The following is a 45487-nucleotide window of genomic DNA, read 5'->3' as shown; positions in this document are numbered from 1 at the left end:
CTTATGTTCGCCATCTCCAACATAGAACCTCTCTGTGAGCCACTCTAACCGTGACTCAGCACCTATTCAACACGGCATTTAATTCATTGCTGTAAATTGAGTATCGATGTCAGACAAACCAACTGACAGCCGAGTTAACAGGCGTACCGTTTTGCAAGGAGTCGGTTCCGCAGTTGGAGCCACGTCCCTCTCGAACGTAGTCGGCGCAGCTGAACGAAAGCGCCGAATCGTAACGGGGCGCGGCGGACTAAAACAGGAGCCTGTCGAGAAAAAGAAAGTGCCTGTTCATTGGCACGAACACGAGAAGGCTCTACGTCAGGTCTACGATCAACTGTTCGGAGCTTTCCAGCACATTCGTAATACCAGTGAGTTCGGCGACCACCTCATCGCGATGTACCAAGGTGGGTCTTCCCGAAGCATCGGGGGATACACCGCAACTCAACCAGTGGTGGAAATTGCGAAAGAGGCTCCTTCTGGGTTGGAAGAACGACTTCCGAGTGTTCTCAAAGACGTTGGTGTTTCAACCTCGAATGACCTCCTGCTCGATGAGATTCGGTACGAACGAATCAACCAGAACCAAACTCTCCTGTGTGGCGGTGCAGAAACTACAATAGAACCATACCCCGGTGGGATCGTCATCTGGGAGAAGAACCAGTCCACCCATCAAGGGACGTCTGGATACCGGATGCACGACGGCAGTCAGGAGTACATGCTGACCGCGAACCACGTGTTCGTCGATAGCTGTACTACCAAAGCGACCGGAGAGGTCGCGGCTGCCGCGAACAATGCCACGATTGGAACCTTCGAAGACGCTCACGCTCTTCACGACTGGTGCTTGGTACCCGCTAATAGTCAGGGAGTCACTGACATTGCCAACGAAATCTACTGGGACGGATACAGCTACACGCTTACCGGGTACAAGACCCGTGATGGAATCGCTTCGATGGTGGGTAAAACCGGCGAAGCATACAAATCTGGAGACGGAACTGGGTACCGAACAGGGACGATTAGAGGATACAATGAGGGCGGATTCACCGGATGTCCCCGATTCGATACTGACGGCGTAAAAACCGAAGTGGACGTTGCACCGGGGGACTCAGGCGGTCCAATCTTCGACCTCACGGGATGTAGATACGGTAGCTGTGAAGCGTTGGCCATCAACAACATGAGCATCGCCAAAGGGAGTTACAACGGAACTGCCTGCGACGGTGACTCTACACAACCGAAGACTGTAGGCTGGCCCGCTTACAAAATCGTTAACAACAACTCCTACACGGTTGGGTAGTAATCTGGTCCTCGTTTTACCTTCGACCTTGGCGTAGTACAACCCTTCGCCGAAAATCAAGGAATCAGTTCCTCAAATTGCTCAGCAACAGCCCTCAACTCTTGCCTGCGTAAATCTGGATAATCCTACGCTGCCTAGATTGTCCTCCACGATCTCTGCCACGTTCAGGAAAAGAGGAACTTTCAGCGATAGTGGCATGAGCCGGAGATGCAAAATTTTGAAAACACCCTCATACCAGTACGCAAGCACATGAGATCATGGGCAGTTGAGAAAAGGACGCCACCGGACCTATGCAGCGCGAGTGCGTCTCATGTGCTGGCTGCAACGGGACGGGTCTCTCCTACGACCAAGATAGTAACGTGCTACACAAGATTGTACATGAGATCTACCTTCTTTGGTTCGCCCATATATAAACACTCCTCCTACAACTTAAGTATCGACGAGTAAGATATGGAAACAATGAGACGGTGCCATTCGCTCATTGCGACGCCGACAGCGGGCAGCCTGCCTTCGCAGAGCGGATGGTCCAGCAGGCCAGCGACCTCTGTGAACACGAAAACCACCTCACACGAGTCATCGCTGATCTCAATCTCCCGCTCACAGATATCGACGACCTGTACAAGCGGACGCCGAGTCACGGCTATGACCTCACGCCGATGCTGCGGCTGTTCCTTTACAAGTACGCGGGCGACTACAGCGATAGCGAACTCGCCGACCGCGTCGACTCGTGGCAGTATCTCCGAATCCGCTTCGACCTCAATGGCACGCCCACGCAACAAACCCTCTCGTATACGTGGCGCAACCGCTTCGATGCAGACCTCCGCAAGCTGATCGTCGCCGCTGGCAAGGCCATCCGACGGGAGGCCATCGAGCACGGCGTTATTCGCGACGACCATGCGGACGGCGAAGACGAGACTGACAGCGAGTTCGAGACGGACGAGGTCCCCGACGACCTTTCAGAAGCGAAAATTCGTGAGACGATGCGGGCAGCCCGCGAGCACATCTTCCCCGCGTTCGACACAGGGCGTGCTGCGAACGCCCGGTATAGCGACGAATGCATCCTCTCGATGCAGTCCTACCTTAGTCTGGCGAACTGTGGGACTGCACAGGGGACGAAGCGATTCGCGCGGATGAGCCGCCGCGAGCAAACCCCACACGGCGACACCCATCTACGGGCGATCAAGAAGCTCGGGAAGCCCACGGGCCGCCAGTCCACGCTCACCGAGTACCACGGAACAGGCCGGAAGCAGCGGACTGAGCCGTGGAAACGCGTCTGCGAGGAGCTACAGGGCGACTTCAGTACGGCAGTCGAGAACACGATTAAGGCGATTCGGGACACGAAGCCGTTCCGCGAGCCGGTTGTCGCGGCCATCGACATTACCGATACGATGTTTTACCCCTCACCGTGGGAAGACTACGAGGACGGGATAGCGAAGGACGATTTCCCCGCGCCCGTGAACGGTCTGAAGGAGAACGGTGAGCGCGGGTATCAGTTTGCGACACTCACCATCGTCGGCGAGAACGCCCCGCTCATCCTCGCCGTCGAACCGATTCGAGATGCATCCTACTGGGAGGACGACGATATCGAGACGCGAAGTCGCGCTGAAGTCGTCGACGCACTGCTGGAAGAAGCGAGCAAGCACGTCGATATGCACCTCGTGATGGCCGACCGCGAGTTCGACGGACATGACGTTCTCCACACGCTCGACAGCCACGACGTGACCTACCTCATTCCGAAGCGGGCGTACGAGGCGGACTTAGAGGGTATTGAGAAAGTCGAAGACCACCCGGTCGCGGACGTGGGTGTGGAACCCGACGTAGAGTTGGGGGCCAACGGCGAAGTGAGCCACGAGGTGAACTTCATGTACGTTCCGTCGACCGAGGAAGACGGCGACTACGCGGTATTTCTGACGAACCGCGACGACGTGGCTCCCGAGGACGTACGAGGACTCTGTAACCGCTACAGTCGGCGATGGGAGATCGAGAACGAGTACAAGCAGATCAAGAAGTTCCTCCCGACGATGGCTTCTACAGATTACCGTGTACGCTGTTTCAACTTCATGTTCGCGTGCCTGCTGTACAACGTGTGGCGGCTCGCGGACTACTTGTTGAAGTTGGAAGTAGGGAAGCCTATTCGTGACGAACCCGTGCTGACGGCGGGTGAGGCCATCGAGTTGCTCGCTTGCTTCCTCGTCCCATACGGATAGTCACGGTCTGATTCTCCCTATGTGTTCGCTCGTTGCGTAGCCATAGCTCTCTCGGCTGCCCTCCATTTTCGCGTCTTCGTGTCCGTTTCTGAATGAGTAGCGGGTCGGATTCGCCATTACCACAATTCGTCGCTACTGAATCACCCGAGAAATCGTTCGGTTTCGTTTGTAGATTCGCTATCCTCCGAAGTTGTGTGTCGTCATCCACGGGGTCATCTTTTCGACGGGAGCCACCGCCGAACAGGAGTCAGAGAACAGTCGAAACGGACGGGAGAACAGTTGAAGGGCCTGGCTCGCCCCGAGTCCGGGCCGGTTAGTCGTCCGCGACAGCGGGCGAAGCCGGTTCTTCCCCGGGGATTTCGGGCCGATCGGACCGCGGCGCCCACTCCAGTTCCTCCTCGTAGTGGAACGCGCGGTGGTCCTGCGTCGGGTCGACGACCGTCAGCGAGAGCCAGCCGTTGTCCAGCAGTTCGGTCAAGTCCCCGTTGTCGGCCAGGACGTCGGTGACGCGGTCGACTGGCGCGTGGACGACCGTCGAGAGGCGGAGCGGCTGGTGGTGCGGTTCGTCGTCGGCAGCCATCAGCGACTGCAGCGGGAGGCCGGTCATCAGGTCGCCGCCGTTGCCCTGGTAGACGCCGACGTTCCCGACGGGGTTCTGGGTTATCTTCGACCCGCTCCCGTAGACGGCGTTGTCGACCGTCGAGAAGTAGTACTGGGCGTTGATCCACTGGGTGACGACCATCGGGCCGGTGAAAATCGCTTCGAGCGCGTCGCCGTCGGGGTCCGTCGACCAGTCGTACGAGTGGAGGAACGCGCGACCGTCGAGGTCGACGTCGCTCGTCAGTTCACGGGGGCCGACGACGAAGCCGGCGTTGCCCGCCAGCCCCCACTCCGGCCGGGTCTCCGCCCAGTCGGCGGCGCGGCGCTCGGTCTCGCTGACGGCGGCCGAGCCGTCGGCTCCCATCGTCTCGGCGCGCTCTGCGGCCGCGCCCTCGCGCGCCGCGGCGAGGTCCGCGCGCAACTGGTCGAGGTCGTCGGCGTGGCTCTCGGGGACGTCGCCGTCGAACAGTTCGATCTCGTCGGTCGTCGTGTTGTGCTGGGCGGCGAGGAAGACGGTGTCTTCCGGGACGTCGTGGCCGCGGTCGCGGAGTTGGGCTCTGACGTCGTCGTCGTTGCAGATTTTCGCGAGGACGCGGGCGTTCGGGCCGCCGGGGTTGCCGGCACAGGCGCCGCAGTCCAGGCTGGAGTCGTAGGGGTTGTTGGCGGTCTCGCTGGCGTGGCCCGCGAAGACGACGAGCCGACCGAACCGCTCCCACCCCATCAGGTCGAACGCGGTCGCGGCGTACTCGACTTTCTCCTCGGTGGTCAGCCCCACCGGGAGGTCGCCGGAGTACGTGTACTGGTGGTCGACCAGCGGCTCGCAGAACTCGTCTTCGTCGGGCACCGCCTCGTCGGCCGCGTCGAACAGGTCGCGGACGCGTCCGGGGACGAGCGTCCGGGCGGCGAGCGAGAGGCCGTAGCCGCTCCCGGCGGTCTCGACGTAGCCGTAGGCGGTCGCCGCGTTGGCCTCCAGTATCTCGACGACTTCGTCGGCGGCCGCGCGGACGCTCGACCAGCGGTCGTGCCGCGCCTGCGTCTCGTCGTCGACCGGGACGTCGGTGACGTGGTGCTGCGGGTCTTGAATCGGCGGGCAGGCGTCGACCGACACCTCGTCGTCGTATCCCTGGTACTCCATGGGGACGCCGAAGAAGCCGGCGTAGCCGTGAGTCTCGTAGTCCCCCGCCGCCTCGATGTGCCGACGAATGACTTCCGAGCGGGTGTCGATACAGAAGACCAGTTGGGCGTCCGGACGGTCCTGCGTGTCGCCGTCGGCCACCGACCGGCTCTCGGCGGCGACGGTCCCGACGAGGTCCTCGCGGTACGTCGACTCCCACGCGCGCAAGAACGGCAGAGCGGGGTTGTCGGCGGGGGCGTCGTCGTCGGCGTCGTTCGAGGGTTCGATGTCGGCTCCGACGGCGTCCAGCAGCGCCAGCCGCGCCGCGAGGTACCCGTCCAGCGAAATCGGGTACGTCGACTGCCACGCGCCACCGTCCTCGGCGCGCCGCTTGATGAACCCGGTCCAGCCAGGGAGCGCAGTCAGTTGCGCTTCGAGGATGCGGACCCACTGGCTCTCCGGGTACGACTGCAGCACCGCCTCGACGGCTTCGACGGGCGCTTCGGGCAGGTCAGCGACGACCCCCTCGTCGGGGACGTCGCGGTCGTACTCGGCCATTCCGCGGAAGGCAGCGTAGAACCCGGCTTCGCGGTTCGGCATCGACCAGTGGGCGCTCCCCTCTTCGAGGAAGGCCGACAGCCACTTCGTCAGCACCCGGTCGACGTGGTCGACCGCGGTGTCCGTCTCGCCGTCTCCGCCGTCCTTGTCGTCTCCCGCGTCCTCGGCGTCGGCCATGCGGTCGAGCAGCGTCTCGGGGTCGGCGTCGTAGCCAGCCTCGGCGAGTTCCGCTTCGAGTATCCCCGTGTCTATCTGTCCGCGTTCGAGCGCGGTTCTGAACGTCTCGGCGCTGGGGTAGCCGCGGCCGCCCAGCAGGTCGGCGGCCCGCTCGACCGCCTCGCCGAACGGCCGGTCTTCGAACCCGGAGAGCGGGTTGGCGGTCACGAACGAGTGGATGGGCCAGAGGGGGCCGACGGCCGTCGCCGCTTCGTCGATACTGTCGCGGATGGCTGTTTCAGTACTCATTGTACTCCTCCGTGGACGTCAAGAGGGTGTCGGACGCCGGCTCAGTCGCGTTCAGCAGCGCCACGTAGAGCCGCTGGCTGTGCTCGTGGACGCCGGTCTCGATGCCGACGTAGATGCCGACGAAACTGACGGCGATGAGGCCGTGGAGCAGAGTCAGTTCCGTCGTCGCCGTGCTGACCGTCAGCAGCCCCGCGACGCCCTCGTAGACCACGGCGTAGACGACGATGGCGGGGAGGAAGACCACCGGGACGGCCGCGTAGCGGGCCGTCGCCGGAAGCGACGTGTGCTGAATCGCGCTCCGGGAGGCGTGCAGCGTCGTGACGACGACGAAGAAGGTCAACAGGAGGCCGCTGTCGGCCTCCGTCCCTTTCCCCGTCAGCACCGCGAACGCGACGCCGCCGACGACTCCGGTCAGGAGCGCCACGACGACGCCAACGGCGCTGGTCACGCGCCCCACGGTGTGTTCGGTGGTTTCGCTCGGGCTGGTGTGTTCGACCTGCTCCCCCGAACTGAGGAACTGGTAGGCCTTGTAGAAGCCGTGCAGGATGAGGTGCGTAATCGCGGCCCCGAAAAAGCCGAGGCCGGCCTGCATGATCATGAACCCCATCTGACCGACGGTCGAACAGCCGAGTTTGCCCTTGATGCTCGTCTGGACCGACTTCAGGAGCTTCCCGCCGATGGCGCTGAGCCCGCCGACGGCGACCACCGCGAGCATGACTGCGGGCTCGACGGTGATGACCGGGGCGAAGCGGGTCAGGAGGACGCCGCCCGCGTTGACGAAGCCGGCGTGCATCAGCGCCGACGCCGGCGTCGGGGCGGTCATCGACGAGAGGAGCCAGCTCTGGAACGGAATCAGGGCGGACTGTATCATCGCCGCCAGGACGAGCGCGGCGGCGGCGACCAGCCACGTCGGGCCGCCGAGCGTGTCGGCCGCCGCGCCGATTCCGGAGACCGTCGTCGCGCCGGTCGCCAGCCACAGCGCCGTCAGCGCGACGCCGAGGAGCGCGCTGCTGGCGAGGAAGTACCTGCGGGCGAGCGCCGCGGCCGCCCGCGCGTGGTCCCAGCCGCTGACCGTCCCGATGAGTTCCGCCATCAGCAGCCCCATCGCCAGCCACAGGGCTCCGAACAGGGCGACGTGGTCGGCGGCGACCAGCCCCATCACGGCGACGGTGAAGCCGAACGTCGCCGCGAAGAACTTCGTCTCGTGGGCGCTTCCGGCGACGTAGCGACGCGAGTAGCTGTGGACGATGCCGCTGAAGAAGGTGACGACCACCCACATCAGCACGGTCAGTCCGTCGACGGCGACCACGCCCGGAATCCCCCACGCGCCACCGACTCGGAGTCGGGCGACGAGGGCGACGACGCTCGCGGCAAACAGCGACCACACGAGCCACGTCGATACAACGGGAACGGACGGCGATTCCGCCGTCGTGTCCGGGAGCGCTCCGACCGTCGGCTTCGAACTGTTTCCTGACATCGTTCAGCCCATCGCACGACCATTCCCGGCGTCCGCGCCGGGCTTCGAGTCCGCTTCTGGTCGTCTCTACCCGACACCAAGAACGAATCGTCTATTAACTCTGTCTATATTCACAATACGTTCGATATTCTGTTATCAAAGAACGTGATAGTTATGTCGGGGCCGGTGAGCGACGCGGGAGCGGCGCTCTCCGTCCGCTCTGGCGACTCGGACGGTCCAGTCTCTCCGGCCGAACTGGGACGTGGAATCGACGAGGGCGCGACTCGCCGGTATCGGGCCCGTCGCCGGTCAGGCGTCGTCCCCCGTCCGGCTCTCGGCGTCGAACTTCCCGAACGGCGTCGTCTCGTGGGTCCGCACGAGCACCTCGTCGGCGACGGTGAGCCCCATGTCCAGGAGTTCCTGTGCGACGGGCGTGATGTCGCTGTCCGACTCGCCGACGACGGTGACGAGGAGGTTCTGCTCACCGGTGACCAACTCCTGAACCGAGATGACGCCGTCTATCTCCAGGATGTCCGGGATGAGGTCGCCCCGTTCGGGAATCGAGGCGGTACAGTAGAGCAGCATTCGGAGCGGATACCCCGACCGCTGGTAGTCGACGCTGGCGCTGTACCCCTTGATTACGCCCTCGGACTCGAGTCGCTGGATGCGCTTGCGGACAGTGCTGTCCGAGGTGCCGGTCCGCTCTGCGATGTCGCCCGACGACGTGTTCCGGGCATCCTCCTGCAGTGCGTACAGGATCGCCCTGTCGACGCCGTCGATTTCCTCGTCGCCCATGTCGACGTCTCCGCGACAGAGCCACTTTACTTGTCCGTCGCGGCCGCAGTTACCAGCGCTGGTGGACGTGGCCTTCGACGTACTGCTCGTAGACGTCGCGGACGGCGCCGTGCAGTCGGTGCGGAAGCGGGTCGCGGTCGGCGGCGGCGACGTTCTGCCGGATGTGTTCCGGAGAGGTCGACCCCGGGATGACCGCGGAGACGGCGTCGAAGTCGAGAATCCAGCGGAGCGTGAACTGCGCGAGCGTCGCGTCGTCCGGGACGTGCGGCTCCAGCGCCTCGACGGCGTCGACGCCGGCGCCGAGCGGCACGCCGGCGAACGTCTCGCCGACGTCGAACGCGTCGCCCTCGCGGTTGAAGTTCCGGTGGTCGTTCTCCGGGAACTCGGTGTCGCGGTCGATGGCGCCCGTCAAAAGCCCCGACGCGAGCGGGACCCTGACGATGACGCCGACGTCGCGCCGCTTCGCCTCCTCGAAGAACAGGTCCGCGGGGCGCTGCCGGAACGGATTGAAGATAATCTGGACGGTTTCGACGCCCGGGTACTCGATGGCTTTCAGCGCCTCCTCGACGCGCTCGACGCTGACGCCGTACTGCGCGATTTTGCCGCGCCGCCGCAGGTCCGCGAGCGCGTCGAACACGTCGGGCTGGTAGTAGACGTCCGTCGGCGGGCAGTGCAACTGGAGCAGGTCCAGCGTGTCCTCCCCGAGGTTCTCCCTTGAGCGGTCGACGAACCGCTCGAGGTTCTCGGTGTCGTACCCGTCGGCGGTGTGCGGGTCGAGTCGTCGGCCTGCCTTCGTCGCGACCGTCACGTCGTCGTGGGCGTCGCGTTCGTCCAGCACCGACCGGATGTGCCGCTCGCTGCGGCCGTCGCCGTACACGTCCGCGGTGTCGAGGAAGTCGATGCCGGCGTCCAGCGCCGCGCGGACCGCGTCGCGGCCAGCCTCGTCGGGGACGTCGCCCCAGTCCCCGCCGATGTTCCACGTGCCGAGTCCGACTTCCGTGACTTCGCCGACTGCTCCGAGTGAGCGACGTTGCATACCCGGTGGTGGTGGCGCCGATGTAAGATGGCTGTGGTGCCGGCACGGCGACGCCCACGAACGCGACGACGGGGCGTGAGTGGAGGCGAGCAGGGTGCACTGCGGGTCGAAGTCTCGCGACGAGCTGACGGACTAGTGTTGTGACTCGTGCGAGCGGGCAGGCCCACGCGTGAGACTGAATCCGTATCGGACCGGCCTCGTCGCTCTGCGCCGTCCGCGTCGACGGCTGTGGCGTGTATTACGCGGCGGGCGGGAGGAGCGCCGGGGACAGTTTGATATGCCGGGTGCGTGTATACGCGGCTAATGAGCAAGATCACGTTCCGCGCCGACGACGAGCTCGTGGCGCGCCTCGACCGGTTCGAGGCGTCCAAGAGCCAGGTCATGCGGGAGGCGCTTCGCGCCTACCTCGACGGCGCGGAGTCGGCCCAGCCCGCCGACGGCGGGGGCGACGCCGACACTGCGGACGCAGACGGCGACGCCGAGGCCGACCAGGTCGACGACGCGCTCGCGGCGCGCGTCGACGAGGTCATCGAGGAGCGGCTCGGTGCGTTCCTCGACGGCCGCTCCGGCGGCGGTCACGCCCGCCCCGGCGAGCCGGCGGTATCGCTCACGGTGAACGTCGACGGCGCGGACGACCGCGCGGTTTCGGTGGAGGAAGGAGCGGCGACCCGGTCCGAGTCCTCGGTCGACGACTCCCGGTCAGCGGGCGGTGCTTCGCGGGACGCCGAGTCCGTCGGCGCCGTCGACGCCGATTCGGTCGGGGACGGGTCGGCGGCCGACTGCGTTCAGTGTGGCGAGTCGCTGGACGATTCACACGCGTTCTGCCCGAACTGCGGCGAGAAGACGCCGGAGCGGGCGGTGTGTGCGTGCGGCGACGAGGTCCGGTCGGACTGGGCGTTCTGCCCGAGCTGCGGCCGGCGGACCGCGGCGGCGGACGTCGTCGATCGTCGGTGACAGCGCGGCACGGCGGGCGTCGACGCGTGTAAGACGGGGGCGCGGACAGCGTCTTACACTGCCCGGTATCTTTATATGTGAAGGGTCTGTTGATACTGCTGCGTAAGACGGCTCGTCTTACGGGCTGCAGGGCGCGGGCGGGGAAGCCGCCCCGACGGTCCGTACCGCACGTACCGCGTGCTCGCCGTCTTACCGGGGGAATGCAAATGGAGCGTGTGACTCTACGAATCCCGAAACAGCAGATCGACGAAGTCGAACAGATGGTCGAGACCGGCGAGTTCCCGAATCGCAGCGAGGCGATTCGCTCCGCCGTGCGCGAAATGCTCAACGAGCAGGACGGCACCGGCGACCGGACCCGCAACGACCAGAGTAAACGCAGCTGGGCCAAGGTGTAATTAAATGCAAGATATCGTCCAGGACGCGCTTGAAAACGCGGAAGCAGAACAGCGCAGCATGGCGGAGATGGACGGAGACGACGACGAGTTCGGGGAGCCCCGAATCGTCATCGTCGGTGCCGGCGGTGCCGGCAACAACACCATCAACCGGCTGTACAACATCGGTGTCGACGGCGCGGAAACGGTCGCCATCAACACCGACAAGCAACACCTCAAGATGATCGAGGCCGACACGAAGATCCTCGTCGGCAAGTCCCTGACGCAGGGGCTCGGCGCCGGCGGCGACCCCTCGATGGGCGAACGCGCCACGGAGATGGCGCAGGGAACCATCAAGGAGGTCCTCGGCGACGCGGACCTCGTGTTCGTGACCGCCGGTATGGGCGGCGGCACCGGCACCGGTGCGGCGCCCGTCGTCTCGAAGATCGCGAAAGAGCAGGGCGCCATCGTCGTCGGCATGGTGTCGACGCCGTTCAACGTCGAACGCGCCCGCACCGTCAAGGCCGAAGAGGGCCTCGAGAACCTCCGGAACGAGGCCGACTCGATCATCGTCCTCGACAACAATCGGCTGCTGGACTACGTCCCCAATCTACCGATCGGGAAGGCGTTCTCGGTGATGGACCAGATCATCGCCGAAACCGTGAAGGGTATCTCCGAGACCATCACGCAGCCGTCGCTCATCAACCTGGACTACGCGGACATGTCCACGATCATGAATCAGGGCGGCGTCGCCGTGATGCTCGTCGGGGAGACCCAGGACAAGAACAAGACGCAGGAAGTCGTCAACGACGCGATGAACCACCCGCTTTTGGACGTCGACTACCGCGGCGCCTCCGGCGGACTGGTCCACATCACCGGCGGCCCCGACCTCACGCTGAAAGAGGCCGAGGGCATCGCCGACAACATCACCGAACGGCTGGAAGCGAGCGCCAACGTCATCTGGGGCGCCCGCATCCAGGAGGAGTACAAGGGGAAAGTGCGCGTCATGGCCATCATGACCGGTGTCCAGAGCGCACAGGTGCTCGGTCCGAGCACTCAAAAGCAGGCTGACAAGTCGCGCGCCAGCATCGAAGGCGACACGTCGGAGATCGACTTCGACGCGAAATCGAACGCCGAAGCCGCGACGAACGGCTCCGGCTCACAGGCCGCCTGGCAGTCCGACGGCGGCCGCGACGCCAGCGAGCAGAACAACGGGCTCGACGTCATCCGCTGAACCCTGATTCGGCGCGTCGACGTCGACGCCACGCACAGCCACCGACCGCGGACGACCGCGACCGTTGCCCGGTTCGGCCGTCCGTCGACGCCGCAGCCCGGTCACGCCGCCGACCCCTGAATCGGCGGTGACACGGGACGCACTTCTTCGGACGCCGACCGCTCAGCGACCGCTCGTCCGCTCCGCGAACCGCGTCCGTCAGACCGCCTCGACAGCCTCGACCAGTTTGCACTTCCGGCAGACGTCGCCGGTCGTCTTGGAGCCGCACCGCTCGCACTCGTCGAGTTCCTGCGCGTCGTCGCCGCGGTAGCGGTCCCCGGCGACGTCAGCGAGTTCCTCGTAGCCCGAAAGGATGGAGTGGCGGGTGCCGGGGTGGTTCTCCTCGAGTTTCAACAAGAGCTGCTGGATTTCGCCGCGGTACGCCTCCTCGGCGTGCGGGCACTCCGTGATGTGCGCCGGGAGGTCCTGCAGGTGACAGTAGAGCGCGACCTCCTTTTCGGGGATGTCGCGGAGCGGCTTGGCGCGCGGCACGAACTCGTCCGTGTCGCGCCGGTCGTCGAACGACCCGAGGCTGGCGTCGAAGTGCTTCGCCATCTGCGTGACGTCGCCTTCGAGGAAGTTCATGAGCGCCGTCTGCGCCTCGTCGTCGAGGTTGTGGCCGGTGAGGAGCTTGTCGGCGCCGAACTCGTCGGCGTAGCTCTCCAGCAGGTCGCGGCGGAACACGCCGCAGTAGGCGCACGCGGCCATGTTCTCGGGGTCCTTCTCGACGACGTCGTCCATCTGGACGCCGAGTTCGTCCTCGTACGTCACGGTTTCGTGCCGCACGTCGAGGTCGGCGGCGAGTTCCTCGCAGGCGTCGAGCGACTCGTCGCGGTACCCCTCGATGCCCTCGTGAATGGAGAGCGCCACCATCTCGACGCGCGGGTCGTCGCTGAAGGTGTCGTCGAGAATCTTCGTGAGGACGACGCTGTCCTTCCCGCCCGACAGGCCGATGACCCACCGTTCGGGGTCGTCCGGGGTCGCGTCCCGGCCGAGCAGGCTGTCCTCGCGGATGCGCCGCCGCACCCGCTTTTCGACCGACCGGCAGAAGTGGCTCTCGCACAGGTGCGCGCCGGAGTAGGCGGCGTGCATCACCGCGTCAGCGCCGCACTTGTCACAGTCCATTACCGGCGGCTTACGCGCCGGCCCGGATACCGGTTTCGTCCGGACGAGGTGCGGAACTGCGGCTCCGCGTCGACCCCGACCTCGCTCTCGGAGGCCGCACGAAGGTTCAAACCGGAGGAGGCGGCCAGGCCCCTCGATGCGGTAGCGACGACGGCGCCGTGGTTTGCGGTTGTGCGGCCGGACACGGCGCATCCTGCCTCGAGCACGGCCGCCTGTTCGCCACTCGTTCCGTAGCGACTGCGTCCCCGTGCCCCAGCGACTGCGCCGCTTCGCCGTCCGGCCGAGTCGACGCGTAAGAGGCTTCCCGACGCGCCGCCGAGCGGGAAGCATGGACCGCGAAGCCGCACTCGACCGCGTCGACCGCATCATCGACACGGTCGAGTCGGAGCCGATGCCGGTGCCGATTCGGGAGCTGTGGGTGTACGGCGACGTCGCGCTCGGCCTCGACCCGATCGACCGGCTCGACGTCTACGTCACGAAAGACCTGCACCTCCGCGGCGACGCGGACGCCGAAGCCGAGTTCGTCGACTCGCACGGCGTCAGGGGCGTCGGCAAGTCCGTCTCCGCGGAGTGGGCGCGCGAATTCCCGGGGCACCTTCGCGCGAACGACAACGGCCACGCCGCCCCGGAGCAGTGTCTCGCCGCGCACCTCCTGCCGGACGACGAGCCGGTGCACCTGGAGGTGTGCAACGCGCCGTTCGACAAGAACGTCCGGCAGCGGCTGAAGGGGGCGCTCGCCCGCGACGCCTACGAACAGATTCTCGACCCGCGCGGCGTCCAGTTGTGGGCGGACGGGCAGCGCGCCGACGAGACCATGGAGAAGCTCCGCGGCGGCGAACTCCCGTTCCCGACGCTCACCGGGGCGCTGGAGATGCTCGGCGTCGACGACGACCGCGCGGCGGAAGCGGCCGACGCCGTGGAGTCGTACCGGGAGGCTCAGCAGGGTGCCACGGTCCGCGGCGACGTCGTCTAATCGCGGCTTCGCCTCGGAACCGTTCGGTCTCAGACGCGCCCGACGGTGACGTCGAACGGGACGACCTCGACTCGTTCGTACTCGTCCGACTGCATCTGTTCGACCACGTTCCGGCCCATGCTGCGCCACTCCCGCCGCAGTTCGTCGTACGCGTCCGGCCCGAGCGCCTCCCGGAGCTCGGTTTCGTGGTCTGCGAGGCCGGCGCCGCTCGCCTTCCGCGCCGCCCCCTTCAGGTCGGACTCGCTGTACGGCGGTTCGACCCGTTTCTCGTGGACGTAGCGACGCGTCCGGAGGTCCGACAGCCCGGCGTCCGCGAAGAACTGCCTGACGCGGTCGCCGAGCGCGACGTTCGTCCCGACGCCGCCGATGTACGCCGACCGGACCCGCTGTTCGAGCGCCGACTCAGACGCCGCCGTCGAGGAGACCGCGACGTCCGCGTTGTTCGGCTCGACCGCCGCGACGAGGTCCGACGATACCCGCGCGAACTCCGCGACAGCGGCCGCCGGGTCGGGGAGGTTGATGAGCAGCGCCTGACAGACGACGAGGTCGAAGGCGTCGTCCGGAAACGGGAGCCGCATCGCGTCCGCGGCGCAGTACGACAGGTCCGTGCGGTCGCGCGCCACGGCGAGCAGGTCGGTGTCGGCGTCGACGCCGACGACGTCCGCGTCGGCGGCCTCGTCCGCGAGCACCTGCGTGAGTTCGCCGGTGCCACAGCCGACGTCGAGGACGCGGCTCCGCGACGGGAGGTCCAGCGGGTCAAGCGCGGCGCGGCTCTCCGTCCACATTCCGCGGCGGGTCCGGTCCAGGTACTCCGGCGAGAAACGACGCATTCGGTTGTGTCCGGATGCGGCGAGCGCAGTGAAAAACGCCGCGGGTCGAACCGCTCCGGGCCGAGTCGACGCGGGCCGCGGCGGGCCGGTGCAGACGCGACTGACTCGCCTCGGTGACGCCGAGTTTCCGGTTAGACCGACGATTCGAGGTCGTACAGGTCGCCGTACTTCTCGGCGACGTAGTCGACGAAGTAGTCGGCGGTGAAGTCCTCGCCGGTGGCCTGCCGGACGAGTTCGTTCGTCTCGTATCGGCTGCCGTGCCGGTGGACGTTCTCGCGCAGCCACGCGTGGAGGTCGTCGAACTCGCCGTCGCGAATCTTCCCGGTGAGGTCGTCGATGTCGTCGTCAGCTGCGTCGTACAGCTGCGCGGCCATCACGGAGCCGAGCGAGTACGTCGGGAAGTAGCCGAAGTTGCCGTGGCTCCAGTGGATGTCCTGCAGGCACCCCTCGGCGTCGGTGTCCGGCCGGATGCCGAGGTACTCCTCGTACTTGTCGTTCCACGTCTCCGGGACGTCTTCGACGTCGAGGTCGCCGGAGATGAGCTCCCGCTCGATTTCGAACCGGACGACGATGTGGAGGTGGTAGGTGAGTTCGTCCGCTTCGATGCGGATCGGGTTGTCCTCGTACACCTGGTTCGCGGACTCGTACGCCTCCTCGACGGTGGCGTCCGTCTCGGGGAAGTGCTCGAGGAAGGTCGGCATGATGAGATCCCAGAACGGCTTGGACCGGCCGACGTGGTTCTCCCAGAGCCGGCTCTGGCTCTCGTGGACGGAGAGGTCGCGGGACTCGCCGAGCGGCGTCCCGAACTCCTCTTTCGGCAGCCCGAGGCTGTAGAAGGCGTGGCCGAACTCGTGGACCGTCGCCATCAGCGCTCCGAGCGGGTCGGACTCGTCGAACCGCGTCGTGACGCGGCTGTCGAACTGGTTGCCGGAGGTGAACGGGTGGCTCGACGTGTCGAGCCGGCCGTGCTCCCAGTCGTAGCCGAGCGTCGACAGCACGTCGCGCGAGAGCGCCTCCTGCTCGTCGGCGTCGAAGTGCCCCTCGAAGGCGTCGGTGGTGACGTCCACGTCGCTCTCGCGGATTTCGTCTATCATCGGCACCAGCGTCTCCTTCAGCGTCTCCAGAATCTCCTCGGCCTGCGACAGCGGCAGGCACGGCTCGTAGTCGTCGAACAGCACCGCGTACGGGTCTCGGTCCGGGTCGATGTGTTCGGCGTACTCCCGCTTCAGTTCGACGAGCCGTTCGAGGTGCGGCGCGAACTGCTCGAAGTCGTCGTCGGCCTTCGCCTGCTCCCACGCGCCCAGCGCCTCCGTCGACGCCTCGGAAATCTGCTCGACGAGGTCGCGCGGGACGGCCGCGGCGCGCTCGTATTCGCGGCGCGCCTCGCGCAGCACGGCCTGCTGTTCGTCGTCCAGGTCGAGATCCTCGCAGGCGTCGAGCAGCTCCTCGGTGCGGTCGTCCGTGAGCATGTCGTGGCTCACCGACGACAGCACCGACAGCTGCTTCGAACGGGCGGGCGTCCCGCCCTCGGGCATCATCACCTGCTGGTCCCACCCGAGGACGCCGCCGGCGCTCTGCACGGCGTTGATTCGCTTCAGTCGCTCCGTGAGCTCCTCGTACGGGTCGGCCGTCTCGGCCGCCGCAGCGTCAGTAGCCATCAGCGTCGCTTAGGCGTCCCCGGCCTTCAAAGGCGCGTTCCCGGCGGTCCGCGGTGCGTACACAGCCGAGACTCGACGCGGTGACCCACCGGTCGCAGTCCGGTCAGGCGCCGGGTTCGTCGACGGCGCGGACGGATTCGAACTCGCCGTCGGCGACGGCCGCGGCGACGGCGTCGGTGTCGACGTCCGGGGTCTCCCGCGGGTACTTCCGGTGGAAGTAGCCGACGAGGTTCTCGACGTCGCGGGTCAGCAGTTCGTCGGCGTTCTCGTGGTCGGTTTCGACGGACTGCGGCCAGTCGAAGATGACGACGCCGTCGTCGCTGACGGCGACGTTGTACTCGGAGATGTCGGCGTGGACGTAGCCGGCGCGGTACGCCGCGTCGACCTCCCGCAACACCAGGTCGAGCACGCCGACCACCTGCTCGGACTGCAGTTTCGCGTCCGCCAGCTCCGGCCCCGGGAGCTTCTCCATGATGATGGCGTGGCGGTTGTGGTCGACCGGACGCGGCACCGACACCTGCGGATACAGGTCCTCGAGGGCGCCGTACTCGCGTTCGGCCGCCTTCCGCGCCGTGTACTGCCACGACACGTGGTGGTTGTCGGCGGTGTAGTCGCGGCCCTTCCGCACCTCCCGGAAGTTCGTGTACCCCTCCCGGTGGAACTTCAGCGCGAACGGCCGGAACGACTCCACCTCGTAGACGTCGCTCTCCTTCCCGACGCCGAGCGGCGCCCCCATCCCGGAGATGGTCTCCCGCTCCGCGAACGTCCGCAGCGCCAGCGCGTCGTACCCCTCGAAGGTGAGCTGGTACCCCTCGTACTGAATCGTCTTCCGCTGAATCAGTCCCCGGTCCGCACAGCGGTCGATGCGGTAGTCGACCTCCTCTTCGGTGAGGTCGGCGTACTCGGGGAGCTTCTCCCGGTTCACCCACTCGGAGAACCGCATCCCCTGCTCGACGCCGGAAAGCAGATAGAAGTCCGCCGGCTCGAGCTCCGCCATCACCTCCGCGACGTTTCCGACCATGTACGGTATCGTGGGCGGTGCGGCGGTAAAAGCAGTCGGTCAGCCGGCTCGACGCCGACCGGCGCGCCGAGTGTTGTCTGCGTCGACGCCGAACGTCGTTCGCGTCGTCCCTGAGCGGCGTCCACGTCGACGCCGAGTTTCGTGTCGTCCGCGTCGACGCTGCTCGGCGGCGGGGCCGCGAAACCGCGGGAGAGCGGGGTGCGGCCGCGACGGCTGCGGCGGTGAGCGCAACGGCTTTCCCCCCGCGCCGGCAGGGGCCGACATGGCTCTCGACGACCGCGAGTGGCGGCTCATCCGCGAGGAATCGCGGCCCGGCCCGGTCACGATGGCGCTCGACGAAGTCGCCGCCGAAACCGCCGCCGCCGGCGGCCCTCGAACCGTCCGCGTCTACCGGTGGGAGCCGTCGTGTCTGTCGCTCGGCTACCGACAGGACCCCGACTCGGTCGACTGGGCGCACTGCCGCGACGCCGGCGTCGACGTGACGCGCCGGCAGACCGGCGGCGGCGGCATCTACCACGACGACCGCGGCGACATCTCCTACTCCGTCGTCGCGCCCGCCGCCGAACTCCCCGGGAACCTCATGGACTGCTACCACCTGCTCTGTGAGCCGGTGCTCGACGCGTTCTCGCGGCTCGGCGTCGACGCGGACTACGCCGACGAGGAGCGGCCGGCGCTCCACCAGCCCGCGTGCTACCTCCGGGAGCTCCACCCGGCACACGACCTGCTGTCGGACGGCGGCGCCGGCCGGAAGCTCTCCGGGAACGCCCAGTACCGCCGCGACGACGCCGTCATCCAGCACGGCTCCGTCACCTACGAGTCGACGCCGGCGGCCCACCTCGACTGCTTCGCCGACCCCGGCGTCGACGAGGCGGCGTTCGCCGACCGCGTCGCCGGCATCGCGGACCTCGTGGACGCGTCGCGTTCGGACGCCGTCGCGGCGTTCGAGGCGGCGCTCGCGGCGTGGAGCGACGCCGACGAGGGGTCGTGGACGGACGACGAACTGGCGCGCGCCGAGCGGCTCGCCGACGAGAAGTACCGGAGCGACGACTGGGTGCGCCGGACGCCGGGCGGACGCTGAGGCGCCCGCGGTCAGTGGCCGTCGCCGGCGCGGTCAGAACTCGGGGGCGTCGTCGAGCCCGAGTTCGTCGACGATGGCGTCGTGGATGTCGCTGACCGGCGGCGTGTCACGGGTAGCGTCGAGCCAGTGGTCGGCGAGCCACCGGTACCGGATTTCGCGGTTCTCGTCGACGAGAAAACAGGAGCGGCGCGAGCGGGCGAACAGCCCGAACGCGCGGTAGCGAACGCCGAACGCCGCGGAGATGTCGAGGTTCGTATCGGAGTACAGCGGGAACCCGAGGTCGAGCCGCTTGATGAACTGGCGGTGCAGCCGCGGCCCTGACTTCGAGACGCCGACGACGCGGACGTCGTCGCCGGAGGCGAACCAGTCGAAGTCGCGGAACGAACACCACTCGTCGATGCAGTCCGGGCTGAAGTCCACGGTGTAAAAACACAGCAGCACCGGCTGCTCCAGCAGGTCGGAGAAGCGCGCCTCCCCGACGGAGCCGTTCGGCGTGACGAACGGCGCCGTGAAATCCGGCGCGGTGTCACCGACTGACAGCGGCTCGTCGACGTCGTGTTCGGCGCGCGAACCCATGTGGCGACGAAGAGGGGTTCGAGCGGCTTAGTCGATTCGGCAGCGGCGCCGTCGCGGCTCGCCGGACGACCGGTTCCGAAGCGGCTTTGCCGGCAGGCCACCGACTCCTCTGCATGAGTCAGCTCCGAATCGGCGCACACGAATCCATCGCGGGCGGCGTGTACAACGCCGTCGACGACCTCGTCGACGACGGCGGGAACTGCGGCCAGATATTCACGCACTCCCCGCAGGTGTGGCAGGACCCGAACATCGACGACGACGAGGCCGAGCGGTTCCGCGACGCCAGCGACGAACACGGCGTCGGCCCGTGGGTCATCCACTCGTCGTACCTCGTGAACCTCTGCACGCCGAAGGAGGACCTCCGCGAGAAGTCCATCGACTCGATGCAGAAAGAGGTGGACGCCGCCGCGAAACTCGACATCCCGTACGTGAACGTCCACCTCGGCGCGCACACCGGCGCCGGCGTCGACGGCGGCCTCGACAACGCAGCCTCGGCGCTCGACGAACTCGACGTCCCGGACGGCGTCACCGTGCTCGTCGAGTCGGACGCCGGCAGCGGCACCAAACTCGGCGGCGACTTCGAACACCTCGCCGAGGTCATCGACCGCACCGACCAGGACATCGACATCTGCCTCGACACGGCGCACGCGTTCGCCGCCGGCTACGACCTCTCCACGCCGGAGGCCGTCGACGACACCGTCGCCGAACTCGACGACGTCGTCGGGCTCGAACACCTCGAGTACATCCACCTGAACGACTCGAAACACGAGTGCGGCACCAACAAGGACGAACACGCCCACATCGGCGAGGGCCTCATCGGCGAGGACGGCATGCGCGCGTTCATCAACCACGACGACCTGCTCGACGTCCCGATGGCGCTCGAAACCCCGACGGAGGACGGCAAGTCGTTCGCGTGGAACATCCAGCGCGTCAAGGAACTCCGCGAAGCGTAACTCCGCGAGCCGCCGCAGCAGGCCGCGGTGCTCCGGTGCGGCGCGTCACCGCGACTTCGCCCCTTCGCCGGCTTTTCCTTTCGACCTTCGCCGCTGCTGTGCCTCGACGCAGCACTTCGGTTCTCGCGGTTTTCGAAGCGTGTCCCGCCGATTCTCGGGCCGAGAGACTCGCCAGAAGACCTATGTAGTGGTGTGCTATACCATGGCATGTATGGCGTCGGCACCGCACACCGACGACGAGCTGTTCGATGAGTTCCTGACCAGCCGCGGTCACGAGACGGAGGCTGCGGACTGGGAGGAGTCGTATAACAAGAAACAGTGTCCGGACTGCGGCGGGCTCCACGAGCCGGACGCCCACGAGTGTACGGTGTGCGGCTGGCGACCGACAGGGTCGTAGCCGACAGGTCGCCGCGGCGGCGACCCGCGAACTCGTTTTTCGGCTGCGCTGAGCCGTGAGCCGACTGGAAGCCGAAGCCACGGGGCTTATGAGCCGGGAGCGTGTGGAGAGGCACAATGAGCGACCCGACGGTCACCCGTCTGTTCGGCGGCCCCGGCAGCGGGAAGACGACCGCCCTCCTCGACCGCGTCGAAGCCATCCTGGACGAGGGGGCTGACGTCCGCGACGTCCTCGTCGTCTCGTACACCCGCGCCGCCGCCGCCGAGATCCGCGAGCGGCTCGCCGAACGCATCGACACGACGCCCCGGCACCTCCAGGGGAACGTCTGTACGATGCACGCGAAGGCGTACGAACTGCTGGACCTCTCCCGCGGCGACGTCGTCGGCGAGGACGAAAAGGAGGCGTTCTGCGAGGAGTACGGCGTCGAGTTCGAAGACGAGTACAGCGGCGGCGGCCGCCGCACCGCCCGGTCGACGACGCTCGGCAACAAGGTCATCGCGACCTCCCAGTGGCTCCAGCGCACCGACCGCGACGTCGCCGACTGGTACGACGTCCCGTTCCAGTGGGACGTCGAGGAGGTCCGGCTCCCGCCCGAAATCGACCCGAACGCCCAGGAGGGCAACAAGTACACGCCGACGTGGCCCTCCGACGACGACCGGCTCGACGTCCCGGAAGCCATCCGCGCGTGGCGCGCCTACAAGGGCGACAACGACCTCGTCGGCTTCGCCGACATGCTCGAACGCGTCAAGCAGCGGTCGCTGCTCCCGGACGTCGACTACCTGATCATCGACGAGTTCCAGGACATCACGACGCTGCAGTACGACGTCTACGAGGAGTGGCGGCCGCACGTGAAGCAGTGTCTCATCGCCGGCGACGACGACCAGGTCGTCTACGCGTGGCAGGGCGCCGACCCGGACCTGCTGCTCGACACCGAGGTGCACGAAGACGAGGTGCTGCCGAACTCCTACCGGCTCCCGTCGAACATCCTCCGCGTCGTCAACAAGGAGATCCGCCACATCGACAAGCGCCAGGAGAAGGACCTGAAGCCGCGGAAGGAGGGCGGCAGCGTCGAGGCCGTCGAGTCGCCGTCGATGCTCGACCTCGTCCGGAACGTCCGCGCGACCGTCAAGGAGACCGACGACGACACCGTGATGGTGCTGTTCCGGGCGCGCTACCAGATGTTCGACTTCATCGACGAGTTCATCTCGGAGGGCATCCCCTTCTCGTGTCTCACGGACCAGCGGATGTGGACCGACCGGCTCACAGACTACGTCCGCGCCGTCGAAGCCGTCGAGAACGACGAGGTGCTGACGGCGCTGCAGGGCCGCCGGCTCGCCGACATCCTGCAGGACTCCGCGTTCGGCTCGAACGACCGCGACGAGTTCTACGACTTCCTCGACGACGTCGAGGAGACCGCCGACGAGGACGACCTCGCAGAGATTCCGCTGTCGCCCGAGGACGTCGCGGACTTCGTCCCGTTCATGCCCGACGGGCCGGCGGCGGCCGACATGGCCCGGAAGATCACGAGCTTCCAGCGGAAGTCGATGAAGGCGTACTTCGCCGGGTCGTACACCGGGATGGACCCGAGCAGGGTCCGGCTCGGCACCATCCACTCGGCGAAGGGCCGCGAGGCCGACCACGTCTTCGTCAACACCGACCTCACCGAGAAGGTCGTCGAGCAGATGGCGGCGCAGGCCGCCCAGCAGGACCTCGACGTCCCCGGCATCCCGCCCGGCGAGGAGTTCACGAAGTCTACCGACCCGGTTCCGGTGCTCACCGACAACGAACGCCGCGTCTTCTACGTCGGCATGTCGCGGGCCCGCGAGCGCCTCGTCCTGATGGAGAACCTCGTCAACGGCGCGCCGACGCTCCCCATCTCGGTGGTGCTGTTCAACGAACTCCGCGAGGAGCCGCCGGCGGAGCTCGTCGACGAGGTCATCGACGAGCAGGAGGCGCCCGAACCGGAGCCCTGACCGTGCCGCCCGAGGACTCCGCGCCGGACGCCGGCAGCGACGCCGACGCGCTCGAGACGGACTACTCGTTCCTCGGCCGCGCGCTCCGCCGCCGCAACGCCGCCGCGTTCGTCCACGTCGGCGACCGCTTCGACGACGACATGCGCTATCTCACCCGGTTCGGCGGCCCGGACCGGCCGTACGCGTTCGTCTACTGCAACGGCACCGCGACGCTGTGCGCGCCGACGCTGTTCGACGACCAGGCGCGCCGCGAGTTCCCTGGCGACGACGTCCGCGTCGCGAACCAGGGCGACGCCGCGGGTCGGCGCGCCGCCGCCGTCCTCGACGACGCCGGGGCGTCCGGCACGGTTCTCGTGCCGCAGCACGTCCCGCACGACGCCGCCGTCTACCTGGAGAACGCCGGCTTCGAGGTGGCGTCGACCGCCGCCGTCGCCGACGCCCGCGCCGTCAAGACCGACGCGGAACTCAACCGGATTCGCCGGGTGCAGCGCGCCGCCGCCCGCGGCGTCGCCCGCGTCGAGGCGGTGCTGTACGACGCCGCCGTCGACGGCGACGAACTCGTCTGGCAGGGCGGGCCGCTGTCGACCGAGCGCATCCGCCGGCAGGTGAACGAAGTGCTCGCCGCCCACGGCGTCAGCGACGCCGGAAACACGGTCGTCGGCGCCGGCGCGTCCGCCGCCGACCTCCACTTCACCGGCGTCGACGCGGTCCGCCCCCGCGAAACCGTGCTGGTGGACGTCTCGCCGCGCGGCCCGGACGGCTACTACGGCGACATGACGCGGACGTTCGCCGTCGACCCGGACGGCGGCTGGGAGCGCCGCGCGTACGTCGCCGTCGAGGCCGCGCGGGAGGCGGCGCTCGCCGAACTGGAAGCCGGCGTCGCGGCGTCGACGGTCCACGAGGAGGCGTCCGCGGAACTGGCCGCGTACGGCTTCCGCGTCGACGACGACGCCGTCGGCTTCACTCACTCCACCGGCCACGGCGTCGGCGTCTCGCTGCACGAGGCGCCGGCGCTCTCCGGCGACGACGAACTGGAAGCCGGCACGGTCGTCACCGTCGAACCGGGCGTGTACGACCCCGACGAGGGCGGCGTCCGGCTCGAAGACCTCGTCGTCGTCACCGACGACGGCTACGAACTGCTCGGCGAGTACCCGTTCGGGCTGGTGCCGCGCAGCCGCGGCGACTGACCCGTCCCGGCGCTCCGGGACTCAGTTCGCGTCGTCGACGGCCGCTTCGTCGGTGGATTCGCCGTCCGGCTCCACCACCACGGAGTCGACCGCTTTCTCCGCGGCCTTCGCCGGCACGTCCGAGGGCGTCGTGAGCCGCTGGGGCAGCACCACCATCAGCACCGCGACGACGACGAACGCGCCCCCGACGACGGCGTCGCCGCCGATGGCGCGCTCGATTCCGTAGCCCGCGACCGGGAGCGCGAAGATCAGCGACCCCGCGAGCCCGAGCTGCTCCATGATGCCGAGAGACACGTCCGGCGGTAGGCGGTCCGCGGAGAAAAGCGCTGTCGATACCGGCGCCGCGGCCGCGGACGCCACTGCTACTCGGAGCCGGTGCGTGCGTGAGCGGCGTCGTCGTCGCCGGACGGCTGGTCGGGGAGCGCGGCGGCGGCGTCGTCGCCGGAGAGCCCGGTGGTGATGAGCAGGCGGAGGCCGCGCCGGACCGACACGTCGAGTTCGCGGACGTCGTCGTCCCGGACGAGCGCGAGCGCGCCGCCGGTCGGGTTCGGGCTGTTCGGGAAGAACACGCTGTACAGCTCCTCGTCGGTCGCGTCGCGGGCGTACCGCGGCGCGCGGCCCGTCACGAACCCGATTCGGTAGCGGCCCGGCTGGGGGTACTCGACGAGCGCGACGCGGTCGTAGCCCGCTTCCGGCGACGCGAGCGACTCGCTGACCTGCCGGACGCCGAAGTAGACGGCGCGGACGACCGGCAGCAGTTTGACGCCGCGCTCGACGCCGCCGAACAGCCGCCGGCCGGCCTCGTGGGAGGCGACGAAGCCGACGGCGGTGAGTCCGACCGCGAGCAGCGCGACGGCGAGCACCTGCGCCGCCGGCTCGCTGCCGACGAGTTCGGCGAGCCCGGAGCCGCGGACGACCGGCGCGAGCAGCGCCGTGAGCCTGTCGACCGTGAAATCCAGGATGAACAGCGTGACCGCGAGCGGTGCGACGAGCAGCAGCCCCGCGAGAAAACTCGACCGAATCCGTCCGATGACGTCCATGGCCCCGATGCGACCCCCGTGTGTAAAGGTGACACGGCGTCTCGTACCCGGAACGCTTTCCACTTCTGGGCCGGTACCGCCGGTATGTTCACGGGCATCGTCGAAGCCGCCGGCGAAGTCACCGCACGCGAAGCGACCGCGGACGGCCTCAGGCTCCGCGTCCGCGCCGACGGGCTCGACGACCTCCACGAAGGCCAGTCAATCTCGGTCAGCGGCGTCTGTCTGACCGTCGAGGAGTTCGGCCACGGCGACCCGGACATCGGCGCCGACGGCGACGACCGCGACTGGTTCGAAGTGTTCCTCGCCGCCGAGACGGTCGCGAAGACCTACCTCGACGACCTCCGCGCCGGCGACGCGGTCAACGTCGAGCGCGCGATGCCCGCCGACGGCCGCTTCGACGGCCACCTCGTTCAGGGCCACGTCGACACGACGACCGAACTCACGGCGGTCGAACAGGTCGGCGAGGACTGGCGGTACACCTTCGCCATCCCCGACGGATTCGAGCGGTACGTCGTCGACAAGGGGTCGGTGACGCTCGACGGCATCTCGCTGACGGTCGCCGAGACGCGCGGCGACGAGTTCGACGTCGCCATCATCCCGACGACCCGCGACCGCACGAACCTCTCCGAGAAGGCCGCCGGTGACCCGGTCCACCTCGAAGTCGACGTCGTCGCCAAGTACGTCGAACGCATGCTCGACGACGCCGACGCGACCCCCGAACCGCGCCGGGTCGACTCGGAGTAGCCCCGCCCGGGCACGGCTCCGCCCGTTCGCGAATCGGTCTGTCCGCGAATCGGTCTGTCCGCCGCTCGGCGAGGCGGCGACTCGAAACGAGGGACACGGCGCTCGGGAGAATCGAAGAGCGCCAGGACAGGGATTTGAACCCTGGATCCCGAAAGGGAACACGCTTTCCAGGCGTGCGCCTTACCACTCGGCCATCCTGGCTCGTATCCCGTGAATACCCCGTTGCGCTGTTTAAGTCCTTCCTTTCGTCGTGCGGTTTCGCGGACGGCCACAAGAACCACGGGCGCCGTGGCCGACGGTCCGACGATGTCGACGCTCACCGACGAGGACACCGGGAAGATTCTGGTGGACAGCGAAGGCGAGGAAATCGGCGTCGTCACCGACGTCGAGTCCGGCGCGGCGTACGTCGAACCGGAGCCGTCGATTCCGACGGCCGTCGAGGCGGCGTTCGGCTACTCCGAGCACGACGACGACGATTTGACCGTCCCGGGCGACGCCGTCGACACCGTCACGGACGAAGAGGTCAGGCTCGCCGGCGACGTCTGAGACGCGACGGGACGCTGCCGCCGGTCGAGCCGCGCCCGCGGCCGCGCTCGCGACTCGGCAGCGCGGGCGTCAGCGACGACGCTCGAAGCCGTAGCCGACCGCGGCGGTCACCGCGCCGACGCCGACCGCGACCGCGAGCGTTCCGGCGAATCCGACGGGGAGCGTGACGCCGAGCAGGACGGCGCCCTGCGCGAGCACGAGGAACGTGAGCGCACCGAGGACGCCCCACAGCGCCGCGAGCCGCGTCGCGCTGGGCGGCACCGCTACTCCAGCGCGACGACCGCCTCGATTTCGACGCCGACGCCCTTCGGCAGCGCGCCGGCCTGCACCGCCGACCGCGCCGGCGGCTCCTCGTCGAAGTAGTCGGCGTACGTCTCGTTCATCTCCTCGAAGTCGTCGATGTCCGCGAGGAACACCGTCGTCTTCAGGACGTCAGTGACGGACGCGCCCTCCTCGTTCAGGATCGCGACGACGTTATCGAGCGCCTGCGCGGTCTGGGTCGCGATGTCGGCGTCGTCGAGCAGTTCGCCGTCCGGCGTCAGCGGAATCTGGCCGGCCGTGAACATGACGTCGCCGTTCGTCGTCGCCTGACTGTACGCGCCGACCGCCGCCGGCGCCTCGTCGGTGGAAACCACGCGCTTCATGGCTGCTCCTCCGACCGCACACGCCTTAAATCGCCGGCACCTACGCCGACCCGTGTCACGACGTCGCCGCCGCCGTCGCCGCTGGATTCGTCGCCGCCGTCGGCTGCCCGGCGTCGCCGCCGCGGTCGTCGTCGCCGTCGCCGCCGGACTCGCCGCTGTCGTCGTCGGCTGGCTGCGCCGCGCCCGCCGCGCCGCCGCGGACGTCCCGCTGTCGCCGCTCACCGCCGCCGGCCGCGTCGGCCCGGACTGGCCCGAACGCACCGGCGTCGCCACGGAGACCGAGCCGCCCGGCGAGATGGACGACTTCTCGGCGTTCGCACGCCCCGGCTTCGACCCGGAGCGCGTCCCCGCCGAGGTCCGCGACTTCTACGAGCGGACCGCCGCCTACCGCATGACCTACCGGGTCCGCTGGCACGCGCCGTTCCGCCTCGGCGCCGCCGCCGTCGCGCCGCTCACCGGCGCGCTCGAACAGCTGAACCTCCCCGGCCGGTCGGGGCGCGGCGGCCGACTCCACAGCCGGTTCGTCGGCGTCAGCGACGACGCCGACCCGCGGGACGACGCCCGGGCGTGGGTCCGCACCGACGACGACGGCGACGCCGTGTTCGTCGCGGTGTACGCCAGCCACCGCCGCGACGACGAGCGCTTCGTCAACATCGCGGTGCCGCTCCCCGGCGGGAACCTCTCGACGGTGCTGCGGATGGAGCACCTCGACGGCGACGATTCCGGTGTCGAGTCCCGCGACGACCCCGGCGGCGAATCCGGCGGCGTGCTGCTGCACACCCGCGCCGCCGGCGACCCGGGGCTGTACCTCGTCACGCCGCTCGGGGCCGTCGCGCTGCCGATGAACCAGGAGTTCCGAGTTCGGCCTGACCGGAGCGGAGCCGAGTCGGGTATCGTCGCGACCCAGGAGATGTGGCTGTGCGGCAGGCAGTTCCTGACCGTCGAGTACCGCGCCGAGCGGACGGGGGAAGCGGCGCGGGGCTACGACAGCACGTCGACCTCGTAGCCGTACTCCTCGAGGGCGGCGACGATTTCGGCGGCGTGTTCGTCGTCGTGGGTTTCGAGGTCGATTTCGACCTCGGCGGCGTTGACCGCGATGTCGCGGCTGGTGCGGTCGTGCCGGATGGCGTAGATGTTCGCCTGCGACTCCGAGATGACCTCGACGAGCTGTTCGAGCGCCCCGGGCCGGTCTTTCAGTTCGGTCCGAATCTTCAGGTACCGCCCCATCTGGACGAGCCCCCGCATCACCACCGTCGTCAGCGTGTTCATGTCGACGTTCCCGCCGGACAGCACCGGGACGATGACCTCGCCGTCGTCGTAGTCGAACGCGCCGGTCAGCGTCGCCGCGAGCGGGACGGCGCCGGCGCCCTCCACCAGCGTCTTCGAGCGCTCCAGCAGCTTCGTGACCGCCACCGCGATTTCCTCGTCGGACACCGTGACGACTTCGTCGACGCGTTCGCGAATCACCTCGAACGGCGTCTCGCCGACGCCGCGGACCGCGATGCCGTCCGCGATGGTGTCGACGCTCTCCAGCTCCATCGGCGCGCCCTTCTCCAGCGACTCGGCGGCCGAGGAGGCGCCTTCGGACTGCACGCCGACGACGCGAACGTCGTCGCCGAGTTCGCCGGTGACCGCCGTGGCGACCCCGGAGATGAGGCCGCCGCCGCCGATGGGGACGACGACGATGTCGACGTCGGGGCACTGCTCGGCGATTTCGAGGCCGATGGTCCCCTGGCCGGCCATAACGGCTTCGTCGTCGAAGGCGTGGACGTACGTGCGGTCCTCGACCGTCTCGATTTCGTGGGCGCGGGCCTGCGCCTCGTCGTAGTCGACGCCGTGCAGGACGACCTCGGCGCCGTACCGGCGCGTCGCCGCGACCTTCGAGAACGGCGCGTACTTCGGCATCACGATCTTGGCGTCGGCGCCGACGCGGCTCGCGGCGAGCGCGACGCCCTGCGCGTGGTTCCCGGCGGAGGCGGTGACGACGCCGCGGTCGCGGTCGGCCTGCGACATCGTCGCGATGCGGTTGGTGGCGCCGCGGATCTTGAACGAGCCGGTGCGCTGGAAGTTCTCCTCTTTCAGGTGGACCTCGGCGCCGGTCATCGACGAGAACGAGTGCGAGTAGTCGAGCGGCGTGCGGCGAGCCACGTCGGCGACGCGGTCGCGGGCGGCGAGGACGTCCTCCAGCGAGAGCATACTGGAGGTACCGACGGCTCTCCGTTTAGTGGTTTGGAAGGGGAAAGAGGGGGAATGCACGCGTGTGACGTGCATCCGTATTCAGCATCTCCGGCTACATAAAGGTGTGTTACGCACGGTGAAAGTGAAATCGGGCGACTGCGCCGGGGTAAACCGCCCGTCAGACGCGTGTCGGCCGGCCGTCTCGCGCCCGTTCACTCCTCGTGAATCACCCTGACGTCAGCCCGGTCGACGTACCGCCGCACCCGCTGTTCGAACGGGCCGGCGCCGGGCCACGACGCGGCGGCGCCGAGGCGGTCCGGGTCGCCGACGTACACCGCCGCCTCACCGGCCTCGTCGCCGCCGTGGTTCCGGTCTCCGACCTCGTTGCTGTCGCCGACCGGCCGGCCGCCGCCTTCGTCGCCGTTCGGTCCGCGGTCACCGTCCACGACCGGGACGGAGACGCGGACGTACAGGCCGTCGTCGACGCGCTCGTACCGGTCGAGCGCGGCCACCTCGTCGGTTCTGAGGAGCCGCCCCGCGACCGCGTCGTCGACGCCGACCGAATCCGCCCGGGCGCCCTCCGCACCGCTCCGGCCTGCACCGCCGCCGGCGACGTCGGCTCGGTCGTCGTCCGCCGTCGCGCCGGTCGGCGGGGCGAGCGTCGGGTACTCGCCGTCGACGACGCGAAGCCCGCGCAGCGTCGCCGGCCCGACGAACACGAACGAGTCCAGCAGTTCGGCGACCCGGTCCGGCGCCGTCAGCGTCCCGTACACGAACACGTCCACGTGCGGAAGTCGCACGGGCGGTGCTTGGGGATTTCGGCGCCGACGGACCGTGTCAGCCGGCGGTCCGTCGTTGCCGCCGCGGTCACGTCGACGCGGCGCCCCGTCTCCGTCCCCGAGCGAGGCCGGCGAGGACGACCAGAAGCGGGCCGAACACGCCGAACAGAACGGCCGGGACCGCGACCGCCAACTGGAGCGCCGAGTGGTCCGCGACGACCGGAGCGAACGTCGAGGCGAAGGCGTCGGCCCCGTCTCCGAACACGACGTAGCCGGCGGCAATCGCCCCGTCGACGGCGTACGCCTCGACGACGACGGCCGGGAACGCGAGGCCGACCAGCCCGGCAGCCACCGCGACCGCGACGGGCGTCACGAGCGAGAGCGTCCAGTGGACGCCCCCGGCGAACTCCGTGACCGCTCCCAGCACGGAGAGGTACGCGAAGCTCACGACCACGGGCAGCGCGACGTGTCGCCCGAGCGCGGACGGCAGCGACCAGCGTCCGTCGCGCCGACTGAACAGTTCGCCGACCCACCAGAACGGGTCCCGAGGAACGTCTCGTGACATTCGTCGCGTCGGTCTGCCTCGTACTCGCGTATAAACATTGCTTCGGGAGCGCGGGTCACGGCGGCCCGCGGTCGACGCCGACGGACGTTCGGGGTGCGGCATCCGGTTTCGGCAGCGTCATTACGGAGACTGCGGCAACCGACGGCATGGACACGGACCGGTTGGTCGGCGTCTGGCGCCGCGTGCTGTCGCTCGCGTGGCCCGTGATGGCCGAGCAGACGTTCCGGACGGCGATGCGGACGACGGACGTCATCGTCACGGCGCAGTTCTCGCCGGCGGCCGTCGTCGCAATCGGCCTCGCGGACCTGTACGCCCGCTTCCCGCTCCGCATCGGCCTCGGTCTCGGCGGCGGCGCCATCGCGCTCTCCAGTCAGGACACCGGCGCCGGCGCGGACGCGAACCGCGACGAGGCCGTCACGCAGGCCGTCGTGATGGGCGCGCTCGCCGGCGTCCCGTTCGTGCTCGTCGGCCTGCTGTTCGGCGAGCAGGTCATCGCGCTGCTCGGCGCCGACCAGGCCACGGCGCGGCTCGGCGGCCGGTACCTCGCCGTCGTGTTCGCGACGGCGCCGGCGCGCCACGTCGCGCTCATCGCCGGACGCAGCCTCCAGGGCACCGGCGACACCCGGACGCCGATGTACGTCAACGTCGTCGCGAACGCGCTCAACATCACTGGCTCCGTCGCGCTCGGCCTCGGCGTCCCGCTGCTCGGCGTGCCGCGGCTCGGCGTCGTCGGCGTCGGCCTCGCCACCGCCGCCGCGAACGTCTTCACGGCGACGCTGCTGCTCGTCGCGATGGCGACGTCGTGGTCGCAGGCGTCGCTGGTGGCGCCGCGCGACGCCGTCATCGCCCGGCAGCTCGTCCGCGTGTCGACGCCGCGAGTGGTCGAAGGGTTCGGCGCCGCAATCGCGGAGTTCCCGTTCAACGCGCTGCTGCTCGCCGTCGGGACGCCCGTGAACGCCGGCTTCCAGATCGGCCGCCGCATGTACCAGCAGGTGACCGGGCCGCTCTCGCGCGGCTACCACGTCGCCGCGTCGGTCGTCGTCGGCCAGCGCCTCGGCGACGGCGACGCCGCCGGCGCCCGCTACGAGGGGGCCGCCGTGACGGCGCTCGGCGTCCTCACCGTCGGCGCAATCGGCGCGGGCCTCGTCGTCGCCGCGCCCGCGTTCGTCTCGGTGTTCACCGAGCAGTCCGCCGCGGTGCCGTACGCCGTCGGGTTCGCCCGGGTGTACGGCGCGACCGCCGTGTTCCTCGTCGGCTACTCGGTGCTGTCCGGAGCGCTCCAGGGCGCCAGCGAGACGCGAATCCCGCTGGTCGCGCGGCTCACCGGGACGTTCGGCTTCCTCGTCGGCTTCAGCTACCTCGCGGTCGAACTGCTCGGCTGGGGCGTCACCGGCGCGTACGCCGGCGTCGCCCTCCAGTACGTCTGGATGACGCTCCTCGTCGCCGCCGGCTTCCGCTACACCGACTGGGCGTCGCGCACCGCCGGCATGATGGCCGAACGCGGCAGTGGCGGCGCGGCGGAGTGAAAAAACCGAAACTCGAAAATCGAGGGGTCGTCGTCAGCGGCGGCGCAGCGCTTCGCGGGCGACGAGGCCGACGACGACGCCGGCGCCGAACGCGCGGACCGCGTCGCGGCGGCGGCGCGCGGCGTACTCCTCGGGGAAGTTCTCCGCGAGGAGGTCGAACAGCCGGTCGCCGACGTCGCTGCGGAGCGCGTCGCCGCGTTCGCCGGCTTCGGCGCGGGCGCGGAGGCCGCCGGAGCGGACTCGGTCGGCGTACGCGCGGCGCTGCTCGGGAGTGGTTGTCAGGTCCATACCGACGAGAGGCGCCGCGAGGAGATAACCGTTGCCGGCGCCGTGACAGCACTGGTGACGCCGCATCGAGGACGGAGTCGGTGCGTCGGCGCCGCGGTCGCTTCCCTTACCGGTCCTCGATGGGGACCCAGTCGGCGTCCTCGTCGCCGACGTAGCGGGCGCGCGGCCGGATGAGGCGGTTGTCGTCGTACTGCTCCAGGACGTGCGCGGTCCAGCCGCCGACCCGGCTGATGGCGAAGATGGGCGTGTAGATGTCGATGGGGATGCCCATCTGGTAGTACGTCGACGCGGAGTAGAAGTCGACGTTGGGTGCGAGGCCCTTCTCGGATTTCATGTACTCCTCGATTGCCGTGGACATCTCGTACCACTTGGTGTCGCCGGCGGCCTCGCCGAGCGCCTCCGAGCGCTCGCTCAGGATTTTCGCGCGCGGGTCCTTGACGTTGTAGACGCGGTGGCCGAAGCCGGCGACTCGGCGGCCGTCGTCGAGCGCCTGCTTCACCCACTCGACCGGTTCGCTGTCGGACTCGTCGATCTCCTGGAGCATCCGCATCACGTTCGCGTTCGCGCCGCCGTGCAGGCTCCCCGAGAGCGTGCCGACGGCGGACGTGACCGCCGAGTGCAGGTCGGCGAGCGTCGACGACGTCACCATCGCGGAGAACGTCGAGGCGTTCAGGCCGTGGTCGGCGTGCAGCACGAGCGCCTGGTCGAACACGTCGGCGAGCACGTCGTCGGGCTCCTCGCCGTTGAGCATGTAGAGGAAGTTCGCGGCGTGGCCGAGGTCGGTCCGCGGCTCGACCGGGTCGTCGCCGTCGCGGATGCGGCTGAACGCGGCGAGCGCCGTCGGCATCTTCGCGGTGACGCGGCGCGCCTTCCGGACGTTCGCCTCGCGGTCCGTCGGGTCGGCGTCGGCGTCCGGGTCGTTCGCCGACAGCGCGGACGTCGCGGTGCGCAGCGCCGCCATCGGCTCCTCGTCCGCCTCGGCGAGCCGGCGCACCGTGGCGAGCGTGTCGTCGGCGAGTTCGCGGTCCTCGGCCATCGCGGAGGCGAACTCGTCGAGTTCGGACTCCGTCGGCAGTTCGCCGTGCCACAGCAGATACAGCGTCTCCTCGTAGGAGGCGTGCTCGGCGAGGTCCTCGATGGAGTAGCCACGGTAGACGAGTTTCCCCTCGTCACCGTCGATGAAGCTCAGACCGGACTCCGCGACGAGGACGCCCTCCAGCCCTCGTTTGAGTTCGTCGGACATACTCCGACTGTTCGAGGGGTGGCCGAAAAGCGTTGTCGTTCGTGAGGGTCTCTGCCGGTCGAGCGCGCTGAGTACGGCGTCTGTCGGGGTGAGAATTCGTCAACCGTTGAACTCCGGGTCGAAACGAAGTGAACTCGCCGCGGCGGCCGTCACGGACTGTCGCGTCCGGCGCCGGCGGCGTCGCCGCGAACCGCACCGCAGGTGGGCTGTGTCACGTCGGACGTCGCGGCGCGTCGACGGGGTCCGTCCGACGGCAGAGCCGCTCACGGCTCGGCGGCTCACGGTTCACGGCCCGGCGGCTGCGCGGTTCGACGGTTCGACCGCGAGAGCCGCGGCTTCGCGTCTGTGGCGTTCCCGGCGTCGACGAGTCTCGGTAGTGTTCCCGGCGTCGACGAGCGTCGGCGCGTCACTCGGACGGAAAACGAGTCGTTAGGCGTCGGCGGCCGCGGAGCCGGCCGGCGACTGCGACTGCGTCCGTTCGGCGGCCTCGAGCAGCTCCTGGTAGCGGTTCCGGATGGTGACTTCGCTCATGTCGGTCACCTCGGAGACCTCGCCCTGCGTGAGCTTCTGGTTCGTCAGGATGCCGGCCGCGTAGATGGCGGCGGCCGCCAGGCCGACCGGCGACTTGCCCGAGTGGACGTTCGCCTCCTTCGCCGTCTCGAGCAGTTCGCGGGCGCGGCGCTCGGTCTCGTCGGAGACGTCCAGCTGGGAGGCGTACCGCGGGAGGTACTCCAGCGGGTCCGCCGGCTGGACTTCGAGGCTGAGCTCGCGGACGATGTAGCGGTACGCTCGCTTGAACGTCTCCTCGTCGACGCGGGAGACGCGCGCCATCTCGTCGATGCTGCGCGGAACGTTCGACATCCGCGCGGCCGCGTGGAGGCTCGCCGTCGCGACGCCCTCGATGCTGCGGCCCGGGAGCATGTCCTTGTTCAGCGCCTGCCGGTAGATGACGGAGGCGGTCTCGCGGACGTTCTCCGGGAGGCCGAGCGCCGACGACATCCGCTCGAGTTCGCCGAGCGCCTGCTTCAGGTTCCGGTCCTGGTGGTCGCGGGTCCGCATCCGCTCGTTCCAGGTGCGGAGCCGCTGCATCTTGCGGCGCTGGCTGCCCGACAGCTGGTTGCCGTAGGCGTCCTTGTTCTGCCAGCCGATGTTCGTCGACAGCCCCTTGTCGTGCATCATGTTCGTCGTCGGCGCGCCGACGCGGCTCTTGCTGTCCTTCTCGGAGGCGTCGAACGCCCGCCACTCGGGGCCGTGGTCGATGCCGTCGGAGTCGACGACGAGCCCGCAGTCCGCACAGACGGTTTCGGCGTGCTCGTCGTCGTTGACGAGCGCCCCGCCGCACTCGGGACACGTCTGCTGTTCGTCGGCCTGCTGTTCGTCGGTCCGCTCCGTTTCGTCGCTCTGTTTCCGCTCGGTTCGCCGCTCGTCCGTCTCGAAGTGTGTCGCGTGACTCATTGGAGGATATGGGTGCCGTCCGGGTCGGTGCCCACCACGCCCGGAACCGGCTTCACTCATAGTTAGGGCAGGTGATCATATAAATCTGTCGCTGTCTTTAAATACCTCGGCCGCACAGACCGGTAGATACTTATCCGAGAACGAGTGGGTCGTTCACACACCGCACTTCACCCCGCCGCTCGTACACTCCGGAGAATCGCCGCAGCCAGTTCAGTCGGCGGAAACCGTGCAGCCGCCGCTGTACTCGACGTCCCGAATCGAGTCGATGGGGTCGTCGCCGCACACCGGACAGTCCGCGTTCCGCCGGTACGGCACCGTCTCGAACGTCATGTCCATCGCGTCGTAAAAGAGCAGGCGGCCGTCGAGGACGTCGCCGGCGCCGAGCAGCAGTTTCACCGCCTCGGTCGCCTGGATGCAGCCGACGGTGCCGGGCAGCACGCCGAGCACACCCGTCGTCGCGCAGTCCGGGACCTCGCCCGGTTCGGGCGCCTCCGGGAACAGACAGCGGTAGCACGGCCCGCCCGGGACGAGCGTCGTCGCCTGCCCCTCGAACTTGTAGATGGCGCCGTGCGCCACCGGGACGCCGGCGAGCCGGGTGGCGTCGTTCAGCAGGTACCGCGTCCGGAAGTTGTCCGAGGCGTCGACGACGACGTCGTAGTCGGCGACCAGCGACTCGGCGTTCTCCGGGCCGACGCGCTCGTGAATCTCCGCGACGTCGACGTCCGGGTTCAGGTCGCGGACGTAGTTCGCGGCCGACGACGCCTTCGGCTCGCCGACGTCGCTGTCCGCGTGGACGACCTGCCGCTGGAGGTTCGACCGCTCGACCACGTCGTCGTCGGCGATGCCGAGTCTGCCGACGCCCGCCGCCGCGAGATACTGCACCGCCGGCGCGCCGAGGCCGCCGGCGCCGACCACAAGCACCGACCCGTCGAGCAGCGCCTGCTGGCCCGCCGGCCCCACCTCGTCGAGGATGATGTGCCGCGAGTAGCGGTCCAACTGGGTGGAGTCGAGCGCGAGTCCGCTCATACAGACCGATTCCGCGTGCGTGGGCATAAGCGCACGGACGGAGACCACCACCTACCGAGTTCCGTCCGGGAACGCCACCGTGGACGGTGTCGCCACCAGGACTAAGCCCCGCTGCGGAAACTCGGCTGTATGGACCTCCGCCGCAAACTGTCCCTGTCCGGGCTGGTCGCCGCGTCCGCGGCGTACGTCTTCACGGCTGTCGCGTTCACGGGCTCGTTACACTTCGGTCGGTTGGCTGCCTTCACCGCAGTGTTCCTCGTCGTCTTCCTCGGCTTCGAGCGGTTCGTCGGCTGGGCGGAGACGCTGGAGTAGCGATCCGCGGCGACGCCGGAATCGCGGAGCGGCGAAGCCGGCCGACTCCCAAGGTGCCTTGGGCGTTCAGGGCGTCCGTTCGAGCGTGCCGACGAACCGACGCTACCACCTCGCGAAGCGGCCGGACGGACTGCCCGACGACGACACCTTCGACCTCCGCGAAACCGAGGTCCCGGAGCCGGGGCCCGGCGAGGCGCTGGTGCGCCTGCTCTACCTCTCGGTCGACCCGTACATGCGCGACCGGATGCGCGCCGGCGAGTCGTACGCGGAGCCGTGGGACGTCGGCGGACCGCTGTACGGCGGCGCCGTCGGCGAAGTCGTCGATTCGAACGGCGCCGGCTTCGACGCCGGCGACACCGTCGTCGCGGAGTTCCCGTGGGCGGAGTACGCGACGAAGCGCGGCGCCGACCTGACGCCGGTCGACACCGGCGCGCTCCCCGTGTCGACGGCGCTCAGCGTGCTCGGGATGCCGGGCCGCACCGCCTACTTCGGCGTCCGCGACGTCATCGAGCCGAGCGGCGACGACACGATGGTCGTCTCCGGCGCGGCGGGCGCCGTCGGCTCCGTCGCCGGCCAGCTCGGCGAACTCCAGGGCGCGGACGTCATCGGCGTCGCCGGCAGCGACGAGAAGGTCGACTGGCTCACCGACGACCTCGGATTCACCGCCGGCATCAACTACCAGGAGGAGGACGTCGCCGACCGGCTCGCCGAACTCGCCGACGGCGTCGACGCCTACTACGACAACGTCGGCGGCCCCGTCACCGACGCCGTGTTCCCGCAGCTCAACGTCGACGCCAGCGTCGGCATCTGCGGCCAGATCGCGCTGTACAACGACGAGTCCGTGCCGACCGGGCCGCGCAAACTCCCCGGGCTGGTGCAGACCCGCGCCCGCGTCGAGGGCTTCCTCGTCGGCGACTTCGCCCCGCGGTTCGAGCAGGCCACCGCCCACCTCGGCGAACTCGTCGCCGGCGGCGACCTCCAGTACCGCGAAACCGTCACCGAGGGGCTGGAGAACGCCCCAGACGCCTTCCGCGGACTGTTCGCGGGCGAGAACGTCGGAAAACAGCTCGTCGAAATCGCGGCGCCCGCCGAGGAGTAACGCCGTCGACTCGGCGGGCCGCCGCCGACGCGCTGCCGGCGACGCGCTGCCGCCGACACGCCGCCGGCTGACGGAGCCGCGCGGTGGCTACGTGAACCGGACGCCGAGGTCGTCGAGGTCGTCGTTGTGCATCGCGACGGTGACGAGCAGCGGCGTCACGGATTCGACCTCGGCGGCGTTGTCGAGGCCGCCGGCGTCGAGCGCGCGCAGCCCCTCGATCTCTTCTGCGAGCCGGCGGACCGTGGCTTTCGCGTCCGCGTCGTCGGCGAGCAGCAGCGTGTCGACGCCGAGGTCCGCGTCGAGGTCGGCGAGCCGGCCCGCGGCGAGGTTGTGGAACGCGCCGACGACCGGGACGTCGGCCGGGACGGACTCGCGGACGAGCGCCGTGACGCTGCCGGCGCTCGGCGGGTGGTAGTGGAAGCCGTCGTCGCCGCGTTTCATGCCGGCCGCCGGCGTCACCACGACGTCGTCGTCCTCCAGCACGTCGGCGACGGCGTCGACCGTGTCCGCGACGTGGTACGGCGGGACGGCGAGCACGACGATTTCGGCGCGGTCCGCCGCCATCCTGTTCTCGAAGCCCTTGACGTCGGCGTCGCCGCCGCGGTCGGCGACCGTCTCCGCGTACGACTCCGCGGCGTCGCGCGCCTTCGCCGGGTCGCGCGACCCGACGAGCAGTTCGTGGTTCGTGTCTCGGCCCCACCGGAGCACCAGCCCCTCGCCGATGTCGCCCGTGCCGCCGAGCACTGCGATTCGCATGACTGTCTCTCCGGGTGAGCGCGGCGTAAGGCTTGCGTGACCGGCGGCGCCTGCCGGTCACGACCCCGGCTCGCGGGTACAGCGCGCGGTGACGCCGCCGTCGGCGGTGGCGTCGTCGCCGCCGGCCGCGGTGGCGGCGGTGGCGTCGCTGCGTCGTCGGCGTCAGCCGCGGCGGTAGACGAGCCAGTAGGCGAGAATCGGCGCGACCACCAGCATCGGGCCGACGGCGAGCAGCTGCGTCACGGCGTCCGGCGGCGCGAACCGGGCGCCGACGAGCAGCGCCAGCACGTCCAGCAGCGCGACGAACGTCACGAACCGCAGCAGGCGACCGTACCGCGACCGCGACTGCGACGCGCCGGGCGACGACTCGGAGGGTTCGGGCGCCTCGGGCGACCGCGACTCGTCCGTCACGGCCGCTCCAGCAGGTCGGGGAGGTCGTTCACGTCGTCGACGACGGCGCTCGCGCCGGCCGCGGCGTACTTGTCGCGGCCCTCGCGTCCGCGGAGGCCGCCGGTGAGGACGCCGACGCCGTAGTAGATGCGCTCGGGGTCGGCGGCGTCGGCGTTCACCGCGGTCCGGACGTCGTCGAGGGTGTCGCCGGCGAACGCGACCCGTTCGGCGCCGACGCGCTCGGCGAGCGTCGTCAGCGCCCGCGGGTGCGGCTTCCCCTCGTCCCAGTCGTCCATCGTGAACCGGCGGTCGTCGGGGACGTCGAGGCCGACGCGGTCGAGTGCGATGTCGGCCTCCGCGGCCGGTCGGCCGGTGAGCACGCACACCGGGAAGCGCTCCGTCAGGTCGTCGAGCGCCGCCGGGTCGGCAAGCACCGGTTCGTCGTTGATGAAGCCGGGCGCGTCGAACGGCGGGTCGCCGCCTTCGAGTTCGCGGTAGCGGTCGGTGCCGAGGTACAGCGCCTGAAACACGTCGCGGAGGCGGTCCGGCTGCCACGCCGATTCGACGTCGTCGGCCGCGTCGTCGCCGAGGGCGTCGCGGATGGCGGCGCGGGCGCCCGCCAGCCCGGTTCCGTTCGCGGCGACCGCGTCCGTGAACTCGTCGACGTCGGCGTCGAGGCCGCGGCGCCGGGCGAGCACGTACAGCGCGACGGCGTCGGTGAGCTCCCAGTCGTTGTTGAAGCCGCCGGCGTCCTTGAACGGCTGGAGCGCGTCCCGCGGCACCGTCTCCCCGTACACCCGGTCGACGGACTCGACGACGGCGCGACGATACGACTCCGCGACGTCGACGAGCACGCCGTCGACGTCCAGCACGACCGCGTCCACTCGCATACCGGGACAGGGGCGCCGCCGGGCTATGGGCGTTCCGACTCGTCAGCGCCCCCGGCGGCGCGGCCGTCCGGGTCGCGGGCGACGTAGACGGTGTCGCCGGGGACCGTCACGGGCGTCGCCGGCACCGCCGCCGGGTCGCCGCCGAGCGTCGTGAACAGGCAGGCGGCGTCGACCGCGCGGGCGACGGCGAGCAGCGGCCGGTGGAGCTCCGGCGGACAGTTCAGCGCGTAGACGGCGTCGACCCGGTAGACGTCGCCGGGGTCGTCCCGCGCCGCCGCGTCGACGACGTCGTCGACGACGAACCGGACCGAGTCGGGGACGTCCCGCGGCGCCACGTCGGTCGCGCGCGCGTCGACGCCGCGGTCCGCGAGCGCGGCCGCGACGCCCGGCCGGCGGCCGACGCCGACCTCACAGACCGACCGGTAGCGCGCCAGGAACTCCACGACGGCAGGGCGACTCGCGTCGGACACGGGCGGGAAACTTATTGCGGCCCCTCCCATAAGTCGTCTCATGCTCGTCGACATCGTGCCTGTCGGGGACGTCTCCGCCCGAGTGAAGCGGGAGGCGTCTGCGGCACTCCGCTCCGTGTACGACTGCGAGGTGACCGTACACGACGAGCAGAGCATCCCCGACGGCGCGTACGACCGGAGCCGAAACCAATACCGCGCCGAGCAGTTCATCGAACTGGTCTCGCGGGAGGGCACCGGCGAGAAGAACATCGGCATCACGCCGCAGGACCTCTACTACCGCCGCCGGAACTACGTGTTCGGCCTCGCGTACCTCAACGGCAACGGCTCCGTCATCTCCACGTACCGCCTGCAGACCTCCTCCGACGGCGGCGTCTCCACGAAGCCGTCCACCGAAGTGTTCTCCGACCGCGTCCGCAAGGAAATCGTCCACGAAATCGGCCACACCCTCGGACTCGAACACTGCGACAACAACAAGTGCGTCATGAGCTTCTCCCCGACGGTCCGCGAAGTCGACGTCAAAGAGGAGCACCTCTGTGGCACCTGCTCCCGCGAGTTCCGCTGACCCGCCGACAGCCCCGACGCTCCCCGCCGCAGTCCGCCTTTCCGGCTCCTCTCCCCGCTCGTTCCCCGGCACCGTCTGACGGTTCGTTTCTCCGGATTCACCGACCGCGGGAACCGGCGAGTACCTATTTATCGCGCGAGCCGAGACGTACTGTCGATGTCAAGCGACACGGTCATCGACCTACTGCGGACGGCGTACGCCGACGAGATGGAGACGGTGATGAACTACCAGACGAACGCCATCATCCTCGACGGCGTCCGCGCCGAGGAGATCAAAGAGAGCCTTCAGGCCGACATTCAAGAGGAGCTCGGGCACGCCGAGCAGCTCGGACAGCGGCTCAAACAGCTCGACGCGCGGCCGCCGAGCTCCGCGGAGTTCACCGCGACCCAGGACTCGCTTCAGCCGCCGGCCGACTCCACCGACGTCCTCTCGGTCATCGAAGGCGTCCTCGACGCCGAAGAGGACGCGATTTCGACGTACCGCGCCATCATCGACGCCGCCGAAGAAGCCGACGACCCCGTCACCGAAGACCTCGCCGTCACCATCCTCAGCGACGAAGAGGCCCACCGAACCGAGTTCAAGGGCTTCAAGAAGGAGTACCGGAGCGACTGACGCCGCCGCTCTGAGACTGCGGCCGACGGCGGCGTCGACGCCGCGGGACCGTTCTCGAAGAACTGCTCGCCGTCCGTCTCGGGATTCTCGGAGCGGTGGCGCCGGCAGCCCGACGGTACCGGGCGCGGTGAATCATGACGGGGCAGCGAGACGAGGCGAAGCAGGTCCGAGGAGTGAGACGCGGCGAGTCGGGCTACGCGGAGTAGTAGTACTCGCCTTCGCGTTTCTGCTGGCGGTCGAGCTGCGAGCCGGGCTTGTTGATGCGCGGCCGGCCGGTGCGCTCGTCGCGCCGGAACGTGATGTCGAGGTCCGCGAGGAACTCGTTCATGCCGTCACGCATCGGCTGGGGCGGCGACGCGTGCCCGTGGACTGCGGGCTCGCCGTCGAACACCATCAGCCGGTCGGCGAGCAGGTCGATCATGTAGATGTCGTGGTCGATGACCATGACGGTCGCGTCGTGGTTCTCGGCGTACCGCCGAATCGCGGTCGTCGCCTGGACGCGCTGTTCGACGTCCAGGTGCGCGGACGGCTCGTCGAGCAGGTACAGGTCGGCGTCCTTCGACAGGCACGCCGCGATGGCGACGCGCTGGCGTTCGCCGCCGGAGAGGTCGGTGAGGTTCTGCTCCATGATGGGGTTGAGCTGGAGCGGCCGCGCGACCTCGGTGTCCCAGTACGACGACCCGAACTCGTCGGTGATAGAGGAGAGGAACGCGTCGACCCGAATCGGCTGGTCGATCTCGATGTACTGCGGCTTGTACGCGATGTCGAGGTCGACGTCGATTTCGCCCTCGTCCGGTTCGAGCTGCCCGGCGAACAGCTTCGCCATCGTCGACTTCCCGATGCCGTTCGGGCCGACGATGCCGAGCACCTCCGACTCGTAGACGGTGCCGCCGTCGACGTCGAGGCTGAACTCGCCGTCGCCGTACGACTTGTGGATGTCCGGGTACTCGAACAGCGTCTGGCCTTTCACGGACTCCCGCGGCGCGTGCTCCTCGAACGTGATGGCGTTCGGCCGAATCCGCATGTTCTCGTTGTCGAGGTAGCCTTTCAGGTACTCGTTGATGCCGTTCCGGACCGACTTCGGGTCCGTGACGACGCCGTACGCGCCGGGTTCGCCGTACGTGACGTGGAGCGTGTCCGCGAGCAGGTCGAGGATGGCGAGGTCGTGTTCGACCACCATCATCGACCGGTCGCCGTCCTCCGCGAGTTCGCGGATGAGCCGCGCCGCGGTCATGCGCTGACCGATGTCGAGGTACGGCGTGATTTCGTCGAGGAAGTAGAAGTCGACGTCGCGGGCGAGCGTCGCGGCGAGCGCGACGCGCTGGAGTTCGCCGCCGGAGATGGAGTCGATGTCCTGGTCCATCACCGGACCGATGTTCAGCCGTTCGACGAGCGAGTCGAGCGCGCCGCGCTCGTCCGTCCGCTCCAGCAGGTCGCGGGTGTTGCCGTCGAACTGCTTCGGAATCTGGTCGACGTACTGCGGCTTCCGCGCGACCTCGACGTCGCCGTCGATGACGCGCTCGATGTAGTTCTGCAGTTCGGTGCCGCGGAACCGGTCGAGGACGGCGTCCCAGTCGGGCTCGTCGTCGTGCCGGCCGAGGTTCGGGGTCAGCTCCCCGGAGAGCATCTTGACGGCCGTGGACTTCCCGATGCCGTTCGGCCCGAGGATGCCGGTCACCTGCCCGGTCTCCGGCACCGGCAGCCCGTACAGCGCGAACGCGTTCTCGCCGTAGCGGTGGACCGGTTCGTCCTCCAGTTCGGACGGCAGATTGATGATCTCGATGGCGTCGAACGGACACTTCTCGACGCAGATGCCGCAGGACTCGCCGAGGCAGATGTCCTCGGAGATGCGGATCTGGTCGGGGGCGCCGTCGTACGGTTCGTCGTCGCCGTAGAAGTCGCCGCGTTCGACGATGCAGTCCTTCCCGGTGCGGTTCGGCGGGCAGAAGTTCGCACACTCGTAGTTACACCGGTCGGGCTGACACCTGTCGAGGTCGACGACCGCGATGCTGTCGTCCGCCATGGTTACGCGTTGAGCGAGGAGGACAGCAGCACTGCGTACGAGATGAACCAGAGCGCGAACGTCATGAAGGCGACGTAGAGGTTGTCCTTCATGCCGAACTCTTCGACGTCGACGCCGATGAGCTTCAGGACGGGGAGCTCGACGAGCAGCGCCCCGGCGAGCACCCCGAGGTTGAGCCGGTTCGCCGCGGCGTCCGCGCCGATGCCGAACACGGTCGCGGAGACGAGCGCCGCGGCGATCCCGGCGAGGCACGCGACGGTGGTCACCGTCACCCCGCGCGCGTGGTCCGAGAGCCCCGAAGCGGTTTCCGTAGCCATACGAACCGGTCCGAGAGCCGCGGACAAAAGGGGTTCGCTTGGGTGCTCCCCCGCTGCGTGCGTCCGGGGTGGGAAATCCGTCAAGCTTTAAGCCGTTCACCCTGTTTCGTTTCGTAACGATGGCCGAAACCGACGAGGAGAGCCTCGACGAGCTGCCCCCCAGCGCCAAACTCGTGTTCAAGGTGCTGGAGTACAACGGCCCGCTGACCCAGAAGGGCATCGTCGAGGAGTCGATGCTCTCCGCTCGGACAGTGCGGTACGCCCTCGAACGGCTGGAGAACATCGGAATCGTCGACGAAGACGTCTACTTCGCCGACGCCCGGCAGAACCTCTACCAGCTGAACGGTGCCCAACAGCAACAGCAGGCCGAGGCCGACGGCGGCAGCGGCTCCGCGCCGACCGGGAACTCGAAGAGTTCCGACGACGGCACCGGCGCCTGCTGCGCGGAGTAACGGCGCCTCACTTCACTTCTCTCGGCTCTCCTCACACCGAGCGGCGGCGCTCACCGGAGCGATTTCCGCGAGCGATTTCCGCTGGGGAACGGTACTGTCCGCCGCGGCCGTGGGCCGCGTGGTGGTCGGCTTACGCCGGGACGACGGTGATCGACTGCTTCCGGTCGATTGCGTCTTCGAGCTCCTCGGCGATGGCGGAGCCGCGGGACACCTGGATGTCGCCGCCGCGGCCGACCGTCGCCGTGAACAGGTACTCGCCGTCGGCGCGCACCTCGACGGTCTCGCCGACGTGTTCGTCCATCCGGATGACGACGTGCCGGTTCGTGATCTCGGGCTGCACCGTCGTGCCCTGCGGCTTCGGCGTCGCCGCCGGCTCGCTGCCGGCGGAGCCGCCCGCACCGCTCGCGCCGCCTCCGCCGCCTCCGCCGCCGTCGAAGCCTGACGGCTTCTCGGCGTGGGTGCGGACGTCGATGTCGATGCCGAGCCGGTTTTCGATGTCGGTGATGCGGCCGCCGCCCTTCCCGATGACGTAGCTGATGTCGTCCTCTTCGACGTAGACGACGGCGTCGTTCTGGCCCTGCAGTTCGACGTCGACGTGGCCGCGGGCGACCGACTGGATTTCGCGCTCGATCTCCTTTTTCGCGAGGCGGCCGACGCCCGACTCGGACGCCTCCGTCTCGTCGCCGAGCGGCACCGTGACGACCTGGTTGTTGAAGGTGTAGATTTCGAACTCCGGCGTCCCGGTCTCGAAGTCGACGACCTGGATGACGGGCCGGGAGAGGTCCTCCGCGGTCAGCCCCTCCGGCACCTTCACCTGCGTCGTCACGTCGTACACCGTGTCGACTTCGCCGGCCTCGATGAACACGACGGTGTCGACGACCTGCGGGATCATGCCGAGTTCGACGCGGCCGACGAGCCGCTGGAGCGCGTCGATGGCGCGGGTGGCGTGGGTGACGCCGACCATGCCGACGCCGGCGAGCCGCATGTCCGCGAACACCTCGAAGTCGTGGGTCTTCCGCACCTCGTCGTACACCGTGTAGTCGGGGCGGACGAGCAGCAGCGAGTCGGCGGTGTTCGCCATGTCGCCGCCGAGCGCCGTGTACTGCGTGATGTCGTCGGAGACCTGGAGGTCGCGCGGCTTCTCCATCGTCTTGACGGCGTAGTCGTTCTCGTTGAGGAACTCGGCGACGGCCTGCGCGAACGTCGACTTCCCGGCGCCGGGCGCCCCCGAGATGAGGACGCCGCGCTGGCGTTCGAGGAAGCGCTCGCGGAGCTCGTCGGCGAAGTCGTAGTCGTCGAGCGTCGTCTTGACGACCGGCCGGACCGCCGTGATTTCGATGGCGTCCGCGAACGGCGGCCGCGCCACGGCGATGCGGTAGTTCCGGTACTGGACGATGGTCATCCCGGGCTCGGACAGCTCGATGAACCCTTGCGAGGACGACCGCGCGGTCGCCTCGATGCCGTCGGCCCACTCCGCCATCTGCGCCTCGTCGGACGCCTCGTCGGCGATGGCTTCGTACCGCATCTCGCCGATGTCGCCGCGTTTCGCCTTCGGGCGCGTCCCGGTTTTCAGGTGGACGGACATCGTGTCCTCGGTGAAGAACTCCTCGATGGCGAGCCCTTCGTCGGTGTCGCCGCGGGCGACCGGTTCGACGTACTCGACGGCGAGCCCCTTCGCTTTCGAC

Annotated in this window: 47 protein-coding genes and 1 tRNA gene (1 of these 48 running past the window's edge); 20 read left to right on the top strand and 28 right to left on the bottom strand. The window is 68.8% G+C overall.

The window, feature by feature from the left end; translation table 11 throughout:
• Positions 1 to 106: 106 nt before the first annotated feature.
• Together ACQUS7_RS05115 and ACQUS7_RS05110 are read left to right on the top strand one after the other, a co-directional pair.
• A complete protein-coding gene (locus ACQUS7_RS05115) occupies positions 107 to 1285 on the top strand; it encodes a hypothetical protein (RefSeq protein WP_435145200.1) in 1179 nt (392 codons plus the stop codon).
• 521 nt (positions 1286 to 1806) lie between these two features.
• Positions 1807 to 3492 carry a transposase gene (locus ACQUS7_RS05110; RefSeq protein WP_435130105.1) on the top strand — a complete coding sequence of 562 codons (1686 nt, stop codon included), beginning with the start codon at positions 1807 to 1809 and terminating at the stop codon, positions 3490 to 3492.
• A 313-nt stretch (positions 3493 to 3805) separates the two neighbouring features.
• Here the strand turns inward: ACQUS7_RS05110 and ACQUS7_RS05105 are convergent, their stop codons facing one another.
• The 4 genes from ACQUS7_RS05105 to ACQUS7_RS05090 form a co-directional block, all read right to left on the bottom strand.
• Positions 3806 to 6229, bottom strand: a complete 2424-nt coding sequence (locus ACQUS7_RS05105; RefSeq protein ID WP_435145197.1) for a DUF2309 domain-containing protein — start codon at positions 6227 to 6229, stop codon at positions 3806 to 3808.
• Positions 6219 to 7706 carry a proton-conducting transporter transmembrane domain-containing protein gene (locus ACQUS7_RS05100; RefSeq protein WP_435127079.1) on the bottom strand — a complete coding sequence of 496 codons (1488 nt, stop codon included), beginning with the start codon at positions 7704 to 7706 and terminating at the stop codon, positions 6219 to 6221. The genes ACQUS7_RS05105 and ACQUS7_RS05100 overlap by 11 nt, the downstream gene beginning before the upstream one ends.
• Positions 7707 to 7994: 288 nt before the next feature.
• Entirely contained in the window at positions 7995 to 8480 is a 486-nt protein-coding gene (locus ACQUS7_RS05095; protein ID WP_435127081.1) for an Lrp/AsnC family transcriptional regulator, read from the bottom strand.
• Between the two features lie 49 nt (positions 8481 to 8529).
• Entirely contained in the window at positions 8530 to 9516 is a 987-nt protein-coding gene (locus ACQUS7_RS05090; protein WP_435145192.1) for an aldo/keto reductase, read from the bottom strand.
• Positions 9517 to 9819: 303 nt separating this feature from the next.
• Here ACQUS7_RS05090 and ACQUS7_RS05085 point away from each other — a divergent pair, with 303 nt between their 5' ends.
• The 3 genes from ACQUS7_RS05085 to ftsZ all read left to right on the top strand — a co-directional run bounded on the left by ACQUS7_RS05085 (position 9820) and on the right by ftsZ (position 12075).
• Positions 9820 to 10470 carry a double zinc ribbon domain-containing protein gene (locus ACQUS7_RS05085; protein WP_435145190.1) on the top strand — a complete coding sequence of 217 codons (651 nt, stop codon included), beginning with the start codon at positions 9820 to 9822 and terminating at the stop codon, positions 10468 to 10470.
• A 206-nt stretch (positions 10471 to 10676) separates the two neighbouring features.
• Complete coding sequence (locus ACQUS7_RS05080; RefSeq protein WP_435128151.1) at positions 10677 to 10865, top strand: ribbon-helix-helix domain-containing protein; 189 nt, start codon at positions 10677 to 10679, stop codon at positions 10863 to 10865.
• Positions 10866 to 10869: 4 nt separating this feature from the next.
• Positions 10870 to 12075: a cell division protein FtsZ gene (gene ftsZ / locus ACQUS7_RS05075; RefSeq protein ID WP_435127087.1), complete on the top strand. Its 1206-nt coding sequence runs from the start codon at positions 10870 to 10872 to the stop codon at positions 12073 to 12075.
• 198 nt (positions 12076 to 12273) lie between these two features.
• On the opposite strand, the gene ncsA is transcribed toward ftsZ, so the two are convergent.
• On the bottom strand, positions 12274 to 13239 hold the full coding sequence (ncsA, locus tag ACQUS7_RS05070; protein WP_435127089.1) for a tRNA 2-thiolation protein NcsA: 966 nt from the start codon (positions 13237 to 13239) through the stop codon (positions 12274 to 12276).
• Positions 13240 to 13567: 328 nt separating this feature from the next.
• On the opposite strand from ncsA, the gene ACQUS7_RS05065 reads away from it, so the two are divergent.
• Positions 13568 to 14212, top strand: a complete 645-nt coding sequence (locus ACQUS7_RS05065) for a DUF7095 family protein (protein ID WP_435127091.1) — start codon at positions 13568 to 13570, stop codon at positions 14210 to 14212.
• A 29-nt stretch (positions 14213 to 14241) separates the two neighbouring features.
• Here the strand turns inward: ACQUS7_RS05065 and ACQUS7_RS05060 are convergent, their stop codons facing one another.
• From ACQUS7_RS05060 to ACQUS7_RS05050, 3 genes are all read right to left on the bottom strand, one after another.
• Positions 14242 to 15042: a class I SAM-dependent methyltransferase gene (locus tag ACQUS7_RS05060; RefSeq protein WP_435145185.1), complete on the bottom strand. Its 801-nt coding sequence runs from the start codon at positions 15040 to 15042 to the stop codon at positions 14242 to 14244.
• Between the two features lie 131 nt (positions 15043 to 15173).
• A complete protein-coding gene (locus tag ACQUS7_RS05055) occupies positions 15174 to 16700 on the bottom strand; it encodes a carboxypeptidase M32 (RefSeq protein WP_435145182.1) in 1527 nt (508 codons plus the stop codon).
• 103 nt (positions 16701 to 16803) lie between these two features.
• The gene (locus ACQUS7_RS05050; RefSeq protein ID WP_435145179.1) at positions 16804 to 17721 is read right to left on the bottom strand and encodes a serine/threonine-protein kinase RIO2; all 918 of its coding nucleotides are present in this window, start codon (positions 17719 to 17721) and stop codon (positions 16804 to 16806) included.
• A 262-nt stretch (positions 17722 to 17983) separates the two neighbouring features.
• Between ACQUS7_RS05050 and ACQUS7_RS05045 the strand changes: the two genes are divergently transcribed.
• On the top strand, positions 17984 to 18799 hold the full coding sequence (locus tag ACQUS7_RS05045) for a lipoate--protein ligase family protein (protein ID WP_435145176.1): 816 nt from the start codon (positions 17984 to 17986) through the stop codon (positions 18797 to 18799).
• 33 nt (positions 18800 to 18832) lie between these two features.
• On the opposite strand, the gene ACQUS7_RS05040 is transcribed toward ACQUS7_RS05045, so the two are convergent.
• Entirely contained in the window at positions 18833 to 19375 is a 543-nt protein-coding gene (locus ACQUS7_RS05040; protein ID WP_435145173.1) for a peroxiredoxin family protein, read from the bottom strand.
• 113 nt (positions 19376 to 19488) lie between these two features.
• Here ACQUS7_RS05040 and ACQUS7_RS05035 point away from each other — a divergent pair, with 113 nt between their 5' ends.
• From ACQUS7_RS05035 to ACQUS7_RS05020, 4 genes are all read left to right on the top strand, one after another.
• Entirely contained in the window at positions 19489 to 20328 is an 840-nt protein-coding gene (locus ACQUS7_RS05035; protein ID WP_435127103.1) for a deoxyribonuclease IV, read from the top strand.
• 211 nt (positions 20329 to 20539) lie between these two features.
• Positions 20540 to 20725, top strand: coding sequence for an HVO_0416 family zinc finger protein (locus ACQUS7_RS05030; RefSeq protein ID WP_435127105.1), 186 nt, complete (start codon positions 20540 to 20542; stop codon positions 20723 to 20725).
• A 116-nt stretch (positions 20726 to 20841) separates the two neighbouring features.
• Positions 20842 to 22698 carry a UvrD-helicase domain-containing protein gene (locus ACQUS7_RS05025; protein ID WP_435145170.1) on the top strand — a complete coding sequence of 619 codons (1857 nt, stop codon included), beginning with the start codon at positions 20842 to 20844 and terminating at the stop codon, positions 22696 to 22698.
• Positions 22699 to 22700: 2 nt separating this feature from the next.
• Positions 22701 to 23885 (top strand): M24 family metallopeptidase, encoded by a 1185-nt coding sequence (locus tag ACQUS7_RS05020; protein ID WP_435145168.1) that lies wholly within the window; start codon positions 22701 to 22703, stop codon positions 23883 to 23885.
• 21 nt (positions 23886 to 23906) lie between these two features.
• On the opposite strand, the gene ACQUS7_RS05015 is transcribed toward ACQUS7_RS05020, so the two are convergent.
• Both ACQUS7_RS05015 and ACQUS7_RS05010 read right to left on the bottom strand, forming a co-directional pair.
• Positions 23907 to 24179, bottom strand: coding sequence for a DUF7533 family protein (locus tag ACQUS7_RS05015; RefSeq protein ID WP_435145165.1), 273 nt, complete (start codon positions 24177 to 24179; stop codon positions 23907 to 23909).
• A 68-nt stretch (positions 24180 to 24247) separates the two neighbouring features.
• A complete protein-coding gene (locus ACQUS7_RS05010; protein WP_435145162.1) occupies positions 24248 to 24925 on the bottom strand; it encodes a DUF502 domain-containing protein in 678 nt (225 codons plus the stop codon).
• Between the two features lie 84 nt (positions 24926 to 25009).
• On the opposite strand from ACQUS7_RS05010, the gene ACQUS7_RS05005 reads away from it, so the two are divergent.
• Complete coding sequence (locus ACQUS7_RS05005) at positions 25010 to 25669, top strand: riboflavin synthase (protein ID WP_435145159.1); 660 nt, start codon at positions 25010 to 25012, stop codon at positions 25667 to 25669.
• 119 nt (positions 25670 to 25788) lie between these two features.
• Here ACQUS7_RS05005 and ACQUS7_RS05000 read toward each other — a convergent pair.
• Positions 25789 to 25870: transfer RNA gene (locus ACQUS7_RS05000), tRNA-Ser, on the bottom strand.
• Between the two features lie 87 nt (positions 25871 to 25957).
• Between ACQUS7_RS05000 and ACQUS7_RS04995 the strand changes: the two genes are divergently transcribed.
• Positions 25958 to 26215, top strand: a complete 258-nt coding sequence (locus tag ACQUS7_RS04995; protein ID WP_435127117.1) for a hypothetical protein — start codon at positions 25958 to 25960, stop codon at positions 26213 to 26215.
• Between the two features lie 69 nt (positions 26216 to 26284).
• Here the strand turns inward: ACQUS7_RS04995 and ACQUS7_RS04990 are convergent, their stop codons facing one another.
• Both ACQUS7_RS04990 and ACQUS7_RS04985 read right to left on the bottom strand, forming a co-directional pair.
• The gene (locus ACQUS7_RS04990) at positions 26285 to 26476 is read right to left on the bottom strand and encodes a hypothetical protein (protein WP_435127119.1); all 192 of its coding nucleotides are present in this window, start codon (positions 26474 to 26476) and stop codon (positions 26285 to 26287) included.
• Positions 26477 to 26478: 2 nt separating this feature from the next.
• Complete coding sequence (locus ACQUS7_RS04985; RefSeq protein WP_435127121.1) at positions 26479 to 26859, bottom strand: Rid family detoxifying hydrolase; 381 nt, start codon at positions 26857 to 26859, stop codon at positions 26479 to 26481.
• Positions 26860 to 26911: 52 nt separating this feature from the next.
• Between ACQUS7_RS04985 and ACQUS7_RS04980 the strand changes: the two genes are divergently transcribed.
• Positions 26912 to 27865, top strand: a complete 954-nt coding sequence (locus ACQUS7_RS04980) for a hypothetical protein (protein ID WP_435145154.1) — start codon at positions 26912 to 26914, stop codon at positions 27863 to 27865.
• On the opposite strand, the gene ilvA is transcribed toward ACQUS7_RS04980, so the two are convergent.
• From ilvA to ACQUS7_RS04965, 3 genes are all read right to left on the bottom strand, one after another.
• The gene (ilvA, locus tag ACQUS7_RS04975) at positions 27841 to 29055 is read right to left on the bottom strand and encodes a threonine ammonia-lyase (RefSeq protein ID WP_435145151.1); all 1215 of its coding nucleotides are present in this window, start codon (positions 29053 to 29055) and stop codon (positions 27841 to 27843) included. The genes ACQUS7_RS04980 and ilvA overlap by 25 nt on opposite strands.
• Before the next feature lie 194 nt (positions 29056 to 29249).
• Complete coding sequence (locus tag ACQUS7_RS04970) at positions 29250 to 29822, bottom strand: gamma-glutamylcyclotransferase family protein (protein WP_435145148.1); 573 nt, start codon at positions 29820 to 29822, stop codon at positions 29250 to 29252.
• 82 nt (positions 29823 to 29904) lie between these two features.
• Positions 29905 to 30381, bottom strand: a complete 477-nt coding sequence (locus ACQUS7_RS04965; protein ID WP_435145145.1) for a hypothetical protein — start codon at positions 30379 to 30381, stop codon at positions 29905 to 29907.
• 146 nt (positions 30382 to 30527) lie between these two features.
• On the opposite strand from ACQUS7_RS04965, the gene ACQUS7_RS04960 reads away from it, so the two are divergent.
• The gene (locus ACQUS7_RS04960) at positions 30528 to 31907 is read left to right on the top strand and encodes an MATE family efflux transporter (protein WP_435145142.1); all 1380 of its coding nucleotides are present in this window, start codon (positions 30528 to 30530) and stop codon (positions 31905 to 31907) included.
• Between the two features lie 33 nt (positions 31908 to 31940).
• On the opposite strand, the gene ACQUS7_RS04955 is transcribed toward ACQUS7_RS04960, so the two are convergent.
• From ACQUS7_RS04955 to ubaA, 4 genes are all read right to left on the bottom strand, one after another.
• Entirely contained in the window at positions 31941 to 32195 is a 255-nt protein-coding gene (locus ACQUS7_RS04955) for a hypothetical protein (protein WP_435145140.1), read from the bottom strand.
• A 106-nt stretch (positions 32196 to 32301) separates the two neighbouring features.
• Positions 32302 to 33438: a citrate synthase gene (citZ, locus tag ACQUS7_RS04950; RefSeq protein ID WP_435145137.1), complete on the bottom strand. Its 1137-nt coding sequence runs from the start codon at positions 33436 to 33438 to the stop codon at positions 32302 to 32304.
• A 429-nt stretch (positions 33439 to 33867) separates the two neighbouring features.
• Complete coding sequence (locus tag ACQUS7_RS04945; protein WP_435127135.1) at positions 33868 to 34893, bottom strand: transcription initiation factor IIB; 1026 nt, start codon at positions 34891 to 34893, stop codon at positions 33868 to 33870.
• A 210-nt stretch (positions 34894 to 35103) separates the two neighbouring features.
• Positions 35104 to 35919 carry an SAMP-activating enzyme E1 gene (gene ubaA / locus ACQUS7_RS04940; RefSeq protein ID WP_435127137.1) on the bottom strand — a complete coding sequence of 272 codons (816 nt, stop codon included), beginning with the start codon at positions 35917 to 35919 and terminating at the stop codon, positions 35104 to 35106.
• Between the two features lie 129 nt (positions 35920 to 36048).
• On the opposite strand from ubaA, the gene ACQUS7_RS04935 reads away from it, so the two are divergent.
• Both ACQUS7_RS04935 and ACQUS7_RS04930 read left to right on the top strand, forming a co-directional pair.
• Positions 36049 to 36231 (top strand): hypothetical protein, encoded by a 183-nt coding sequence (locus tag ACQUS7_RS04935; protein ID WP_435127139.1) that lies wholly within the window; start codon positions 36049 to 36051, stop codon positions 36229 to 36231.
• Between the two features lie 85 nt (positions 36232 to 36316).
• The gene (locus tag ACQUS7_RS04930; RefSeq protein ID WP_435145133.1) at positions 36317 to 37330 is read left to right on the top strand and encodes an NADP-dependent oxidoreductase; all 1014 of its coding nucleotides are present in this window, start codon (positions 36317 to 36319) and stop codon (positions 37328 to 37330) included.
• An 87-nt stretch (positions 37331 to 37417) separates the two neighbouring features.
• Here the strand turns inward: ACQUS7_RS04930 and npdG are convergent, their stop codons facing one another.
• The 4 genes from npdG to ACQUS7_RS04910 form a co-directional block, all read right to left on the bottom strand.
• Complete coding sequence (gene npdG / locus ACQUS7_RS04925) at positions 37418 to 38086, bottom strand: NADPH-dependent F420 reductase (RefSeq protein WP_435145130.1); 669 nt, start codon at positions 38084 to 38086, stop codon at positions 37418 to 37420.
• 162 nt (positions 38087 to 38248) lie between these two features.
• Positions 38249 to 38497 (bottom strand): DUF7534 family protein, encoded by a 249-nt coding sequence (locus ACQUS7_RS04920; RefSeq protein ID WP_435127145.1) that lies wholly within the window; start codon positions 38495 to 38497, stop codon positions 38249 to 38251.
• Positions 38494 to 39366 carry a TIGR01548 family HAD-type hydrolase gene (locus ACQUS7_RS04915; protein WP_435145126.1) on the bottom strand — a complete coding sequence of 291 codons (873 nt, stop codon included), beginning with the start codon at positions 39364 to 39366 and terminating at the stop codon, positions 38494 to 38496. The genes ACQUS7_RS04920 and ACQUS7_RS04915 overlap by 4 nt, the downstream gene beginning before the upstream one ends.
• A 23-nt stretch (positions 39367 to 39389) precedes the next feature.
• Positions 39390 to 39836, bottom strand: a complete 447-nt coding sequence (locus tag ACQUS7_RS04910) for a UPF0146 family protein (protein ID WP_435145123.1) — start codon at positions 39834 to 39836, stop codon at positions 39390 to 39392.
• Between the two features lie 40 nt (positions 39837 to 39876).
• Here ACQUS7_RS04910 and ACQUS7_RS04905 point away from each other — a divergent pair, with 40 nt between their 5' ends.
• Complete coding sequence (locus ACQUS7_RS04905) at positions 39877 to 40398, top strand: archaemetzincin family Zn-dependent metalloprotease (RefSeq protein WP_435127151.1); 522 nt, start codon at positions 39877 to 39879, stop codon at positions 40396 to 40398.
• A gap of 156 nt (positions 40399 to 40554) precedes the next feature.
• Positions 40555 to 41010, top strand: coding sequence for a ferritin-like domain-containing protein (locus tag ACQUS7_RS04900; RefSeq protein WP_435127153.1), 456 nt, complete (start codon positions 40555 to 40557; stop codon positions 41008 to 41010).
• A gap of 193 nt (positions 41011 to 41203) precedes the next feature.
• Here ACQUS7_RS04900 and ACQUS7_RS04895 read toward each other — a convergent pair whose 3' ends face one another.
• Entirely contained in the window at positions 41204 to 43033 is a 1830-nt protein-coding gene (locus ACQUS7_RS04895) for a ribosome biogenesis/translation initiation ATPase RLI (protein WP_435145118.1), read from the bottom strand.
• A gap of 2 nt (positions 43034 to 43035) precedes the next feature.
• The gene (locus ACQUS7_RS04890) at positions 43036 to 43350 is read right to left on the bottom strand and encodes a hypothetical protein (RefSeq protein ID WP_435127157.1); all 315 of its coding nucleotides are present in this window, start codon (positions 43348 to 43350) and stop codon (positions 43036 to 43038) included.
• Positions 43351 to 43469: 119 nt separating this feature from the next.
• Here ACQUS7_RS04890 and ACQUS7_RS04885 point away from each other — a divergent pair, with 119 nt between their 5' ends.
• On the top strand, positions 43470 to 43802 hold the full coding sequence (locus tag ACQUS7_RS04885) for a winged helix-turn-helix transcriptional regulator (RefSeq protein WP_435127159.1): 333 nt from the start codon (positions 43470 to 43472) through the stop codon (positions 43800 to 43802).
• Between the two features lie 130 nt (positions 43803 to 43932).
• On the opposite strand, the gene ACQUS7_RS04880 is transcribed toward ACQUS7_RS04885, so the two are convergent.
• A protein-coding gene (locus ACQUS7_RS04880; protein WP_435145114.1) for a PINc/VapC family ATPase crosses the window boundary here: on the bottom strand, positions 43933 to 45487 show its 3' portion. Its footprint extends 347 nt past the window's final position; only the last 1555 of its 1902 coding nucleotides appear in the window; its start codon lies off the right edge, out of view; its stop codon occupies positions 43933 to 43935.

The organism is Halobaculum sp. P14, from assembly GCF_051195155.1.
Taxonomy (GTDB): domain Archaea; phylum Halobacteriota; class Halobacteria; order Halobacteriales; family Haloferacaceae; genus JBNTKA01.
This window is presented reverse-complemented; position numbering and strand designations above follow the sequence as displayed.

What these genes read in the sequence shown, in the direction of transcription:
- ACQUS7_RS05080 (WP_435128151.1), top strand. Translation starts at nt 10,677, where the DNA reads ATGGAGCGTGTGACTCTACGAATCCCGAAACAGCAGATCGACGAAGTC.
- ACQUS7_RS05105 (WP_435145197.1), bottom strand. Translation starts at nt 6,229, where the DNA reads ATGAGTACTGAAACAGCCATCCGCGACAGTATCGACGAAGCGGCGACG.
- ACQUS7_RS05050 (WP_435145179.1), bottom strand. Translation starts at nt 17,721, where the DNA reads ATGGTCGGAAACGTCGCGGAGGTGATGGCGGAGCTCGAGCCGGCGGAC.
- ACQUS7_RS04900 (WP_435127153.1), top strand. Translation starts at nt 40,555, where the DNA reads ATGTCAAGCGACACGGTCATCGACCTACTGCGGACGGCGTACGCCGAC.
- ftsZ (WP_435127087.1), top strand. Translation starts at nt 10,870, where the DNA reads ATGCAAGATATCGTCCAGGACGCGCTTGAAAACGCGGAAGCAGAACAG.
- ACQUS7_RS05100 (WP_435127079.1), bottom strand. Translation starts at nt 7,706, where the DNA reads ATGTCAGGAAACAGTTCGAAGCCGACGGTCGGAGCGCTCCCGGACACG.
- ACQUS7_RS05065 (WP_435127091.1), top strand. Translation starts at nt 13,568, where the DNA reads ATGGACCGCGAAGCCGCACTCGACCGCGTCGACCGCATCATCGACACG.
- ACQUS7_RS05110 (WP_435130105.1), top strand. Translation starts at nt 1,807, where the DNA reads ATGGTCCAGCAGGCCAGCGACCTCTGTGAACACGAAAACCACCTCACA.
- npdG (WP_435145130.1), bottom strand. Translation starts at nt 38,086, where the DNA reads ATGCGAATCGCAGTGCTCGGCGGCACGGGCGACATCGGCGAGGGGCTG.
- ACQUS7_RS04945 (WP_435127135.1), bottom strand. Translation starts at nt 34,893, where the DNA reads ATGAGTCACGCGACACACTTCGAGACGGACGAGCGGCGAACCGAGCGG.
- ACQUS7_RS04955 (WP_435145140.1), bottom strand. Translation starts at nt 32,195, where the DNA reads ATGGACCTGACAACCACTCCCGAGCAGCGCCGCGCGTACGCCGACCGA.
- citZ (WP_435145137.1), bottom strand. Translation starts at nt 33,438, where the DNA reads ATGTCCGACGAACTCAAACGAGGGCTGGAGGGCGTCCTCGTCGCGGAG.
- ACQUS7_RS05055 (WP_435145182.1), bottom strand. Translation starts at nt 16,700, where the DNA reads ATGGCTACTGACGCTGCGGCGGCCGAGACGGCCGACCCGTACGAGGAG.
- ACQUS7_RS05025 (WP_435145170.1), top strand. Translation starts at nt 20,842, where the DNA reads ATGAGCGACCCGACGGTCACCCGTCTGTTCGGCGGCCCCGGCAGCGGG.
- ACQUS7_RS05045 (WP_435145176.1), top strand. Translation starts at nt 17,984, where the DNA reads ATGGCTCTCGACGACCGCGAGTGGCGGCTCATCCGCGAGGAATCGCGG.
- ACQUS7_RS04985 (WP_435127121.1), bottom strand. Translation starts at nt 26,859, where the DNA reads ATGAAGCGCGTGGTTTCCACCGACGAGGCGCCGGCGGCGGTCGGCGCG.
- ACQUS7_RS05095 (WP_435127081.1), bottom strand. Translation starts at nt 8,480, where the DNA reads ATGGGCGACGAGGAAATCGACGGCGTCGACAGGGCGATCCTGTACGCA.
- ACQUS7_RS05035 (WP_435127103.1), top strand. Translation starts at nt 19,489, where the DNA reads ATGAGTCAGCTCCGAATCGGCGCACACGAATCCATCGCGGGCGGCGTG.
- ACQUS7_RS05030 (WP_435127105.1), top strand. Translation starts at nt 20,540, where the DNA reads ATGGCGTCGGCACCGCACACCGACGACGAGCTGTTCGATGAGTTCCTG.
- ACQUS7_RS04890 (WP_435127157.1), bottom strand. Translation starts at nt 43,350, where the DNA reads ATGGCTACGGAAACCGCTTCGGGGCTCTCGGACCACGCGCGCGGGGTG.
- ncsA (WP_435127089.1), bottom strand. Translation starts at nt 13,239, where the DNA reads ATGGACTGTGACAAGTGCGGCGCTGACGCGGTGATGCACGCCGCCTAC.
- ACQUS7_RS04965 (WP_435145145.1), bottom strand. Translation starts at nt 30,381, where the DNA reads ATGTCACGAGACGTTCCTCGGGACCCGTTCTGGTGGGTCGGCGAACTG.
- ACQUS7_RS04935 (WP_435127139.1), top strand. Translation starts at nt 36,049, where the DNA reads ATGGACCTCCGCCGCAAACTGTCCCTGTCCGGGCTGGTCGCCGCGTCC.
- ACQUS7_RS05010 (WP_435145162.1), bottom strand. Translation starts at nt 24,925, where the DNA reads ATGGACGTCATCGGACGGATTCGGTCGAGTTTTCTCGCGGGGCTGCTG.
- ACQUS7_RS04960 (WP_435145142.1), top strand. Translation starts at nt 30,528, where the DNA reads ATGGACACGGACCGGTTGGTCGGCGTCTGGCGCCGCGTGCTGTCGCTC.
- ACQUS7_RS04885 (WP_435127159.1), top strand. Translation starts at nt 43,470, where the DNA reads ATGGCCGAAACCGACGAGGAGAGCCTCGACGAGCTGCCCCCCAGCGCC.
- ACQUS7_RS05005 (WP_435145159.1), top strand. Translation starts at nt 25,010, where the DNA reads ATGTTCACGGGCATCGTCGAAGCCGCCGGCGAAGTCACCGCACGCGAA.
- ACQUS7_RS05060 (WP_435145185.1), bottom strand. Translation starts at nt 15,042, where the DNA reads ATGCGTCGTTTCTCGCCGGAGTACCTGGACCGGACCCGCCGCGGAATG.
- ACQUS7_RS05085 (WP_435145190.1), top strand. Translation starts at nt 9,820, where the DNA reads ATGAGCAAGATCACGTTCCGCGCCGACGACGAGCTCGTGGCGCGCCTC.
- ACQUS7_RS05115 (WP_435145200.1), top strand. Translation starts at nt 107, where the DNA reads ATGTCAGACAAACCAACTGACAGCCGAGTTAACAGGCGTACCGTTTTG.
- ACQUS7_RS05040 (WP_435145173.1), bottom strand. Translation starts at nt 19,375, where the DNA reads ATGGGTTCGCGCGCCGAACACGACGTCGACGAGCCGCTGTCAGTCGGT.
- ACQUS7_RS04915 (WP_435145126.1), bottom strand. Translation starts at nt 39,366, where the DNA reads ATGCGAGTGGACGCGGTCGTGCTGGACGTCGACGGCGTGCTCGTCGAC.
- ACQUS7_RS05090 (WP_435145192.1), bottom strand. Translation starts at nt 9,516, where the DNA reads ATGCAACGTCGCTCACTCGGAGCAGTCGGCGAAGTCACGGAAGTCGGA.
- ACQUS7_RS04895 (WP_435145118.1), bottom strand. Translation starts at nt 43,033, where the DNA reads ATGGCGGACGACAGCATCGCGGTCGTCGACCTCGACAGGTGTCAGCCC.
- ilvA (WP_435145151.1), bottom strand. Translation starts at nt 29,055, where the DNA reads ATGCTCTCGCTGGAGGACGTCCTCGCCGCCCGCGACCGCGTCGCCGAC.
- ubaA (WP_435127137.1), bottom strand. Translation starts at nt 35,919, where the DNA reads ATGAGCGGACTCGCGCTCGACTCCACCCAGTTGGACCGCTACTCGCGG.
- ACQUS7_RS04905 (WP_435127151.1), top strand. Translation starts at nt 39,877, where the DNA reads ATGCTCGTCGACATCGTGCCTGTCGGGGACGTCTCCGCCCGAGTGAAG.